Below are 57,671 nucleotides of genomic sequence, written 5' to 3'. Positions count from 1 at the left end.
TTAGGAGAAACAATATGTCAGAAATTACCGTATCTCGTCAAACAGGCCTTGTTGGTGTTTTAATGAAAGTAAACGTTTATATTAACGGTGAATGTGTGGCTAGGTTAAGTAAAGATGAAACTGTGACGCTTCCGCTACCTGAAGGTCTTAATATGGTTAAGGTCTACGTAGATCAAAGAGGAGCCTTTACTCGTTCTAAGGAAGTTATAGTAAAAGCTGGTCAAACCGCTATCATTAAAGGCTCAGCATGGAAGACTTTTCTAGGTATCTTCGGAAAAATCTTAGGTATTCCTTATCTCTCAATCGAAGTAACAGATTAAAAAGCCATCATTCGATGGCTTTTTTGTATGGTTTATTTCCTCTTGATTTGATGACTATGAACATGCCAAGCCGTTAATCCAATCCCAAGGAGCATGAGGACTCCTAGTCCAATCATAAGGTACAAAGGAAGTTTGTTGGTTTCTTTCAGTAGTGTTTCTGTATTGAGCTTGGTATCAATCGTATTAAAGCTATCTCCTGCTTTCTCAATGATATCCTGTTTTAGAGCTTTGAGGGACTTGACTAGGTTTTTATCAGTGCTAAGCTGACTACTAGAAAGCTTGCTTACATAATCAATTAATTGTTTGGTTTGTTTATCCGTTAGAGCGTCCTCTAGTTGGTAGTTTTTTAGAATCTTTGTAACCAACTTTTGAAAATCATTCTTCTCGAGCCTTTTATCTTGGTTGCTTCCTGTTAGCGCTGCGATTTTAAGATCGATGACAGCTACATTGAGCTTATCTTCATGGAAGCCTTTTTTACGGGCACTCTCTTTATAGATCGATGCAAGCAGGGATAATTCTTCCTGAGCAAGTGTTTTGTTTTCATCAGATATGGTGCTACCATTTTGCTCAAGGGAGTATGCGACCGCTGCAAGGGCACTCAGGCCTGATGCTTCTGTTGGAGACGCAATCGTGATATCCGCATGTTCTAGCCCAAGAGTGGTCAGTGCATTGCGATGCATATCCGCTGTTACTTCTGTTATATTTTGAGGAGTGACAATGTGCACGCTAATAGGCGCTTTCTTGGCTTGTTTCTGTAGCTTAACGGAGGAATAATGATCTCCGTTCTCATCAATTGTAAAACTTGTATAAGCAGAAGGATTCATGGTTTTCCATTCCTTCTCCTTTTCCTCGTTATACATCAAGAGACTGAGGGTTTGTTCGACTTGAAATTCATCCAATGATGAGCCAATGACATAGTCAGGTTGGCTATATTTTTGATCAATGACCTTTTGAATGGTTGCGTCGGCAAAAACTGTTGAAGAACTTGCAAGGAGTGCCAAGCAGCCAATGATAAAGATTCCAATAAATTTCCTGAATGGTTTCATACTTTCTCCATAACTACTTCTATCATACTATACCTCTTTCGGACAATAAAAAGGAAGCAGGTTTTTCCCCTTTGCCTCCCAACTAGTTTATCCTTTTTATCTTAAGACTGGCTTACAGCTTCTTTAAAAACAGATGACAGTTTGCTCCATAAAAAAACAAGGGATTCTTCCCTTGTTTAGAGTGACTGCTTGTATTAGAACCAGGAAAATAGTTTCATAATGAACTGATTCATTTCAACGAGACGTGAATAATAATAATTTCCCCCATTAACGTAGAGCTCTGAGCCATGTAAAAATGAAATAGGATGGAGATAAAGATAGGTCTTTCCTGTGACATTTCCAAGACTCGGTGCAACCACTTCTTTTGAGTATTTACGGGCTAATTCAAGGCTATTTTTTCCGCCATTTTTTGCTACATATTCAATGTAATCCTGTCCAAAATTATAAGCCTGAACTGCTGTCCAGGGATCAACTCCCTTCTCCTTTGCTTTTCGCAAATTCTCAGAGAGGGTTTGAATCCCTTGCCGGATACTTTCTTTGTTATTGGTGATAGAATTTGTCTGGCCTGTTGCACTTTCGCTGGCCTGCATGACATCATTTTCCTTACCCTTGGTCTCTGTATAAATCATAGCAAGGATCAGATCTTCATTTGTACCGGTATCTTCTTCAGCCAGTACTTCACGCACTAAAGTACGATAAGTCATGACCTGTTTGACATCCCGGTGTATCTGATAGCCCTTATATATGAAAAAGATGAGCAAGAGGCAAAAGAAAATTTTTATTATTCGTTTCATCATTATTTATTCTGAATGTCCTCTATATTCTTGATGAGGATCGAGTAGGTCCCATTATCATTTTGGATGAACTCTACCGATTCAGCATCTTCGTAAACATGGTTAGGGACCAAAAGCTCAATTCCGTTTGAAAGGGAGAGTTTTTGGTTTTCAAATTTCTTCAATTGGCGGCTGGCATCAATCTCATCGAAGCGAACAGGATCTGGAATAGTCTCTTTCACCTGATCGACAAAACTGAGTCGAGCTGTTAAGTTGTTATCGAACAAATCATTGGCTAACTTCTCTGGAGAAAGTTCATTCTCTTCTTCCAGTTGGTTGAAAATAGCTGATTTGACCTTGGATTGGAACTGAAAATCATCTTGTTGGAAGTTCTCAGCAATCCGTTGGGCCGTTTTTTCGATTTCTTTGATCGATTTTTTAGGTGAAATCTTGGGTTGCTCCTGGAGGAGATTCTCAGAGAAATAGTTCAAGAAAGCTCCGTTGTACTTGATTCGTTTTTCGATCAAATGGTACTTGCGGCTTTGAAGATTAATGACCAAAGCTTCATCTGCACCAGTCCCAAAGCCAGGTAGATTGTTTTGCGTTAGCTTGATTGGGTTATCTACTTCTCCTCCAAGATGGGTCAAGGTTTCCCGTAAGGCGATCCGAAGAAAGGCAAAATGATCCACCCCTTCTTTTGAGAATTGGATAAACACCAAATCATTGGTCTTTTGATTCTCAGAGACGACAAATTCTTCTTTCCAGCGATTGGCTACGGCTACTGAAGTTTCTAGGAGATTATCCGTGATCATCTCAAGGAATGGATTGTCTTCCTCAAAAATGCCGGTCTTGGCCTCATCGGAATAGACCCGCTCAATCTTTTTGCGCAAGTACTCCTCAATTTTTGGTGTGATATTCAGGAATTTGTCCGCTAGATATAGATCGGTATCGTCTGGGCTAAATTGATGAATAATGGCTTTTTTTACGTAAATGTCCATAAGATGGTTTAGTCCTCGTAAAGTGGAAAGGCGTCTGTCAAGGCTTTGACTTGGTTCCGCACTTCTTCTAATACAGCTGGGTTCTCTGCGTTTTTCAAGGTTTTGATCATCAGTTCAGCCACTGTACGGCTTTCCTCTAGTCCAAAACCACGAGCGGTGATTGCTGCTGCACCGATCCGAATCCCACTGGTCTTGAATGGCGACAAGGTTTCATAAGGAATGGAGTTCTTGTTGAGAGTAATGTTGACTTCATCTAGCAAGTTTTGCGCCACTTTCCCATTTTCAACGACTTTAGTGACGTCAACAAGGAAAAGGTGGTTCTCTGTTCCGCCTGAAATGACGCGGAAATCAGGATCTTGCAAGAAGACATCAGCCATGGCCTGACTGTTCTTAATCACATTAGATGCATACTCTTTAAAGGCAGGATCAAGCGCTTCTTTGAAGGCGACAGCTTTGGCTGCAATGACGTGCTCCAAAGGTCCTCCTTGAATACCAGGGAAGATAGCTGAATTGATCTTCTTGGCCAAGTCTTCATCATTGGTCAAGATCAAGCCACCACGAGGGCCACGAAGGGTCTTGTGAGTGGTCGTTGTCGTGATATGAGCATAAGGAACTGGACTTGGATGGAGGCCTGCTGCCACGAGACCAGCAATATGGGCCATGTCAACCATGAGCTTTGCTCCTACTGCATCTGCAATCTCACGGAATTTTGAGAAATCAATAATATGAGAGTAGGCTGAGGCACCAGCAACGATGAGTTTTGGCTTGAGTTCTTGGGCTTGTTTTAAGATGGCGTCAAAATCCAAGAGCTCTGTTTCAGGATCTACACTATAGGACACAAAGTTATAGGTTTGACCAGAGAAGCTCACAGAAGCTCCGTGCGTCAAATGTCCACCGGCAGCAAGATCCATCCCCATAACAGTATCACCAGGCTCAATCAAGGCCATATAAGCTGCACAGTTAGCCTGACTTCCTGAATGCGGTTGAACATTAGCGTACTTAGCTCCAAAGATTTCCTTAGCACGTTCGATTGCTAAGCTTTCAACCACATCGACCACATCTGTTCCACCGTAGTAACGACGACCAGGGTAGCCTTCGGCATATTTATTGGTCAGAATAGACCCTTGAGCTGCCATAACCGCCTTAGAGACGACATTCTCAGAAGCAATCAACTCAATATTATTTTGTTGACGCTCTTCCTCTTTAGCTATCGCATTCCATAGGTCTGCATCATAGGCTTTGTAATCTTCTTTATCAAAAATCATCGGTCTACTCCTTTATAAAAATTATTTATGTACATTATCACTGAGGAAGTTCATCATCCTCAAAGGAAAGCTCTGGCACTTGTGCAATCAAATCAGCTTTCGTAATCGAACCTTGTCGCAAAATCTTCGCTTTGGAACCAGAGATATCCAAAATAGTTGAATCTTGGCCAGTCAAGAAGTCGTCATCCTCGATACCAGGAACCGCTTGATCAAATTCGCTTACAATAGCCTTATACTTTGTTCCACTTGCATGACCTGAAAGATTAGCCGAAGGACCAACCAAAGGACCGTATTTACGAATTAATTCCAATGTCTTTGGGTGAGCCGGTATACGGAAACCAACTGTATCCAATCCTGAATGAATCCAGTTAGGTACCTTTTCATTCGCTTGAAGAATAATAGTGAGAGGCCCAGGTAAAAATGAATGAATCAGTTTTGTTAAATAACTAGGTTGATTTTTCGAATAAAGTCGAATCACTTCTTCATCGGCTACATTTAAATTCAGAGCTTTGTCTCTCGGTCTACGTTTTAACTCGTATATATAATCGACTGTCTCTTGATTCAAAGCTTTGGCAAAAATACCATAGACTGTTTCAGTTGGCAGAATAACCGCACGGCCTGCTTCTAATTCTTTCTCAATGTGATCCATTGTCTACTACTACCATTCTATCTTGTCCAAATTGATCTTTCAGAACACGGACTCGTTTGTTAGGAAATGCCTCTTGAAAAAGCTCTTTTACTTTGGCTCCTTGCTTATAGCCAATTTCTAGATAGATCTTTCCATCTGGTGTTAAAACACTTGGTGCCTGTTGGGCAATCTTTTCGTAGATGGCATATCCATCACGATCCGCAAAAAGAGCTAAGTGGGGTTCAGAGGCAAAAACATTGGCTCCGACTTCTTCTACATCATCCCGAGAGATATAGGGAGGGTTGGACACAATCAGGTCATAGGGACCTGCTAACTGATCCAGAACGTCTGAAGTTTTGAAGTCAACTACTGCTTCTAGCTGCTTGGCATTTTCTTGAGCCAGGGCTAAAGCCTCTTCTGAAACATCGCTAGCTTGAACCTGCCAGTTAGGTCTAGCAAGGGCTAAGCTAATAGCGATAGCACCACTTCCTGTACCAATATCCAGAACTCGTAAAGCTTTCTCATCGTTTTCTTCGAGAATGAGAGCCACCAACTCCTCTGTCTCTGGTCGTGGGATCAGCACGCGCTTATCAACTGTAAAAACATGGCCACAGAATTCTGTGCTGCCAATAATATACTGGGCAGGGATGTGATGTTTCAACTGCTCAAAGATGGATTCAAGCAAGTCCTGGTCCTCTGCTTCCACTTCTTTTTGCAAGGCAAGGACAAAGTCTGTAAAGGTCCAGTTTTTTAAAGCCCGATACGCGAAGGAGAGGCTTTCTGCTTCCTCTCCGACGGCTATTAATGCTTCTTCATACTGGGCTAATAATGGTCCTAACAACATTATTTGTTCAACTCTTCTAGTTTTTGAGTTTGATCATACAAGACCAAAGCATCGACCACTTCGTCCAGTTTACCAGATAAGATGGTGTCCAATTTTTGAAGGGTCAAGCCAATCCGGTGATCGGTCACACGGTTTTGAGGGAAGTTGTAAGTCCGGATCCGCTCTGAACGGTCACCAGTACCGATAGTGGACTTCCGTTCAGCATCTTGCTCGTCTTGGGCAATCTGAGCAAAGTGGTCAGCCACACGCGCACGGATGATCTTCATGGCTTTTTCGCGGTTCTTCTGTTGGGTCCGTTCTTCCTGCATCTCGACCTTGATATTGGTTGGCAAGTGGACGATACGAACGGCTGTTGCGACCTTGTTGACGTTCTGTCCACCCGCACCAGATGCGTGGTAGATGTCAATCCGAAGATCTTTTGGATCGATGTCGTACTCAACTTCTTCGATTTCTGGCATGACCAGAACGGTTGCTGTAGAGGTATGGACACGACCTTGGCTTTCAGTCACAGGAACGCGTTGTACCCGGTGGGCACCAGATTCATACTTGAGTTTCGAGTAGACTGATTGCCCAGAGACCATGGCTACGACTTCTTTGATCCCGCCAACGCCATTGTAGGAAGCTTCCATGACTTCAAAGCGCCAGCCTTGGCTTTCTGCGTATTTTTGGTACATTTGTAAGAGGTCCCCAGCAAACAATTGGGCTTCGTCTCCTCCTGCTGCCCCTCGGATTTCCAAGATAATGTTCTTGTCATCGTTTGGATCTTTTGGAAGAAGTAAGATCTTCAATTTTTCTTCGTACTCTTCTTTTTCAGCCTTAGCATCCTTAAGTTCTTGCTTGGCCATTTCTTCTAAATCAGCGTCTCCACCTGATTCTTTAATCATTTCTTCAGCATCGACGATATTTTGAAGGACTTGCTTGTACTCACGGTAAGCTGTCACCGTATCACGAGTGGAAGCCTCTTCTTTTGAAAGCTCCATAAAGCGTTTGGTGTCAGAAACCACATCTGGGTCACTCAGTAATTCTCCTAACTCTTCGTATCGGTCTTCTACAGCTTGTAGTTGATCATAGATATTCATGTTTACTCCTTAATTCTTGGTTGTTAGATCATAGATTGCTACAATTTCGTTTTCTATGATTTCGCCAGTTTCTTTAAATCCATACTGGAGATAGCAAGATCTCGCTTGATTATTTTCCGGTTCATAAGATAACCAAAGACTTGTTGCTTTTCCAGCTGGTTCTGTTCGAACAAAGTCAATGACTGCATCCATAGTCGGTTTAAAATAGCCTAAACCTTGAAATCGTTTATCGATCATAAAACGAAATAACAAGTAGTTCCCCTTGCTAATCCCAATTTTCTGGTCATAGGCAATCATAACAAAACCAACTAATACTTCCTTATCATAAACTGCTAAGGGAGCTATAAAATCACCATTTTTATCATATACATAGGCTTCAGCTAAACTAATGGAATTGGATGCAATAAAATTCCTTTGGTTTGGATGAACTTCTAGATTTAAAACGTCAAAATAATTCTCTATTGTAATATCTTTTAAACAAATAGACATTATTAGCCTCTCTAAAACGTTCTAGACGCTTTCAGTTGGTATGTCTGGATTAAAATAATGTTTGCGGCAAACCGAGATATAGGTCTCGTGTCCACCGATCTGGATCTGTTCTCCATCGTAGACGGGTTTTCCCGCTTGGGTACGCAAGACCATGGTCGCCTTGCGGGAACAGTATTGGCAGATGGTTTTGATTTCCTCGATCTTGTCTGCTAACAAGAGGAGGTGTTTAGAACCTTCAAAGAGTTCATTACGGAAATCATTTTTGAGGCCGAAAGCCATCACCGGAACATCCAGTTCATCTACAACCCTTGCCAGATCATAGACATGGTGGCGTTTCAAAAACTGAGCTTCATCGGTCAAGACACAATAGGGTTTCTTTTCCAAACTTTGAATATAACCAAAGATATCTGTCTCGTCTTCAATGGCCATAGCTTCTCGTTTCATACCGATCCGGCTAGAAACTACTCCAACTCCATCTCGTGTATCGATTGCCGAGGTCATGATGACGACGCTCTTGCCTTGCTCTTCATAATTATGGGCCACCTTCAAGATTTCAATGGTTTTACCTGAGTTCATGGTCCCATATTTATAATATAATTGTGCCATTTTCCTTCTGTTCTCTCTAAAATGTGTTTCATTATATTATAACACGGGCAGTAAATTAGGGCAACTTATAGAGAGTCTCACCATTGGATGATGGACTATGGACGTAGAGTTCTACGGAGCCTTGTTTTTCCTGTTTGCACTAGCAAAAATTAAACTCTGTTGCCACATCATTTTTGTTATTTGAGAATAAAAAAAGCGTCTATCATTTCCCTGACAAAATGACAAACGCATGGTGAGAGACCACTTCTCACAAATTAATTATACCATAATAAGTGAAGTTATGTAAGTAGGTAGTACTAAATATTGGTAAAAAATTTTTATATGGTTATTAAACTTATACTCGCAACATCTACATAGACTTCTTCTTTTCAAATAAAATGTGATAAAATAAGGTTAAGATTTATGAAGGAGGTGGCGCAATGCCATTTGTACGTATTGATTTATTCGAAGGGCGCACCTTGGAGCAAAAGAAAGCTTTGGCCAAGGAAGTAACCGAGGCTATCGTTCGGAATACAGGTGCTCCCCAATCTGCTGTCCATGTCATTATCAATGATATGCCTGAAGGAACCTACTTCCCTCAAGGTGAGATGCGCACTAAATAAGAGAGTGGGACAGAAATCGGTAATTCGTTAGAATTCAATTTCGTCGTCCCACCTCCGCACAGTTGAGTAGAGCTGTAAAAGTTGATGAAATCAGCGTAGTAGAGCCCACTCAACCACTGCGTTTTGCTCGACAATCCAAAGATAATTGAGAGGCTAGGACTTTTGTCCCAGCCTCTTTTAGGAAATTTGGTATTTCTTTTGAATCTGCCATAGTCGCATCTGGTAACAAATACCACTAACGACAATGCTAGAAATTAAGCCAATCCAGTAAGCATAGGGACCTAGGTTAGTGACATGGTCTAAAAAGATCCCCAAGGGAATAGAGACACACCAGTAACTAAAGACACCAAGTAGGAAGGGAACGGTAGTGTCCTTGTAGCCCCGAAGAATTCCTTGAATCGGTGCTGCGACCGTATCTGCTATTTGGAAAAGTAGACTATAGGTCATAAAGATGGCTGTCTGATGAATAAATTCTGAGTCAGTTCCATAGAGTCCCGCCACTTGATAGCGATACAGATAGAGGAAAGTGAGGGTAAAGAAGGCAAATCCAAAGGCTGTCCAGCGTCCAATCCGACAATATTGACGAACGACATCGGGACGCCCAGCCCCAATCTCAAAGGAAACGATAATAGCCATGGTATTGGAGATACTAGCTGGGAAAGCGTACATAAGGGTTGAGAAGTTCATAGCCGACTGGTGACTGGCAATGGTCATAGATGGGAATTTAGCCATGAGCAAGCCCACTACAGAGAAAATAATCACTTCTGCAAACACAATCCCTCCAATCGGTAATCCGAGTCGGATCGTCTCTTTCATCTCTTTGAGATTGAGAGTTTGGATCTTCCATAGTTTGTAGATGGCTACTTTAGGATGATCAAGAAAGCAATGATGAGGAGAACCCAGTAAGCTAAGGATGTCCCCAGTCCTGCTCCTGCTCCTCCTAGCTCAGGTAGACCAAAAGCTCCATAGATCAATATGTAGTTGAAACTTGCATTTAAAGGCAATAAGAGGAGCATGAGGTACATGGACAAGCGAGCGAGGCCCAAGGTATCCAGCAAGGAACGGACCACACTAAAAAGTAAAAGAGGCAAAATCCCCAGAGACAGAAAGGCTAAATAACGGGTTGCTATCCCAGCTACGACACTTTCTAGACCGATTTTTCTTAAGACGATCGGTGCAATCAGTAAGACGAAAGCAATCAAGAGGACAGCCATCACGAAAGAGAGATAGATAAATTGATAAAAATCAGAAGCGATTCGTTTTTTATTCCCCTGCCCTAAATGATGACCGATAATTGGTGTTAAAGCTGAAACAATCCCCGTTAAAAAGGTAAAAAAGGGGTTCCAGAGACTAGTGGCAGTCGAGACTCCAGCTAAGTCCAAGGTATTGTATTGTCCCGTCATGGCTGTATCCACAAAACTTGCAGAGTAGTTGGCGAGTTGATAGACCAGGAGGGGGATAAATAGACTGATAAACAAGCGCAAGCGCTCTTTAAGATGATGGGTTAGATACATGGGACGACTCTCTTCTTATCAAGTTGAAATTTTCTCTTACCACTCTACTATATGTCTTCTTAAATGTCAAAAAAATTAAAAAACTGAAGATCTAACGGATCCTCAGTTTTTTTAGATTATTTTTTGTTGCGGTTTAAGATGGCGTTCAGAATGATAGCCAAGACACTGGCAACAACAATCCCGTTTGCAAAGAACATTTTAAAGGCACTTGGTAGGGCATTAAAGAGGGTGCTGTTGTTCAATCCTACCCCTGCTGCGATTGATACAGCTGCGATGAGGAAATTGTGCTCATTGTGCTCAAAATCAACACGCGCAAGGATCTGCATCCCTTGAATAGACACAAAACCAAACATGACTAGCATAGCTCCACCAAGTACTGGACTTGGAATGATTTGCGCTAAAGCTCCAAACTTAGGCAGGAGACCAAGAAGAACGAGGAAACCAGCCGCGTAGTAGATTGGAAGACGGGTCTTGATCCCAGACAATTTCACCAAGCCAACGTTTTGTGAGAATCCAGTGTAAGGGAAGGTATTGAAGATACCGCCGAGAAGGACGGCCAATCCTTCAGCCCGGTAGCCATTACGAAGGCGCGTGCTATCAATTGGATCTTTTGTAATATCTGAAAGAGCAAGATAGACACCAGTCGATTCGACCATGGAAACAGTTGCGATGATACACATCATGACGATTGAAGTAATTTCAAACTTAGGGGCTCCAAAGAAGAATGGTGTTGGAACGTGAACGACTGGAGCTTGTGCTACAGGTGCAAAGTCCACCAAGCCCATTGAAGCTGCGATGGCTGTCCCAACGATCAAACCAATCAAAATAGAGATGGATTTGATAAAGCCGGTTGTATAGATGTTGACCACCAGAATGATGAGAATGGTAATCACGGCCAAGATCAGACTTTGAACTGTTGGTTCTTCAGCATTGTTCCCCATGTTTCCAATGGCTACTGGAATCAAGGTCAAACCAATGGTCGTAATGACAGATCCCGTCACAATAGATGGGAAGAGGTTAGCGATTTTAGAGAAGAAACCTGAAACCAGAACCACATAAATCCCGGAAACAATCAAGGCACCAAACATGGCCCCACTACCATGACTAGCTCCAATCATGCTGAGAGGTGCCACAGACTGGAAGGCAACCCCGAGGACGACTGGAAGACCAATTCCGAAGTATTTGTTTAATTGCAATTGCAAGAAAGTGGCTACCCCACACATAAAGATATCTGTAGAGATGAGATAGGTCAATTGCTGGGCATTATAACCCAAAGCTCCCGCAATCATGATCGGTACTAAAATAGAGCCCGAATACATGGCCAATAGGTGCTGCAAGCCTAGAATGGCTGCCTGTGAATGGTTTTCTTGTTTTTGCATTAGATGTCTGCCTCCTTAAATACAACCTGACCATTTTCAAAACGGTCCAAACGAGCAAGTGAAACAACTGGGTAGCCGAGTTCTTCTAGCAGTCCACGGCCATCTTGGAAGGATTTCTCAATAACGATACCAACTGCTTCTACACTCGCACCAGCTTGTTCGATAATCTGGATCAAGCCTTTAGCTGCTTGGCCATTTGCCAGAAAGTCATCGATGATTAAGACGCGATCATCTGGTGTTAAAAACTTGCTAGCAATGGAAACCGTACTGGTCACTTGCTTGGTAAAGGAATAGACTTCTGCTGTCAAAATCCCTTCGTTCATGGTAATATTCTTGGCTTTTTTGGCAAAAATCATGGGAAGTTCTAAAGCTTCTGCCACATAAAGGGCAGGGGCAATTCCTGAAGCTTCAATGGTTACAATCTTGGTCAGACCAGCATCTTTAAAGCGTTCCGCAAAAGCCTTCCCAATTTCTTTCATCAACTGGTAATCCACCTGGTGGGTCAAGAAGGAATCGACCTTGAGGATGTTTTCTCCCAGGACATTTCCGTCTTTCAATATACGTTCTTCTAATAATTTCATGTTTTCTCCTAAACAGTTTGGAACAAAAAATAGAGACTTAACAAGTAAGCCTCTACAGAATCCAAGTATCCCTGGATCAATCTAAGACTTACTTATTGTTAGGTGTTCCGGCACCTTGTAGAGACCTTGCGCCAATCCGCAAGATAAATAAGTAATTGTAGTTTTAATGAGAGTCACCGTTCCAGATAGAATTCTTAACGATGACATAATCGACATGCTTGAGATCAGCAACCTTGCGGCCTCCAGCATAGGAAATAGAGCTTTGCAAGTCTTGCTCCATCTCTGTCAAGGTATCTTGCAGATGACCTTTGGCTGGTAGGAGAATTTTCTTGCCTTCAACATTTTTATAAGCCCCTTTTTGGTACTCGGAAGCAGATCCATAATACTCCTTAAAGGATTCACCATCGACTTCAACGGTTTTCCCTGGGCTTTCGATGTGACCTGCAAAGAGAGAACCAATCATGACCATGCTGGCACCAAAACGAATGGATTTAGCAATATCTCCATGGGTCCGAATTCCACCATCTGCAATAATGGGCTTGCGAGCTGCTTTTGAACACCAACGAAGGGCGGCTAACTGCCAACCGCCAGTACCAAAGCCAGTCTTCACTTTTGTGATGCAGACCTTGCCAGGTCCAATTCCAACCTTGGTAGCATCTGCTCCAGCGTTTTCCAACTCACGAACAGCTTCTGGAGTTCCGACATTTCCTGCGATGACAAAGGTATCTGGTAATTCCTTCTTGATATGCTGGATCATTTGGATGACACTATCTGAGTGACCGTGAGCGATGTCGATGGTGATGTATTCAGGTGCATCGTCCTTGAGTTGAGTCACAAAATCGTACTCATAGTCTTTTACTCCAACTGAGATGGAAGCAATTAAGCCCTGATCGTGCATCCGTTTGATAAAGGGAATGCGACCAGCTTCGTCAAAGCGGTGCATAATGTAAAAATAGCCCCCTTTAGCCAGTTGTTCGGCCACATCTTCATCCAGGATGGTCTGCATGTTGGCAGGTACGACTGGTATCTTGAAGGTGTGCTTACCAAACTGAACTGTCGTGTCTGCTTCTGCACGACTTTTGATAATACACTTGTTAGGGATTAGTTGAATATCTTCGTAATCAAAGATTGGAAATTCGTTTAACATACGGATTGAAATCTCGTTTCTAAATTTTAAATCGTGATGGGTCATCACTTCGTCTTCCGACGTTTCCATTCAAGATTATAACAAAGATACGGAGGCGATTCAAATAGAATGCTGATTATATAAATAATGTTCGGAAATTACTAGACTATTGTATAGAACAACTTCTATATATGAGTTATTTATGAACAAATCTGAATCCAAGTGATGATTTCTTTGCTGACAAGCTCGGGAACTGTTGTATAAAAATCGTGGCCTAGATCCTTTAAGAGGACCTTCTTGATAGAAGGATCTAAATTTTCAAGTGCTCTAGCTCTCCATTCAGGCTCATCCTCGTATCTAGGACCGATAAACAAGGCCTTGGTATCCGTTAGAGGAGCTTGATAAGATCGGAGCTCTCGTCTGACTCTCAGCAAGGAAAGAACCGCTTGTGGATCCAAATCCAGTTCATAATGATGGAGTTCAGGATTCCAACGGTAACTGGATTGGATGGCTTTTATAGCGGCTTCCGAAGGATTGTCAGTATCTCCAAGTTCACTTGCAACAGCTTCCTCTAGAGATGGAAATACCTGTTGCTTCAGATAGGCGAGTGTCTCTTCGATTTCCTGCTCTAGTGGTAGGATCTGGTCCATGTCAAGATAGCCACCATCTAGAAGAACCAGGTGTGTAATTTGTGGCATATTGGATGCTAGGTATCGAGCCAAATCTCCACCAAGCGAATGGGCAATGATACAAGTCTTTTCATTAGAATCGGCATGGGCTTCAAACCAGTCTACTAAATCTTGGGGAGATTCCAGTTTCAGCTTATAGGGATCTAGATAGGTGATGGGGAATGGAAAGCAGTGAGCAAATTCGCTCATATGATTTTCGTTACTTCCGAGTCCTCCCATAAAGTAAAACTTCACTCTTTCACCTCTATTTCTTTAATGATTCTGGCTGGATTACCAGCTAGGACTACATTATCCCCGAAGGATTTGGTCACCACTGCTCCTGCTCCAACGACGACATTATCGCCTAGGGTAACACCTGGAAGGATGATAGCTCCACCACCCGCCCAGAAGTTATCTCCTATCGTTATCGGAGCTCCATATTCCTTTCCAGCATTTCGCTCGTGTGGATCTAACGGATGGAGAGGGGTAAGAAATTGGCAATTGGGACCGATCATGGCGTTATTACCAATCCTGATCGGGCAGACATCCAGCATGGTTAAGTTCCAGTTAGCATAAAAGTTCTCTCCCAAGTGGATATTGACCCCATAGTCACAAGCCAAGAAGGGATGCAAGGATAGATTTTCTCCAGTAGATCCGAACCAACTTTTTATGAGTTGACTCCGCTTCTCACCGTCTGCTTCTTGGTTAAAGGCAAATTGCTTGGCCCGAGCTTCTTGGGCTAATGTCCTCAATTCTGGATCCATAGGACTGTAAAACTCGCCAGCAATCATCTTTTCATATTCCGTATTCATAATTATCTCCGTCATATAGTAAAAAACCACTCATAGTGAGTGGGCTTGTCTATCTCTTAATGGTACATCAGGTAGCCATCAAAGAGCTCAAAAATCTTTCCTATCGCTCGGAAAACGAGAGCCGCAACAAGGGCAACCAGCAAAAAGTAAGCTACAGCAAAAATCACACTAATGATCATCATGACACACTCCTTTTTAATGTACTTTTTCCACCCTCTATTATACTCCTGGCCTATTTTAGATTCAAGGAAAACGCTAACAAATTTTGATTTGTTTTCAACTTGTAATTTACAAAAATTTTCAGACAGGCTAAACAAATAGGCTTTGTTATGGAGTGTTATAAACCGTGATCATTGTTATAGCTTCTTTTTCATATTCTCAAGAGATTCCATACTTTTGTTGTAAAGTTTATTTTCCTCTTGATATGTTTGGCTTAATCTAGTTTCAAACCTAGAAATACTCTTTTCAAAGTTATCTCTATTTTCTTCTAATTGCCGCAATTCATGTATTGGAAGTTCTTGATTATGGTGATGACAAAAGGAGATGATAAGATCGGTCATAGATTCAGATAGTCTTTTTGCTTCTCGCTTCATATCTTGATAATCCAATTCATAATCCGCCACTTTCCTTCTAAAAGCTTGATGATCACTCTCAACTTTACTAATTTTATCATTGATATTCATGAATTCTCCTAAAGGATTGGACTGGAAAGATCGGGTTTAGGTACTTCTGTTAAAATCTTTTTGATGGCATCAGCAGCACCCCCAGTTAATCCTCCTTCTAGGGAAGCAGGCACTTGAGAAGTGGCAAAATTCTGCATTTTAAACGCCTGATTAGCCAGCCAAGTTTGTAAAATAGCCCCTTCGACCATTAAGACACCTTTTGTTGCTGAAACTAGGGCCTGGATTGCCAATCGTTCTTGAACTTTCATGTATTCAGTTTTTATGCGCTCCGCTTCTAATCGATCTTCAGTATTCGGTTCAATCATTCGTTAACTCCTTTTAATTGCTAAAAATCTTGGCACCTATTTGATCACTTTCAATAATTCTATCAGCAACCTTATTCAGATTATCGGAAATTTGAGACATTGTATTCTTATAGTCGCTTGCTGCAGTGATAGTTTTTGTCTCTTTGGCACTGTTCCATGCAGTATCCAAAGTTAATTCAGATAATAAAACCTCTACTTCACTAGATGGTAAGTGACGAGCAATACTATATGCTTCAGATTTAAGGGATGAGATTTTTTGAGAAACCTTTTCCTTTTCAGACTCAATTTTTGATTTAATTTCTTCCTCGTAAACTTCAGCCTGAAGTTTCGCGGTTTCCGCACTTACTCGGACCAACTCTTCTCTCAAACTAATTTTTTTACTACCGGAACTAGTCTTCAAGGAATTCTTTAATTCTTTGATTTGTTTGATATTTAAAGAAATCAAATCTTGTTTAGTTGGCTCCGGAGCGAAAGGACCGTAATTATCTAAATACTCTTTAATATAATGTTCCGGCCTATCAAAATTATCTTCTAACCCATAATTGGAAAGAGCTAAATTTGGTTTAAAATTCTTTGCTTTATATTCTGCTATCTTTCGGACCTGCTTTTCAGTCATGCCGGAGGCGAAAAGATTTTTTTTATAATAATAATCGATATCTAAAGCATTTCCCTTCAAATGTGGAGTCTTAGGTGAATGTCCATCTTCGTCATCAACAACTTCAAACATCAACGTTTTTCCATAGGGAACAGCACCACCATTACCATCGAGCTTAACAACGTCTCTTCGACTATCTCTGTAGATAGTCGAATTTTTTTTTAAATAAGCTAATTCTTCTTCAGTAAACCCTCCTGTTTCAACAGCTTTTTTGGCAGCGAAATCCATAAAATTAACAACTTTAATTTGTTTTCCATCTAGTAATCCGTATTTGGCTGCTGTCTTAGCTGTAGAAGGACCTGATTGGCTGTGCCCTGACATATTAGCAACAAAAGAATTTTCATCTTGGGATTTAATCTTCTCCATGGTTTCTAGATAAAACTTATCAACATCACTAGTTTGAGCTGTAATATGTCCCTCTAATATTCCAAAATAACCGCTTGCATCAAATGCATTAAAAGAAGAGGTAACCCTATCCCATTTTTTCTTCCAAAAATAAGGCGTGAAAAAACCACTAATACTACCAAAAATAGGTTGAGTCCCTGCAACAACAATGGTTGTTTCCTTGTAATTTGGATTGTTTCCAGCCAAATCATCAACTGGTACTACTGCCATGGCTTGAGTGGTATTATCAACGCGGTGAACAATTTTATAGTATTTACCCGTATCATCAATCTTGAATACTTTCCCTTCAGCTAACCTTACATGGCTTTTCGTTAATCCCTGTAAGTCTTGAATTTCTTTATCACTCAAGGCCATCTAACAGACTTCCTTTCTTTAATTCCGTATTGTATAAAATTTCTGCATGTGGGCTTCCAGCACTAGATTGTGTTACATCTTTTATTTTTTCTTCTTCGATCAAAGTTTGAAAATTTTCATCTATTGAATCTATAAATGTACGAAGAGCTTGACGAGGGAGTGGTTTACCAAAAACAACACTTACAAATTCTCCTGAGTCTGTTTTTAATTCAATAGATTCTTTCGAATCATAGTCAAAATCTAAACGTAATGACCCTATAATTCCATAAGCAGGATGTTGAAAATTTTTATATGATCCTCCAAATACCGCTTTATTTCCGTGAGAATCATAAACTATTGGAACAACTTCCGCATTCAACATAGAAGAACCGTCATCTCCAGTTACATAAATGGGTGAAAATTCAATCTTCTCAATCCCAGTATAGTGTTCTTTGATGTAGGTTCCGATTTGTTCTTCTAGTAAACGAAATCCATGCTGATAGAGCTTGGTTGTTTTAGGACTAAAGTTTGGTTTTGTAATTTTGTTATACATAAATGTTCCTCCGAATATAAGAATTATTATTATTATAAATGATATAGAAAATTTATTCTTCATTAGTTGCCTCCGATTTAATTGATTATCCACCATTTTTTGTAATCGATCGTTTTAATAATTATAACATAATTCCTAATTTAAAAGTAATTTACAAAAGTCTATTATTATAATTTAAATCTTTAACAAAAATTATAAAGAATTACGTTTATCTTTTCACTTATAAAGTATTATCTACTGTACATTTAATTATAATATCGTTAGCTAAGCTTAGGTATATTGTTCTCTAAAAATATGGAGTCTTAATTCCATTTCCACCCTTGTGTCAAGTATTGGATACATATTTTTTTCAAATTTCCAATCCATTTTCCACTTCTATTTTAACTGCAACACCGGATTTTTCAAGAGATTATTGATGAGGTCGGTATAAATCATCTGATCGACCACTTCCGTTATGCTTGTGATTCTTTGCCCTGCATCTTTGGAAGACGCTCCACAATGATAGATTCGTTGATGTTCGGTATTCCAGTCGATAATGATGTATCTGTCATGAAACTCTCCACTGGATTTTTGGAATGTTATCTTTCTAAATGGGTATTCTTGGCAGAAATCCTGATATTCAAGGGTATGAAGTCCTTTGCCGATGTTATCGCTGAATATAATGACTTCTACCGATGAAGGAACATCTTTTAGCAAGACCAAAGTTTTCACTCCGATATAGTTATCGACGATATAGATACTCTTTTTCGCTATGCTATAAATGTCTTTATAAGCAAGATTTGCTTCGATCGGCTGTCCGTTCAAGAGTAAAAATCCATATTTGAGCTGTGGATTGCTAAGGTCAAGAATCAGCTCCGACAGCTCCGATTTATGCACCACATTATTTAAGGTATCCACCACTTCTGCTACCTGATCTTCCACATCTCTTAAATCTCGTCTTAAATCCTGCATTTCCACGACATTACTTGTAATCTGCATCGAAAGCTGCAAAAACTCTCTTTTCCCAATCAACCCTTGATTTTCTACGATGTAGTCTTTCATTTGCTTGAAAGTGCGAATCAAGGCTTTACTCTGCTTGACTGCAAGCTCTCCTTTGAGAACTGTCATCAGCATATAGATTCCCTGCTCGGTAAAAGCATGAGGATTGTACTTAATATTACTACCTCTTCCTGCACTCTTGTTCAAGGTCGCATTTTGCGACCTTGAAAGTTCAGATACTTCCTCATCCGTTAATTGAAACATAAAGTCTTCATCAAATTTCTCAATATTTCTTTTAACCTGCTCATTAAATCGCTTTGTTTCATATCCATAGATTTCGGCTAATTCAAAGTCAAGCATAACCTTTTGTCCCCTAATAATATAAATCTTTTTTACAAGGGATTCATGACTTACAAGCATAATTTCGTCTTTTTTATCCATCTTTTCCATTCCCTTTCTCAAATTTCCAAATAATCTCCACCTTGTCTTTACCATAAACATAAATCCTGTCTATGACTTCGTTGATCCAGTCTAAAACAAGCTCTCCTTTTGTAACCGCTTCTCTTAGCTTATCAACATTAAGGTTATGTCCTGAAGATGTATTTTCTTTTATCTTGTCCGTAATGATGGCTATTTCCTGTTCTGTATTTTTAAGTTTTTTGCTTAAATCTTCTTTCTTTGATAAATATGCTTCCTTATCTATTTCGTCCTGTTTATGCCTTTCATAAAGCTGCATTTTGGAAACCTGAATCTTTTGCTTTTCCGCTTCCAGTCTTTTCTTCCTGTAAAGCAGGCTTTCACAAATGCTTTCCATAACTTTATGCTCAATCTTTCTTGTCTGTTCTTTTTCAAGAAAGCTCTCTGTATAAAGTTTAATCTCTTCTGAAACAATATCTTCCAGTGTTTCTGCTTTTATCTTCCCTTTCATGCAGCCACAGTCTTTTGCTTTGTACCGATAGGGACAGCAATATCCATCTGTTTTTCCATAATTAACTGTATAAGTCATTTTATGATAGCACTTACCACAATAGACTTTGTCTTGAAGAATATGAAAATGCTTCCGCTCTCTACTGATTAGTTTTGCATTGCTGTTTAGCATATCCTGAACCTTACCAAAATCTTCTTTAGAGATAATAGCTTCGTGCATATCTTCTCTAATTATCCAGTCTTTGCTATCAACCCATTTTCTATTATCAGAACCAACTTCCTGTACCCTTGTCTTTCCACCAACAACAGCTCCTGTATAAACTCTTTGTGTTAAAACATATCTAATAATCTGTCCTGTCCATACTCCACTTCCTCTTTTAAGCCCTATATGTTTTGCCGGCGTCAGAACACCTCTATGATTAAAATCTTTAGAAATGGAAAGCATACTTTCTCCACTCAGGTATCTTTCAAAGACTTCTTCAATGATGTTTCTCACTCTATCATCGACAAGTAGCTGATGATGGTCTTTTTCATCTTTTACATACCCATACGGTGCTTTTGAACCGAAATAATACCCTCTATCCTGTCTTACTCTTACTGATGAACTGATTTTTTGTGAAATGTCCTTGGAATAGTAGTCGTAGACAAGATTCTTAAAAGGAATTTCTAAACTGCTGATTCCATTCTCATTGTTATTACTGTCATAATTGTCATTCACAGAGATGAAACGAACCTGCATAAAAGGGAATATCTGCTCAATATATGCTCCGGATTCAATATAATCTCTTGCAAATCGTGATAAATCCTTTACAAGAATAGTTCTTATCTCATTTTTCTTCATAAGACCTATCATCTTTTGAAATGCAGGACGATTAAAATTTGTTCCGGTATAGCCATCATCAATATGTTCTCTTATCTTCACTCCAGTAAATTCTTCTCTTGAACTGATATAGTTCTTTAAGATTTCTCTTTGGGAAGTAATGCTGTTACTTTCGTCTTTTAAATCGTCATCTTCTAAGGAAAGTCTTAAATAAAAATCTACTGTATTCATATCAGCTCCTCCTTGTCTTTCTACCGAGTTTTTCAGTAATCACAGGAGTTTCTTCAAAATTAAATTTGATTTCTATTGTGTTATCTTTCCCTATAAAGATCTTATCAATGATGCTATCTACAAAGTCTTTATCCCATTTCTTTGTTTTACCTTTAAAAAGTGCTGTAAGGTACTTATGCCTTTCTTCAAGTTCAAATACTTCTTTTTCAAAGATAGCAACTTGTCTTTCTTTTAGGATTTCGAGTTCTGCTTTCTTTTTACCCAGAAGTCCTTTTTCCCTTTCAAAATCTTCTTTACTCCACTTGCCCAAAACATATTTTTCATAATACTCACTTTGAAGTCTGCTAAAGCCTAAAATTTTTCTTTCAATTTCAGTTATTTCTTTTTCCTTTTTCTTATCCATCTCTATTTTAAGATTGTCATAAGCATTCAGATAAGCCTTATAACTTTTACTGTTACTTAAAAGAATAGCTTCAAAGGCTGCTTTAACAGTTTTTTCAAGAGTAGCCTCTGTAATAGATGTTCCGCATTTTTCTGTTGTAAATTCTCTGAACCGATTACAGCTAAAATAAAATACAGTTTTATTACCGCTTTTTTGCATGTGTACGCTCATTTTTCTCTTACAAATTCCACAATATAGTTTTCCTCTAAATACTGTATCATCCTTAGCATTCTTATTTTCTTTTCTGCTATTTTTAATGGAATTAGATTTTGAGGAAATTTTCTCCTGTACCTTTTCAAATGTATCAAGCGAGATAATTGCTTCATGGGCATCTTCTGTTATTGTCCAATGTTCTTCGTCAAGCCTTTCTCTCTTTTTCCCTTCAAATAAATGCTTTTGATTTCTGCCTTGAATGAGTGTTCCTGTATATACACGATTTTTAAGCACTTGTAATATTGTTGTCGGAATCCAAGCTCTTATAAGCTCATTTTCATCAGCTTTAGCTTTTCCAAACTTCCTATAATCAGTTGCTATATATACTTTCTTTTCAAACAGTAACTTTGAAATATCAAGTGTACTAAATCCCTTCAAATACGCATCAAAAATTTCTTTTACGATGGAAGCTGTATTTTCATCAACATATAACCGTCTTACTCCATCTTCATCTTTTCTTGCTGTATAGCCATAAGGAGCCGCACCACAGATGAATCCGCCTTGTTTGATCCTCATCTGATGAGAGCTTGATACTTTCTTTGAAATGTCTTTTGCATAAGTTTCATTTACAATATTCTTCAAGATTACCTCAAGAGATTTATTGGGATCTTCCATGTGAAAGGTATCCAGATTGTCATTAACCGCAATAAATCTTACTCCAAGAAACGGAAATATCTTTTCAATGAAGTTTCCAAGCTCCGTATAATTCCTTCCAAAGCGGGATAGGTCTTTTACAATAATGCAGTTGACTTTTCCCGTCCTTACTTCTCCCACAAGTTTTTCAAAGTCAGGTCTTTCAAATTCTGTCCCTGTCTTTGCGATGTCTTTATATATTCCAACCAAATTATGACCATCATTTTTCTTTATATAACTTTCACAAAGAGCAATTTGATTTTCAATGGAATCACTCGGCTTTTCTTTTTTATCTCTTGATATTCTTGTGTAAATCGCTGTTTGAAAACTGTTTCCGCTTTCTTTGCTTAACAGAGCTTCTTCCGCTTTTGCCCGCCTGTTCGCTGTCCTTGCCATCTACACCACCTCCTTCATCAGCTCGGAGGATTGCTTTGTGTAGTCGCTTAACTTATCCAGTATATCTGTAGTTTCATCATAGTTAAAATGGATTTCTATCCTTTTTTCTTCCAAAACATAGATTTTATCGACAAGTCTTACAAGAAGCCCTCTTTCTAAGGTGCTTATATTCCTGTACTTTTTAATATCTGACAGGAAGTTTTTGTTTCCCAAACTCTTTTGATAGAGTCTTGAAATTTCTTTATTCTGCTTTTCTAAAATCAGTTCGCTTTCTACGATACGGTTTGTATAAAACTCTCTCATACCGTAAAATTCTTCTTCAGAAATGATTCCTTCTTTTAAGTCCTGATACAGAGCCGATTTTAAAAGTTCAAACTTTGCCTTGCTTTTCTTGGTATACTCCTGTCTTTTATCTATTTTCTGAAAAAGCTCATAAGATACTTCCATTTCTCTTATCTCTTCTGAAATGCTTTCATACTTCCCAAGAGAGTTGATATAATGGCAAATCATCTCAAGTACGCTTAGCTTTAATTCTTCCTGTTTGATTGAATGCCTGCTGCACTCTTTTCCTTTGTTGTACTGGGAGCAGATATAGTAAATAGTGGGAGTTTTCCCTCTCTTATCGACTTTCTTTGTCATCTGAGCATTACAGTCCTTGCAAAATAAAAGACCTGAAAACAAATCCGCCTTCTCTCCGACATTTTTTGCCTTTATATCACATTTCAAAAGTTTTTGGGCAATTTCAAAGTCATAAATATCAATAATAGCTTCATGATTGTCCTCGATTTCAATCCAATCGCTTCTATCCTTGGAAACCACCTTATCCAGCTTATAGTTTATCTTTTCCCGTTTTCCCTGTTGCAGTGTTCCGATATAGATTTCATTGGTTAAAATACGATTAACTGCCGGCGTATCCCATTTGGCAACCGCCTTTGTGCTGAAGCCTGTCTTATACCTTATTCCCTTTGCCTTTTTATGCTCCATCGGTGATGGGATTCCATTATCGTTTAAGTGTTTGGCAATAGAGTAGGAGCTGTACCCCTCAAGCTTCATTGAAAAGATTTTACGCACCACATATTCCGCTTCTTTATCAATTACTATTTTGTGCTTATCTTCCTTATCTTTTTCATAGCCGTAAGGAGCATAGTTTGATATAAACTGTCCCTGTTTTCTCTTTACCTTGCAGACACTTCTGACCTTTGCGGAAGTATCCCTACAATAATTGTCATTGATGAAGCTTTTAAACGGAATGACCAAGTTCTTTTCCGTTTCACTGGCTGTATAGCTGTCATAATTATCATTTAGGGCAATAAATCTTATATCAAGAGAGGGAAATACTCTTTGCAGGTATCTTCCGCTATCAATATAATCTCTGCCAAATCTGGATAAGTCTTTTACAACAATGCAGTTAATTCTCCCTGTGATGACATCTTCCATCATTTTCTTAAATGCCGGTCTTTCAAAGTTTATACCTGAATATCCGTCATCGACATATTCTTCTATCAGCTCCATATCCTCATTTTTATCAATGAAGTCATTAATCTGAAGTCTTTGGTTGGAAATGCTGTTGCTTTCCACCTTAAAGCCTTTATCATATTTTTCATCATCTTGTGATAATCTGAGATACATGGCAACTTTGAGAACATCTGTATCTAAATTATTTTTAGACATAACAAAACCTCCAAACTTTCATATTCTTTTTTAAGGAGAAATATGATAACTTGGAGTCTTTCAGCTCTTATGAAGTTGTATCCCTATTTGGTTAGTATTATACCATAGATTTGTAAAAAAGTCTGCCCCTTTTATCATATTTTTAATCAAGCAGCATTGCTTTCTTTTTTAGATATGACAGAAAACAATCCTCCAAACTTCTTCCATTCTCTGCATAGCTACATTTAACAATGACATTTCCGACTTTCATAAAGTACATGGAAAGCGGCTCTGCATTTTTCTTATCTTTTATATCTTCGATATCAGGGACAATTTTCCTGTCTATCTCTTCCGCTGACATGTTTTTATATCTTGCTAATTCTTCTACATTCATTAGAAAACTCCTTTCCCTGTTGTTTTCTTTTTTAAGTTTTATGACATTGGTAGGTGTCTTGGCTGACAACATAGGAATCTCACCTCCGCCCCTTATTCAAGACGAGCCGGCATAAACTGTTGAAGTATCATTATCACCGCCTGTATCAACGAACAGACTGCCACATCTGTTTTTTATGTAATCTTATTTGTCGCTCACTTTCTTATTTCCTTGGTTTAACCAGTATTCATAAAACTGAAATCTCTCAGCAGAAAGGTCTTGGCGTAAGTCATAATTCTCCACAAGCAGATAAAGTCCTACCTTGGTCTATTCAGTTGTCAAAGAACAATATTTGAAAGGGATTGTTTTCTCTACATTTTCCTATTTGCCATAAGCAGGCGTATCTCTTACCGAAGAAAGTAAAGGAGGTCAAACTCCCCTTCACTTTACATAAGGAAAATTTGACCCCTTTGGTTACCGAAGTTTTAAAGTTCTTCGATGAATTTTTTCAGCTTTTCAAGAATTTTGTTTCTTCTTTTGATTAAGGCTGGATGTGTAATACTTTTAAGCTTTGCCACTGAACGAACCGTTTCATCATTGAAATACAAGCGTTCAATAATATCTCTTTCTTCTGCATTGAGTCTTGATATAGCATTTCTGACTGCTTCAATCATCATCTGTGTTTCAACAATCTTTTCTACATCAACACTTTCATCGACAATATTATCTACATAATGTCCATCATGATCCAACGATGAAAAAAAGAGCAAGTGGTTTTTCTTGTCCACCTGCTCTAAATACTTTTCGTGTTCTTTTTCTCGCCAGTAGACTTTATATATCTGCTCGCTGACTTTAACCCTTTGTCCGTTGACATAAAGGTAATATTCTTTTGGCATTTAATTTCCTCCATTTCTTTTTTTGTCTGCGTTTTTAGACAAAAAAAGGAGGACTTCTGCACATAGGCATAAAAAGTCCTCTAAAATGAAAAAAATCTATTATAAAATTTATTTTATGGAATATTATAAAAAATACTATTCATAACTTCTCGTTTTTCTTGCGTTTTTATCATATGTCCCTCTTGTAATTTACTAATATATGCATTTTCATAAATACGTGAAATCAATCACTTTATCACAAACTGACTCTAAAAACTCAACATCATGGGATATTATTAAAATCAACTTATCTTCTTCCTTTACTTTCTTTATGTTTTTAGCTACTATTTTCATATTTCTATAGTCCAATCCACTGGTTGGTTCATCGAAAAATAGAATTTTCTTGTCGGATAGTAAAGCGGATAAGATAATTACTCTCTGTTTTTGTCCTCCTGACAAGGTGTGAGGATTCCTATCACTGATATTTTTCAACTCCATATCTTTTAGCCAAGTATCTAAAACATAATCATCTTTAATATTTGATGTTAATACTATTTCATCTTTAACGCTGTCTGTGAATAACTGATAGTTCACTTCCTGCATAATAAGCAGGCTCTCATTTAGCCTACTTTTTCGTAAAAAAATACCCCCTACATTTTCGTAGGAAGTATTTTTAATCAACCATACCAGTTGACAGATATCCCACTTAGGACATTTTCCTACAAGGGGTCCCGAGCGCTTAGTGGGAATTTGTACCCCTTATCGATACAAATTCCCCGTAGGCGCTAGGGACCTCTTTAGCTTCTTGGAAGCTGTCAGTAGTATATCTAATAATTTATCTCCATTCCCTTTAGTAACGTGTAACTTTCCAAATTTAAAAAAGCGACTCATAGAATTATTTCCTCCCGTTAAATAATAGATAACTATTAAAAATAGACAATACTTGCTCATAAGTAATGGTACTTAAATTGTTTACTTTGGCGTGTTTCATTGCTTGATGAAACTGATTTTTAGTAAACAGTTGACGATATTCTCGATTGACCCATTTTGAAACAAAGTACGTATATAGCTTCCAATATTTATCTGGAACATCTGTGGTATGGCGGGTAAGTTTTATTAAGACACTGTTTACTTTTGGTTTAGAATGAAAGCATTCCGCTGGCAGCTTAAGCAATTGCTGAATCGAGACTTGAGTGTGCAAGAGCAACCCTAGTGTTCGGTGAATATCCAAGGTACGCTTGTAGAATCCTTCTTCAACAATCAGATAGATGTCAGACGCACGGCTTTCAAAAACCACTTTTTTAATAATTTGTGTGCTTAAATGGTAAGGAATATTCCCAACAATTTTATACCTCTGTTTGTTAGGGAATTGAAACTGTAGAATATCTTGGTGAATTAAAGTGACACGAGTATTCAGTTTTAATTTTTCTGACGATAAGTTGAATAGATGACTGTCTAATTCAATAGACGTTACCTGTTTACTTATTTTAGCCAGTTTCGTCGTTAAATGCCCTTTACCTGTTCCAATTTCGTAAACGGTATCGGTTTCTTTTAAATTCAATTGTTTTATTATTTGGTTGAGTACTTTTTCACTCGTTAAAAAGTTTTGAGAATATTTTATATTTTTGTTCATGTAATCTCTCCTGAAGTGATTACATCTATAAACAAATACAGAAGTTAAACGATTTGTTTGTAATTTTAGTTATCTGTTTAAAAAGTCATAAGATTAGTCACTGGTAGGAATTAATCTAACGTATTTATTTATCTGTGTAATCACTGTTTTTAGTCTGTTTCAAAACAGTAGATGTTTTATCTACATTACGCATTTGGAATACCAACATGACGAATCCCTCCTTCTTAATTACAAATTTTTAGCATCTAATTTAACTTCAATTCCTATTATACAAAATTTTAAGATAATGCACTATCAACACACTCTTAAGTTTGCTTCTAAGTCTTATTTCCATAACTTCTTTTACGTTTCCGCCATTCTTTGCTGTTTCGATTTTTATGATATGGTGCAAGTCAGCACGAACACGAACCGTCTTATCTCCCATTATATCTTTTTTTGGATATCTGTCAACTGGTATGGTTGACAGATATCCTTTTTTTGTTGTTATCACGTCCTGTTCTTTTACTGACTGTTGCTTCAAAATCTGCTTGTGTCGGTCTGTCAGTTTCGCATGGTCGAGAATGTCTTTTACAACCTGCGTCTGGTTGATTTCATCAAGTTTAATCGCAACCTTTAAGGTCGGGGCAACTTGATGAGATAGCCAGTTCAGCGTCCTTTGGAAGGAGTAAGGCTCTGGTTTTGTGGTTAGTTTTAATCGTTCACGATTGTTCCCAATAAACCAAGCCCATTCTTCATTCAGTTTCCAATCAGAACGAGGTTTGGAATCGTCTTTATCTACAAAACGGATATACCGATTGATAATTTTAAAGGCGGTATGCTCTGGATTGTCATAGACGAGTAAATCACGGACTGCATAATAGGCACGCTCATTTTTCAATCGAATCTCAAAACGGTTTTTTACTTCTGCGTCTTCAATGGGAATATCATTTTTCTTGTACTGCTCGTAGTCCTTTTCATAGATACAGAAATAAACTTCACTTTGTAATGAACCGATATAGAGGGTGTTTCCCATACATTCCTTTTCCTCTTTGCGTACCAGTTCGCCACTGCGATAGCTTTTAAAACTGCGGAAGACGGAGATACATTCTTCCTGTTGGCACTTTTCAGTGAGTACAGGGATATTTAAAATCCCTGTCTTATCGTTAATGGCAAGGTCAAGGCGTTTCATCACACCGCCAGCCACCAAAACGTCCATAAAGAACTCATACCAGCTTCTTTGTTGTGCCAGAAGATAGCTTTCAAATTGTCTGCACCCACGACCTTTCAATTCCACCAGAACTCCTTTGTCCAGTTCATGGGAGCAAAGGACGAATATGTCGCCTAAAGCATAATGCTCTGAATAAGAATAGAAACCATAGTCCTCATGAAGAAAATAGGACAGTTTCAGTTGTAAGATGTTTTCGACCACCTGCTGTACGTCTGTTGTCGGAAAGCGAATTCTTACATAATCAAACAGCATTTCAAGGGGAGCGTCGGGATTGAAGCGTTCCAGAGCTTCCCAAAGGGACTGCTGTAAATCCTCTGATGGCTTGACTTTTCCTGTTTCAATATCGCTTAGATACTGCCTTGTAATACCAGTCGCAACAGCTAAACGGTTTTGAGATAGTCCATAAGCCAAGCGTTTTTCTTTTAAATGCTGTAACCAAGTTTGTTCATTCAGTAAAAATCCCTCCAATCAAAAAGGCGTATGTCAACTTTTAAAGCCCATTTGACATACGCTGAAATTTTGTAAATCCCTTGTAACCAAAGGATTTTCTAATGTTTTTTTGACTGTTTCCTGTCGATTTGTACCCCCCTGTTAGATACGGGGGGTTAAGTGCTGGCGTGGCTATTGCCACACCAGCCAGCAAGATCAGTCCACACCTGCGACTTCCGCTTCGCACGTCGCCTGCGTGGACTGTCTGCTGTTGGATAACTTTTTAATTTCCTCCAAGAAATCATATCCTTTTGGTACAAGGGGAGTATAAAACTCTGATATGACACTTGTTCCTACATCAACATAGCCACGACCTTTGATTCGCTTTAAGAAGAAATCCTTTTGTACGTCACTGCCAAACATCATGCCATAGCCCATTTCAGACATACGACCTAAAGCCACTCTGAAATTAAACTGATCACGGATTCCGTCGCCTAAATATTTTGCGTCTGGACGTTGACAAGCCAGTATTAGAAAGAAGCCAGCTTGACGACCTAACATGACAATCTGTTTCAGCTTATTCATAACTGCGGTGTTTTCTTTTGTTCCCAGCATTTCCATGAAAGCGACGTATTCATCAAAGATTAAGAAGTGTGCCGGGAGACCTAAGTAAGCATAATTTTTGCCAGTCTTATAGTTCTTCATCTGCTTCATTTCCTCACTACGTTTCATCATTTCTTCATAGAATGTTTCAATGCAAGAAAGCAAGTCTTCTTTTCTATAGTAGACATTTGCCATCACAGAACCTAAGTCCGCAAGGTCAGCATTTTTCGGGTCAAGAATATACAGTTTTGAATCTGTATGAAGCAAGGCTTCAATCAGTGTCAGTATAAAGTAAGTTTTACCGCCACCTGTACCACCAGCAATCAACATATGAGGGAGCTTATCATATTCCCACCATACGTTTTTCATTAAGCGAAGTTTACCATCTTTAGCTTCTACTTCATCAATAGAAATACGACTGGCTATGGTGTCATAGAGCAAAGTATATTCCACATAGGAATCCTTTAACTCTTTATCCGTCAGCTCACAGTACAAGCCACTCTCTAATTTCTTTTCCAAGTGTAAGAGTTGGTCTTGATATTTTCCCAGCGTGATTTCCACCCGTATCTGTATCAAGCCATTTTTAAGTCGATAATACATTTTAGGGAAGTAGGTTATCTTTTCCTTTGTACGACCAGCACTATCTTTAAAGAAACCCTCTGTTTTGACCTGTTCAGATTCATACCACTTGTTTTCAAGTATCATCTTTGCCAGTTTTTGACGGTGGTAAAGTTGTTTAACCGTATCATAGCGAACCCGTTTGAATACAAACGCTACCAGCAAGCAGATAAGAATTGCGACACTGAAACTGATAATTAAATAGGGAATGTCAATCTTATCTGCTTGTGATAGGTTAAAATCCTGCCAGTTGATCTGCTGGATTGTCTTCACATGAAACAGTCCGACAACCAGCAGGAAAACAGGCAGGAGTGACGCTATCGTAAAATGAAAGACTAAATCTTTACCAGATGGGCGAATCCTTTTACCACGCTGTTTCATGCGAAAAAGTCTCCTTTCTACCTAGCGACTATTTGTCTTGTGTCGGTTCTTTCTTTGCTTGTGGTTGAGCTTTGAATGAACTAGAATCCTTTGTCAGCACAATATCGTCTGCCTTGATATACCAGTCAACATCTGCTCCTTGATAGGTGGCAGTAGCAACGGTGTCCGCAATGGGATTGATAAGTTCCACCCGTGCGTTATAATCAAACTCTTTCAAAGGCACGCTGGCAGGAATACTTACTTGAATCATGCGTCCTTGTCCTTTGGATTTTAAGTCATAGGTACGTTCCTTGATTTCATCTGAAACCGACCCGTCTTCATTTTGGATTCTCACTTCACGACGTAGAGCAGAGAATTTCAATTCTCCAAAAGTCGTGTCTTTATCTAATACAATGCCATTTGCTAATCTCATCATTTTTCCTCTCTTTCTTTATTCTTTTATCATGTCGTCAGCATGTAAAAGGTAATTTGTAAAACCACGAGTGCCGATTTTGTAGCCCTCTGCGGTAATACGTGGATTGACTAACTTCACACGTTCCTCAAAGCCGAAATGTTTTTCGCCAGCTTCAGCAGGAAGCACCACCACAATATCATCTGCTCTTTGAACATCAGAATAGAGATTATAGCTTCTTGATAAGACAGTTAGCCGTCCGTTGATTCTTCGCTGAACGACTTTATCCTCGCCAGCAAATTCTAAATTGCCGAATGTTTTTTCCATGTTGGGAATCACAAATTTAAGTTCCATATTTTTACCTATCCTTTCTTTTTTATTGGCTGAATGAATGTTTGATGGTCTTAAAGAGTGGGGAACGACCTTTTGATTCTTGATTTTTTGTTTTCATAAGTTCACTTCCTTTCAAAATCGGGTAAAAAAATAGACACCTCATTTTTTGAAGTGTCTACCTATTAAATATTCAAATTTTATTGGAAGTATCTTTATATCTTCACTTTTCAAGGATAAATCGTCGTATCAAAGCTCATTCATAAGTAGTAAATTAGTAGTAAATTGAGTGGTTTTGACCTTGATAAAGTGTGATAAGTCCAGTTTTTATGCGGATAATTAGATTTTTATACTGTTTTTAGTTGTAAATTCTCATCATCTTTTAAAATTTTACCTTTATTTTCTTTGTATAAGCCACATATGATTTTTGCTAATGTAGACTTCCCAATTCCATTTTCTCCAACAATCCCAATAATATTCCCATAGCAAAATTTAAGATCCTCAATGGACAAAATTATTTTGGTATTTCTTTTGAATATCAGATTTTTTAACTCTAATAAAGTCCCTTTATTTGAAGTTTCAAAATCATCAAATCTTTCAATAGCTTTATAATCAGAATGTCTAAGTCCTGTTCTCGTTCGTTCATCTTCACTTAGATTTTCAATTTCGTCCATACTATATTCTCTGATGATTTTTCCATCCTCTAAGTATATTGCTCTATCAGCAATGTCTTTTAAATACCACAACCTGTGTTCTGCAATAATAATAGTTTTTCCTAAAGATTTAAGCTTTTTTATTGTAAGCGATAGTTCTTTCATTGACTTTATGTCTAAGCTTGAAGATGGTTCATCAAGAATAAATATCTCAGGGTTTAATGCGTAAATGCTTGCTATAGCAATCTTCTGCTTTTCTCCTCCAGAAAGATTGAATATATTTTTATTCATCAAGTTTTCAAGATGAAGCTCTTTTTCAACTTCTTCAATCCTTTTGTTAATTACTTCTCTTTCTATGCCGTAATTTTCTAAACCAAAAGCAATTTCATCTGTTGTATTTGTTGTATAAAATTGTGTTTTGGGATTTTGAAAAACCGAGCCTACATTCTTAGATAATTTATAAATTGGGGTGGTAAATGTATTCATACCATTGACCATAACACTGCCAGAAATGTCTCCATCATAAAACTCAGGTATTATACCATTCATAAGCTTTAATAGAGTAGACTTTCCACAACCACTCCTACCACATAGAAGAATGCATTCTCCTTTTTTTACAATCAAATTAATGTCTTTTAATGAGTAATTAGCTCCTCCCTTGTATTTAAAGCTTAATTCTCTAATTTCAATCATAAGTCCCACCCCGAGATTTTCATAAATACAACGATTAATATAATTAAAATCATAGAAAGTAAAACACAAATATCCTTTCTCCTAAATTTAATAAGATATCTACTTGTTTTGTTAACAGGAGCATCAAGTCCCCTTATAATGGCTGATTGAGAGAGCTCATCCCCAATTTCTATCACACTTACGAATAAGGGCACAAAAAAATATTCCATTATTAATGTTGGTTTCCTTATTAAATTTATTAAGTTAAAATTAATTCCTCGAGTTTTCATCGCCATATTTATATGACTCCATTCGTCTTTAATAGTAGGCAAACATCTAAATATTACAGAAATCATTATGAGCGAGTCTTTTGAAAGTTTTAATTTTTGTAAAGTTGCCACTGCACTGGAAACAGATGTGGAATTTAAAATCCATTTGCCCACGATAATAGATGGCAGAAATTTTCTTCCAATTGCTAAGATAAATAAAATTAAATTCGAAAGAAAATTCATATTAAAATAGGCTAAAGATTTTTCCAATACTACACTTATTACAAAAAATAAAATATACTTTATAGCGGATTTTTTATAACCATCGCTAATAATGATGACAAGAAAAAATAATGTAATAAGACTTTGATAGATCCAATCAAACCCTAAAAAAATTAAAATATTCGCACCTATAAGCAAGATAAGTTTTGTTCTGAGGTCATATTTTGACCCCAGAACAAACTTTGAATTTTCCATTATAAAACTCCTGCTGATTCCAGCTTTTTATTTAGTATTTTCTTTGTAAAATAAGAACCAATCAAAGAGAATATAAATGTTCCAATAATCATAACTGGTAGCATCCATATTGGTGTCCATGCTCTTACTGTATTACAAAAGTTTTGATCTAAGCCACCTTTTATAACACTTTCAAAAAATGCTTCTCTCATAAGCCAAATTGGTAAGAATCCTCCAAATAAGTTTAGAGAAAAAAACATATGACTAATTGTATTTTTCTTAAAGTCTGTATAATTTCCACCTCTTGCTATTAACATAGCAATTATTCCGGCAGGCACTGCCACTAATGGTGCAATTGGAATATGACCAGTTACAACTAATAAAATACTTGGTAAGATAGCTGCGATTACAATAGCGGTGGCTGACTTTGTTTTTGCAAGAAGCATATGATAGGTTGGTGCAGCAAGTAGTGCTACAAGCATAGGCATTAGTAAAAATAAAACAGGGACAGGCATAGATATTGCCCCAATTACTAAATATGTTACAAAGTAAAGTGCAATTAAAACACCAGCTGTAACTGCATTTTTTGATGATTTCTTTTGTGTTTTCATAAATTTCCTCCTTTAAAATTGATTGTTACTGTACAATCTTCCATTCTTTAGACTTTTCTTGATAATTCCATAAGTCTTTATATAGTCCTTCATTTTTAATAAGTTCTTCATGCTTCCCAACTTCTTCTACCTTCCCTTTGTTTAAAACAACAATTTTATCAGCTCCCATTACGTTTCTTAATTTATGGGCTACAACCACAACTGTTTTATTTTTTATTAAATTTGATATTGCTTCTTGTATAATAAGTTCATTTTCAGGATCAAGTGAAGATGTTGCTTCATCAAGTAGTATTATTGGTGCATTTTTTAATATTGCTCTCGCTATTGATATTCTTTGTTTCTCACCTCCAGACAGAGTCGCTCCTCCTTGTCCAATCATAGTGTCAAATCCATCATCTTTTTTGACTATAAAGTCATAAGCTCCTGCCATTTTTGCAGCATTCATGATTTCATCTTTACTTGCATCTTCATTTCCAAATTTTATGTTGTTATAAATTGTGTCTTTAAAAAGATACACATCTTGAAAAACGACAGAAAATTTATCCATTAATTTATCAGGGTCGGCTGTTAGCAAATCTACTCCACCAATTTTAATTGTCCCTTCATTAGGATCATAAAATCTGGAAATTAATTTAATTAGTGTAGATTTTCCAGAGCCAGAGTAACCAACAAAAGCAGTTAATTCGTTCTCATTAATGTCTAATGAAACATTATTGATAACCTTAGACTCCTTGTAAGAAAATGAAACATCAGATATTTCAATTTTGTTGCTTTCGTTTACAGCACAATTTCCTGACATAGGTTTAGCCTTAAGTAAGTTAATGATTCTCTCTCCTGAAACGGATGCCATTTGTAAACCTGTATAATTTACAAGTGCAAGCTCCAAGGGATCAAAAATCCTTGTGCCTACAAATAAGAACATTAAAAATGTATCAATTTCCAAAGATCCATTTATAAATAAATAGGAACCAGCTAAACTCATCAAAGGAAGTCCTATTCTTAAAATCATACTTGCTATAGTAGTTAATGAACCAACTCCTTTCTCACTCTTAATATTTGCATTTCTTGAGTTGTCTATATCTTCTTCAAGTTTTGTTAATGTGTCATCTAAGCTGTTATAAGCTTTTAGAGTCTTAATGGCATCCAAATATTCATTTATATCTTCTTCCTCTTTTATCCTCATTTTCTTTGTTTTTAAATAAATTTTTTTCTGAAAGTTTTGCATGAGTGTAAGAAGTAGAACAGAAATAGGTAGTCCAATAAGTGTTGCTATTCCCATTTTTACATTGATTATCAAAAATAATATCGAGCAAAGAACCGCTACACATATACCACTAAAAAATTGAGGTAATTGATGCGTTACTGCCGTTTCAACTTTGAAAAAATCATTCATTAATGTATCTAAGATCTCTGCTGAACTTTTCCCTGAAATATAACCTATCGGCAGTTTTCTTATGTGGTCTGCAAGCTCTATTCTTCCATCTGCACTTGTCTTGTATCCAAGTTCATAGGTATATTTTGTGGCTAAATTTTCCAATAAGAATGTTATTAAGAAAAATATTGCCATTATCCCAAAATACTTCCATAAAAGGCTCGTATCTATACTATCTGCACCTCTATTTAAAAATAGTGTTTCTACAATTTTCGCCAAAGCAATAAATGGTATAAGGTTGGAAATAGATGCCAAAACGTTTAAAATAATTGATTTTCTTATATTATTCATCTTTCCTAAAGTAATATTTCTTATCATTCATTCTCACTCCCTTCTATATCCATTTGCCAAATATTTGTCTTCTTATAAATATCAAAGAGTCTCTTATATATTCCATTTGCAAGGATTAAATCTTCATGCTTACCTCTTTCTGCAATTTTTCCATCAGATATTACTAAGATTTGATTTGCATATTCTATGGTATTTAACCTATGAGCAATCATAATAACAGTCTTATCCTTGACCAATTCAGATAAAGCTTCCTGCATAAGATATTCATTTTCAGAGTCTGCAAAACTTGTTGCCTCGTCTAACACTAATATTGGTGCATCCTTCAAAATTGCTCTTGCTACTGCAATACGTTGTTTCTCTCCCCCAGATAAGTAAGTTCCTTTACCCAAAACAGTATTGTATCCATTAGGAAGTTTTTCAATAAAATCATGACACCTTGCTTTTTTACATGCTTTTATGACATCTTCTTTTGTAGAACCTGTCTTTGCCATAGCAACATTATTGAAGACTGTATCTGTGATAAGATCACTGTCTTGAAAAACAAATGCTATCTTGTCCATTAAGGTGTTTATCGGAATACTTTTTATATTAACTCCACCAATTTTAATAGAACCTTCTGAAGGATCGTAAAATCTTGGTATTAGCGTTCCAATGGTAGATTTACCTGCTCCCGAATAACCAACTAATGCTGTAACTTCTCCTTGTTTAGCACAGAAGCTTATATTCTTTAAAACCTCTTCATTTCCATAAGAAAAGCTCACATTATTAAATTCAAGATCATGACCTTTTATCCCTTCCTCAGTATTTTCAATTGCCAATTCTTTTTGATCTATAATTTCATAGACTCTCAAAACAACTTCATTTAGTAAATTCATTCCTTCTGCAAAATCTCTAAGCTTTAATGCAGGTACGCTAATTGCAGGTGCAAGAATCAAATAGAAAATAAAAACTGTAGCAAAATCCAAGTTATTATTTCGTGACATTAAAAGTATTCCTACAGGAACTATGAATGTAGCAACAGATAAAATAAACATTCTAAATGAGACAAATCCTGGTCTTATCATTGATGTCATCGAACTTGTAAAATCTCTATATTCTCCTACTGACTTTGAAAAAGTTTTAAATGATTTTGCTCCTGTTCCAAATATTTTCACTTCCGGCATACCTTTAACGTATTCAGTAGTTGCTGAATTAATTTGATCCAAAATCGCAAAGTTCTTCTCAAGTCCACCCGACTTTATAATCTTTGCCATGATTGCAATCTGAATTCCTAAACCAACAAATATAATTAACAAAGTCGTAAGACCTAATATTAAATTTATCTTCAACATAACAATTATCATTGCTAAAATTAGTGCTAAAGTTGAAATTAAATTTGGTAATTGATGAGAAAAATATCCCTCAATTTGATTCATGTCCGATCCTAATACTTGCCTTATTTTTGACTTGTTGTCTCCGGTAAAAAAACCTAAAGGAAGATTCCCAATATGAAATAATATCTTCTTTTTTAAGTTAGCTATTAAAACATATGAAAACTTATGGCATAAAATACCGCCAATGTAAGTTAAGCAATATGACAATACCACTGCTGCAAGTCCATAGATGCAGAACTGTATTGTACTTTGTTCTAATTTTCCATATAAAAATAGAGATTTTATGACTTTGTATATCACCAAAATTGGACAAATACTTAATAGCATACCAAGACTAACAAATAATATCCCTCCTACAAGTTGTCCTTTTTTTATTTCACTGTAGGAAATAATATCTTTGATTGATTTCTTCTTTTTCATCTAAAACATACCTCCTTCCGAACGAGTTCGTTCATTTGTCTTAAAACTAATACAAGGAAAACACCATTGATGTTTCCCTTGTAAAATACTTATATTTTATTTTTCTCTAATGAGGTCTTTGAAATAGCTCACTTATTATTCCAAAGGCTTCACTTGAATTTGTTTTGTTTTCTCCCTTAATAATATAGTCGTTATATATTGTGCCAACAGCTCCGTATAAAATAAAAGCTGCGAAACTTCTCACATTTTCTCTGTTTATTCCCATATTATTTTCTATTTTTTTATTTTCAATTCCTTCAATTATAAATTCTGAATAGACATCTATAAATTTTCCAATGTAATGAATCAATTCCCATAACCTGTAAGAGTTATCTGTAATTGAATTCTCTTTTGAAAAATTATATCTTGTCGTAAACTGACCGATATCTTTTACTATAAGTTCTCTTAAAATCTTTATTCTTTCTTCGTAATCTATTTCCTTGTTTTGAAGGATACCTAACTTATTTTTTAATTTTTCATCAAAGTATGTTTCCATACACGCCAAGAAAATATCTTCTTTTGATTTGAAATAATAATAAAACATTCCCGGCGCTCCATTAACTTCTGCAAGAATATCTCGCACAGAAACTTTCTCATACCCATACTTTTCAAAAAGTCTGGATGCTATATTTATAAGCTCCTGTTTTCTTTCTTCTGGATCTTTTACATTTCTCTTTGTCAAAACATCACCACCTATTGACCGACACTCGTTCTGTATGCTTATATATTAGTCCCTTCTAACCATTTTGTCAAGAGTATAGTAGAAAATTATACTTAAGTATGATACAATTATTAATAATTTTAATATATGCTTAATGCTTGTATTCTTTTGTAGCAAGCACAGTAAGTGTACGGACACTTACGGAAAAATTGATGAAGCAGCCCTTCGGGATCTGCTTCTTTTTTTATCAATTTTTAGCTTGTTAGGGAGACCCTAAAACCCCGAAATACATCTAAAGGAGGAACTATCTATGGCAAATAGGATACGAAATGAACGACTTGAAATTAAGTTGACTAAGGAAGAAAAAACTCTTTTTGAGGAGAAAAGAAAACTTGCGAAGTGTAGAAATATGAGCCATTTTATCCGCAAATGCGTTTTAGAAAAGGAAATTTATCAAGTCGATTTAGAGCCTTTTAGGGATTTACAAGGCTTACTTTCCAACGCAACAAACAACATCAATCAGATTGCAAATCGTGTAAATTCGACCGGTGTTATCTACAAAGAGGACATAGGCGATATGAAACAAGAGATTGAACATTTTTCAAAAGAACTGTGGCAAATTCATTCCTTGCTTCTAAACAGGACTTCCGGAGGTGATTAAAATTTATGGCGATTACAAAAATACATCCTATAAAATCAACCCTTCATCTTGCTATTGACTATATTGTTAATGGAGATAAAACAGATGAACAGCTTTTAGTCAGTACGCATAAATGCCATCAGTCAACTGCTCATACTCAGTTTTTAAGGACAAGAGGGGAGGCAGGAACTAAGGGAACTGTCCTTGCAAGACATCTGATTCAATCATTTTTACCGGGAGAAACAAGCCCTGAAATGGCACATCAAATCGGTCTTGAGTTATGTAAAAAGATCCTCAAAGATGAATATGAGTTTGTGTTATCGACGCACATAGATAAAGGGCATATCCATAATCATATCATCTTCAATAATGTGAATATGGTTAGTGGCAAGTGCTATCAGTCAAACAAAAAATGCTACCATAAAATTCGTTATCAGAGTGATAAGCTATGCAAACAAAACAACCTTTCCGTCATTGATGAACACTACGAAAGCTACAAGAAAAAATACAAGACGAGCGGAAAGTCTTGGTATGAAAATGAGCAGGCAAAGAAAGGTACTTCTTGGAAAAGTAGACTTCAATTTGATATTGACAGAATGATAAAACAGTCTAAGGATTGGGATGAATTTCTAAGGAAAATGGCTGAGCTTGGATATGAAATTAAGTATGGCAAACATATTGCTTTTAAGCCAAAAGATAAGCCGAGATTTACCAGAGCCAAAACAATCGGAGAAGATTACACTGAAGAAAGATTAAAAGAACGACTTGCAGAAAGATCATCTATTAAAACCCCTGCTGTCAAAAAACGCATCGGCATTGTTATTGATATGAACACCAATATGAAAGTAAAAGAAAGCAAAGGCTATGAATTTTGGGCAACCAAACATAACCTTAATACAATGGCTGAGTCTGTTATCTTCCTTAGAGAACACGGCATAAAATCTGTTCAGCAGCTTGACGAATTTATCAAGAAAAGTGCTGATGAAAGACAAAATTTACAGGATAAAATCAAGGCGATTGATAAGAAAATGGAACAGTTATCCACTACGATGGAGCAAGTTCATATTGTCAAAAAATATCGTGCCTATTACAAGGAATATAAGGCGAATACGTCTGATAGGGCATTTTTCGAGGAATACAAAGCTCAGATTACCCTCTATGAAAACGCTCTTTCCGAGCTTAAAAAGTCTTATTCCAAGCTGCCAAATTCAAGGGATATTTTATCTGAGCTTGATAAATTGCAAGAAAAAAAGAATACCCTTATGCAGGAGTATTCTTCCTCAAAATTGACTATGGACGAGCTTTATCAGATACGAAAGAACTATGGAATTTATATGGGTAAGGAGATGGAGAGATAATCTTTATCTCCTTTTTTTGAGCAACAAAAAAGAGCCGGTGCAGCCCTAAAGACCACACCGACCATCATCTTATCTTTCCGTTTCTTTTGACGATTCCTGCTTTACTTTTGGCTTTTCCTTATCTTCTGCCTGATATTCTTTGATAGCACCAAGTATGGATTTTTTATCGTTTTCTTTCCCTTTTTCAGAGCCGGTTAAGGTATTTAACTTGGCTTTCATTTTTTCAATATCTGCTCTAATCTGTCCTGATTGCTCCCAAGAATCTGCATAAAATAAGTCTTTTTCTCTTTCTTCTATCTTACTTTTCAGTTTAGCAATCTCTTGACTCTTATCCTGTCCTTTCATCTGTTCTTTCGCCTTTAAGAGCTTTGAGGATAATATCCTTACATTGCTATGCTCCTTGCCGTTATCATCAATAGAGGTTCTAAGCTGTCCGAATAGCTTTACGAAATCTCCCTGTTTAAAGTCCTTTGGAAGTTCACTCTTTTCTCCATAAGCGGAGCAATTATGATATACCTTATTACCCTCATCATCTTTGGAAACTACGGAGAAATTTGCCACCTTAAAGCCTTCTCCGTTCTTATTTTCTATTTCGATTACATCTACATTGCCTACAACATTTCCGACGATATTTACAAGGTCATCTTTCTCCTGCTGAACATAGGGCAGGTCTTTTATCTGCCCCTGTTCTCTTAAATCTTCAATCATATAGTCGAAATCTTCATGAAGCAGATTGATGGTATCATTTGCCATATAAGCATCATATAGCTTATCCAAGGCACTCTCATCATTGATGCCTTTTTCCATGCTGATAACCGCTTTTACGAAGTCCTTATGGTTATCATTTACCATATCCTCAATTTTATCTCGTATTGTTTTGTAATCCATGTTTTTATCTCCTTTCATGGTAAAAGGGAGCTTATAAGCCCCCTTATCTTGCATATTCCTGTTCTTTTGTAGTTTGTTTATCTTCCGTTTTGCTTTCACTTTGATAAGCTCTGATCTGTCCTAAAATAGACGGTTTATCTTCCGTTCTTTGAGAAGTTTCCTCTTTTGTATAAAGATTATCTTCCACATCATAGGTTGATTCAAAGTAATCACTGTCCCTGAAATCATTGTCATATCTGTCGATGATACCGTCATTATCGAGGTCTTTTGCAAGCGGATCATAGAAGTTTCCTTCATCATCAATATCAAGTCCCGTTGCTGCTCTTAAATCTTCGGAATCCACATAGATCAAATCTTCAAAAGAGGATAGCTCAATCTCATTTTTCATATTCCTTAGAGCTTCGTTCTCTCCCTTGTTTTCATAGTCGAAGCTCTCTGTTTTTACCACCGTATCATCAATATACTGTGTCCATGTTTTAGCTTCTAAATTCAGTTCGTACTGAATCCCATGTCTTTCATCGGGCGTATTGGTATAGGCAATCCCGATATGCTTTAAATCAGGATATAGCGTGTCAAATTCATCATAGCTGTGGTTTTCTTCATACTCTCTGTTACAGAAGTCAATAATCGCTCGTTTTACATCTTCCACAAGGGGATTGTCATTTCTCTTTTCTTCTACCTCTCCCATATCGAGCAGCTTATTCAGTTCGGCAAGCCTTAATACTTTAGTTTTCAGTTCATCTGCCTTTTCAAACGGCTTTTTAAGTTCTTCTTTGGCATTTTCAAGCTGTTCTTTGGTACTAACGAGCTTTTCTTCAAGCCTCTTTAATTTCTCAGGCATTTTCTCAAGAGCATTATCCAGTCTTGTCATATTTCCGTCTGCACTTGTGCCAAGCTCTCCTGAATGCTTTGCAGCACCGTTTAAGCTGAAATTATGCTCATTGGTAAAGAAGTTATAGCTGACCTCTAAATCCATATTTCTATACTTTCCTATCATCTTACTTTCATTGATTTTTACTTTTGAAATGGCTTCAAGAAGTTTTTCTCCTGCTAATTTCTTATCGGTAATCTTCTCGCCTAAAATAGTAATGGAAGTAAACTTTTCCTCACTGTCTGACTTAGGTTCAACTTCTGATATATCTTTCTTAACAGCTTCAATTAACTTTTCCGTCCTTGCAATTTCTTCCGGATAATTTTTAGCAACCTTGTCCTCTAATCTATAACGATTGGACTTATAGTTTGCTTCAAGCATTTTAAGTTTTGTAACCTCATTGTCCAAATCCATTTTTTCTTTGATTTTCGGATCTCCTGTGGCAAGAGCTTTAATTTCTGCATAGTTAAGGGAGCTTTCGTCCACATCTTCCGCAACACGAACGGGAGTCTTACTTGTCATAATTTGAGAAATGAACTTCTGCTTATTTTCTATGGTCTGCCACAAATATGCATCAAAGGTATTCTCCGTAACATAGCGATAGATATTTACCTCTTTATTTTCATTTCCCTGTCTTACAATTCTACCTGCTCTCTGTTCAAGATCCGCAGGACGCCAAGGTACATCCAAATCATGCAGTGCAATCAGCTTATTTTGCACATTTGTCCCGGCTCCCATCTTCTGAGTAGAGCCGAGCAATATCCTCACATCTCCCTTACGCACCTTTGCAAATAGTTCGTCCTTTTGCTTATCTGAATTAGCTTCATGAATAAAGGCTATTTCTTGTTTCGGGATTCCCATTGCAACGAGCTTTTCTCTGATGTCATCATAGATGTTAAACTCTCCATCGCCTTTCGGTGTGGACATATCGGAAAATAGTAGCTGTGTGGATTTATTCTCCTTGGTCTTATCCCAAATACTAAAGACATTTTTCACGCAAACATTGACTTTGCTGTCGGGATTATCAGGAAGTAGGGGATTGATCAGCCTTTGGTCAAGAGCAAGTTTCTTACCGTCATTGGTGATTTTCAGCATATTATCTTCATCAGGCTCTACCGCTTTGTTTCTCACATCATCTGCCCGTTTTGATAAGCTCTTTAAGATTTCTTTTTGCTCCTCGCTTGGCAAAGTCTTAATGACTTCATAGTGTGCTTCAGGTGTTGGAAGATTAAGCATATCCGCTGTCTGAATGTCCGCAACTTCCTTAAACATAGACATTAGTTCAGGCAAGTTATAGAACTTGGAAAATCTTGTCTTTACTCTGTATCCTGTTCCCTCCGGAGATAATTCAAAAGCTGACTGCGTTTCCCCAAAGGTAGAAGCCCAAGAGTCAAAATGCTCCAAATTATTCTTTTTAAGGCTTTCATACTGAAGATAACGCTGCATGGTATAAAGCTCGGTCATGGAGTTTGATACAGGCGTTCCTGTGGCAAAGACAATTCCTTTTCCATTTGTCATTTCATCCATGTATCTACACTTCATGAACATATCGGATGACTTAAAGGCTTCGGACTGCCCGATACCTGCTACATTCCTCATTTTTGTGTAAAGATAGAGATTTTTGTAGCCATGTGCCTCGTCAATAAAGAGCTTATCTACGCCAAGTTCTTCAAATGTAATGACATCATCTTTCTTAAAATCATCGTTTAATTTCTCAAGCCTTGTTTCAAGTTTTTTCTTTGTTTTTTCAAGCTGCTTTACCGTAAAGTTCTGATTTCTGTCATGCTTGTATTCCTCTACATAGTTTATGATTTCATCAATCTGATCCTGAATATGCTTCTCTTGGTATTCTTTTGACATCGGGATTTTTTCAAATTGCGTATGCCCGATTACAACCGCATCATATTCGCCTGTTGCAATTTTGCCGATAAATCTTTTTCTGTTTTTCGGCTCAAAGTCTTTCTTATCTGCGACCATAATATTTGCCGACGGATAAAGCTGCATAAACTCTCTGCCAATCTGTCCTGTTAGATGATTCGGTACAACAAAGAGAGATTTACTGCACATTCCAAGCCTTTTACTTTCCATTGCGGAAGCGACCATCTCAAAAGTCTTTCCGCTTCCTACCACATGGGCAAGCAGGGTATTTCCTCCATAAAGGCTTCTTGCAATGGCATTTCTTTGGTGTGGTCTGAGTTTGATTTCCGTATTCATTCCTTCAAAAGAGAGATTACTTCCGTCATATTCACGATTTCGGATAGAGTTAAAACGCTCATTGTAGAGCTTCACAAGTCTGCTTCTTCTTTCCTGATCACTAAATATCCAGTTCTTAAATTCTTCTTTTAGAAGTTCCTGTTTCTGTCCTGCAAGGAGAGTTTCCTTTTTATTTAAGACAGAACTTTTTGAGCCATCCGGATTTTCAATCTGGTCAAAGACCTTTGTTTCTTTAAGGTTTAAGGCATCTTCAATCAGCTTATATCCGTTTATCCTTGATGTTCCGTAGGTCATTTCAGCAAGGTCATTTCCTCTGTCTTTGCTCTTTCCTTCAATATTCCATTCACTTGTAAGATTTGAGAATTTGACCTTAATATCCCATCTTGCCCAGCCCGGTGTTTTCAACGTTTCAAAGATGAATTTCTCTATATCCTTAATCGGTATCCAAGTTGCTCCAAGACGAACGCTGATTTCACTTGCTTCCAGTTCTTTCGGTAATACTTTGGTAAGTTCCGATTTTTGATATTCCAAACGGTTCATCTCATAGCTTATCAGCTCTTTTTCTTTGCCATCTTCCGCATAGCCAAGATGAGGTAGTTCCCGTTCCGTTTGTCTTAACTTTGCAAGGTAACTGTCTACGATGGTAATCTTTTCTCTGATATTCCCTGATAGGTATTCGTCCTTTGTAACATAGCCATACTTATATGAATTGCTGCCATTTGCACAGGCGAAAGGCAAATCTCCATCTTCGGGGTTAAAGGATAGCGGTCTGTAAAAGTTCTGTTCTTCCCTGATACTTAGATAAATCTCTCCCCTTAATTCTTCTATTAGAGTAGGTCTATCTTTTCCCGTCAGGTTTTCCATATAGTCAAAGTCCACATAGCCTTTTTCCGACATAGATAACACAAGAGATTCCAAAGAAGTATCCACATGGTCAATGGTCTTTGCCTTTGTGATTGTCCTCTTGGAGAATATATCCCCCTTTGCCTTAAAGTTTTCTTCTTCATCAAGGATTTCAATGGAGGAAACAAGCGGGAAGTTACTGTCCTCTTTAAAGGCTCTGGTATTGGAAAGGTTATTGACATATCCATGCTTTTTAGAAAAGCGGTCATAGACTTCATTGAGCTTTTCTTGAGCTTTCTTTACCTCATCATCGGAATAGTCCTCTTTCTGCTTGTAGATAACATCTTTAAGGGCAGTATTCAGTTCAAGATAGTCCTTAATCTTCTCCTTATTCTTATCCGTTATCTCTTTCTTTACAAAAAGGGAATTTTCTCTGTAATACACTTCGTCATCAATGATAGTATATGAAAAATTTTTGACATCATCTGTGGCAGGGATAGATGTGATTTCATCATCAAGTAGCTCTATTTCTTCATAGGCTGTTCCTTTGGATATTTCTTCACTTGCCCTTGCAAGCAGCTCCTTTAAATCGGCATTTTCTCTTGGCAGACAAGCAAGGGCGTTTCCAAATCTTCCTGACACTTCTTCCATAGAGCCAAGCACCATCTGAGGATTCTCTACAAAGTATTTGTTATATGTCAGCCCATTTTCATCTTCTGCAAGATGTATCCAGTCCTCGTCCCTTTCTCTTATACTGTCCCTTTTCTTTAGGAAGATAATATCCGAGGTTACTTCCGTTCCGGCAACACCCTTAAAGGTATCGTTTGGAAGTCTGATTGCTCCTAAAAACTCCGCTCTTGCTGCAAGGTATCGTCTGACACTTTCATCCTTTTTATCCATCGTGCCTGAAGATGTAATAAAAGCGATAACACCACCATTTCTAACTTTGTCAATGGATTTTGCAAAAAAGTAGTCATGAATTAAAAAGTTATTTTTGTTATACTCCCTGTCATTGACCTTGTACTCTCCAAAGGGTACATTCCCGATAACCGCATCAAAGAAATTATTGGAAAAGGAAGTTTCTTCCAGTCCTTTAATCTGTATATCACTTTCCGGATATAGAAGTTTTCCAATGCGACCGCTTAAGGAGTCAAGCTCTACACCATAAAATTTACTGCTACTCATTTCATCCGGGAAACTTCCGATAAAGTTTCCGATGCCCATTGACGGTTCTAAGATATTGCCATTCTTAAACCCCATTCCTGAGAGTGTAGAGTAGATACTGTCAATGACTGTCTTAGGCGTATAAAAAGCTGTTAAAGTTGATTCCTTAGCAGCTTCGTATTCTGATGACGATAGATTTTCTTTTAAGAATGCTCTTGCTTCTTTCCACTGACCTTCTCTGCTTTCGTCAAAGACTTCGGAAAGTCCGCCCCATCCTACATATTTTGCCAAGACTTCCTGAACTGTATTGTCAAGCTCTCTTTGTCCACTCTCCACTCGTTTAAGCATGGAGATTGCTTCAAGGTTTTGGTTTAACCTTTCACTTGGCGTTAATTTTTCAGGGAGGATTTCTTCGGTAATCTTAAAATTATGAGCTTCTATTTTTAGTTTTTCTGCCTTTTCATCAATGTCTTGAATCGTATCTTTAGCTTTCTTGTATGCCAGATTTTCAAATATTCTCTCAAGGTCGCTCTCTAAACGATAGGGAATCACATCGGAGCCTGTTATCATACCACTGAGATATTCGGTATTATCCTTAACCGTTACGGTCTTTAGGTTATTTCCCATATTATCAAAGCGGGTAATGGTACAATCCTTATCCTTATATTTCACTTCATCGCCAATCAAAAATCTCGGTCTTTCAATGCTTATCTTTCTTAATAGCTCCTCATTATCCATAAACGGTACGATTGCAATTTGCCTATTTCCATCTCTTGCCGGATACAGCCATACCTCCGGCTTTCCGTTTACTTTATTTTTTTCAATATCCTTTGCAATATATGTTTCATGGTCAAAATAGACGGTATCACCTTGTTTCACTGCAAATTGTTCTGCAAGGCTTTCCTCTTTTTCATTCAGCTCTACTTCTTCTTTTTGCTGAATGTAGTCAAACAGGGTAGATTGAACAGGACTTTTTTCATCAAGTAAATTATCTTTGTTATCTGTATCCTCTGTACTAATCCCTGATAACCTGCTCCTGTCGTTGATAATACCCTCGGCTTCTTCTAATGAAATTCCCATTTCATCGCTAAGATAAAAGATGTCCTGTTCCTTTTGATTATCTTTTGCGGAAAGCTGTCCGTTAAATACTCGGTCTATTTCTTCCTCACTCATCTGTTTTACAAGCTCGGTATCTTTGATTTCTTGAAAAGTCTTTGGAAAATCTTCCAACACAAGTCTTTGAGCATTAAGTTCTTTCAATTCATTCAGATTGAAATATCCCCATTCAGGTTCAATTCCGACTACAAGCCCAAAGGCTTCTCCGCTTTCCCTGTCATACTCTGTCATATACCAAGTCCAATTACTTTTAAAAGGAATGATATATGCTGCATGAACTTCCTTATCCGCTAAATCAATTTCTTCCTGTGCGTAAAGCTCCGGCACCCGTTTCAGCATTTCATCAGTCATCAAGTTTTCAGGATTATCTTTCGAGTAATAGTGTGGCTCTTTTACTTCTTCCTTCTCCGCTATATTTTCTATGTGCTGTTCCTCAAGGTAAAGGTTTTTAGAAAGCAGCTCGTCAATATGCTTTGCCACACTTGTCCAAGTGAGAAACACATCTTTACAATTATCCTTTTCAAGTTTTATTCCTTTGGCATCGTGCCATTCTCCACTACCTGTCAAGCCTGATACCGCATGGCTTCTTCCTCCTGTTCCATATTCATCTTTTAAGAAGTCGGCTTTTTCCTGTAAAGTGTGATTTTCTTTGAAAAACTTTGTAATTCGCTCTTTTCCTCTATCGATTCCGCTTCCCCTTGAAATAGTAGCAAGGACTTCATCTTCTGTAATAAAGGCTTTTACTTTTGGAAGTTCAGTAAGATTGGTACTGTATTCTTTTCTTGGCAGTGCAAGCTCCTGTAATTTCTGATAAAGGCTGTCCACCTTATGATAGTGAAACCTTAGTACATCTCTATCTTCTCTATATGCTTCTAAAAATCGTCCATACTCTTTGATGACATCCCCAAGGTGTTCAGGATTTTTCAGTGCCTCGGATAATCTTTTTGTTTCATCCGGAAAGCCACCTCCTTTTTCGAGAAATTCAAAAAAGCCTTGTTCTTTTCCTTCCTCACTCAAATCGTGAATAAGATACCATAGGGACTCTGAAATCCGATCTCTTTCATAATCCAAAGCTTCTGAAATCTCCACATTGGTAGCAAACTCTCCGTTTTCCAAAAGTTCAGCAATTCTATTTGCCGCATCACTCCAACTTAAAACCTGCGTATGATCTTCTCTTGCCGATGTTCCGGAAGCAAAATGAATCCCCTTATCCGAATACCAGGAAGATACCTCTCTTTCATCAATATACAGTCCGTTTCCACCGTTAAAGGTATCTTTTAGGTATTCTCCCAATTCTTCATTGCTTTTTCCTTTGGAAAACTCGGCAATGACAGGAAGTCTGCCCCCATCGTGATTTCCCCCGTTAATCAGGAACACATCTTTTTCCTTTTGGCTAAGAGGAACGGTCAGGATCAGTTGTCCGTAAGCATTTTCAGGCAAAGAAAAAGAAGCCTTGTCCGCTTCTCTTATCTCTGATTCGGTATTTTCTTTTAGATTTCCACGACTTCCTTGATGGTCATTTCTTTGAGAGCTGAAATCATCGCTCCATACTGCGGATCGCTCTTGCTCTCTATCTTCCAAGCTTCCATCAGTTTCGGCTTCTCTGTTCTCATAAACGCTATCGCCTGTTTCTGAATGTCCATCAAATGATTGGTCAGTTTCTTCTCCTTGTATAAATCCACTAACATCTCGAATCGGCTCTGCTCCTCGCTCTGTGAAAGATAATCCAGCCTCATCACTGCGTAGGTCGGATTGGGATATTCCTTGATGAATTCCGTCTGTTCCTCCAAGCTGCTTAGTGTATTCTCCCTGATTTTCTCTATTATCTCGTCCGTACTCCCCATTTCGGAGAACTCGCTCGTTTTCATTTCTTTTCTGATCATCTCGTCGAAGTACATTTTCTTCTACCTCCTCAATTTCTTCTCTAATCTTATTATATCCTGCTTCTTTACCTCTTAAAACTTCTTTGTCAAGCTCTTTACTTTTCTGAATGGTCGCATCAATGATATTTCCGCTAATATCCGATACGGTTTCACCAAGACTCATAAGAGATATACTATCAAGTCTTTCAAAATTTTCTCTTAAAAGTTCACTATCCATAGGATAATCAAGCTGAAACCTTGAAGATACCGCATAGCTCACTGAATCTCTCACAAACTTTGTAAAAGATATTCTATTCTCATCGGCTATTCTAAGCTCGTTCATTAGACTGTCTATCTTTTCATCTCCGTAAAGCCTGCTTAAAGAAAAGATATTTTCTAAGATACTTTCACTCTCTTCATATCCCTCACTTTTTATCATTTCCTTTAACACATCTTGATGCGCTTCTTTATCGAATCTCCATAGATTTACTTCATTGACATCTCTGTTTCTTGAAACTGTCTGAGCTATATCAAAGATGTAGTCAACCTTTTTATATGTGCCGTAGTCCTCTAAAATCGGAATTCCTTTTTGTCCTCGCATAACAGTTCGGTGAAAGCGTTCACGCCAATAATCGAACTTGGCGCAGGCTGTCGCTTCCGGATTTTTATCATAGATACTTAACTGACTTCTAAAATCATATCGTTGATTGTTTCCGACAACCTTTAGGAGCTTTAAATATTCCGCTTCACTATGCAGAATGTCCTGTTTTACAAGCTCCAAAATATTATGAAAATCATTGATTCGCATTTTTACCTCCTTTTTCTAATATTCATTTTTCCTATTCATTCTTCTGGTGTTCCTCTACCGTATGTTTTATCTGTTCCTCAATCTTTTCTAAAAATTCTTTTTTGGAAGATTTGCCCTGTGCTATTTCAGACAATTCCATTTCCCACTGTGCCGTCATTTCTGCTGATTTGAAGTTATCTACGACAATCTCAATCAGGCTTTTTCCTTTCGGTGTTGCAATCAGATTCTTCTTATCTCGTTCAATAAATTCTTTGTAAATCAGATTTTCAATAATGCCTGCTCTTGTTGCCGGTGTTCCAAGTCCTTCTCTTTCCACTTCAACACCTTTTTCCAATGCATCATTACCTGCAAGCTCCATAGCTTTTAAGAGTGTGTCCTCCGTAAAGTGTTTCGGAGGTTTAGTGTACTTTTCTTTAATCTCTTTATTTTCAATGATAATAACATCTCCAATGCTTACATCAGGAAGCTCCAAATCCTCATTCTTATTGAACTTGTATTCTTTAAGATATTTTGTAAAGCCCTCGTCCTTAATAACCTTACCAGTACTCGTAAATTGAAAGCCGTCAAATTCAGCTACAATCTTCGTTGTATTTTCCACTAAAGGATAGCCCACACTTGCATGGAGCTTATTAGAAATCAGTCGATATACCTTTGCTTCACTCTCAGGAATACCCGATAAATCTTCACTCAGTGAGCTTACTGTAGGAATAATCGCATGATGATCCGTAACCTTTTTTGAGTTAAACACCGTCTTGATACGACCTGTATCAAAGTCATTTTTGCCCAAAATATTATTGACGGTACTTGTAATCATATCTTCAGTAAGGCATCTGCTGTCTGTTCTTGGATAGGTAATCAGCTTCTTTTCATACAAACTTTGAGCATAGTCGAGAGTTTGCTTTGCAGAATATCCAAAATACTTATTGCACTCTCTTTGAAGTGTCGTAAGGTCAAATGGTAAATCAGGCTTTGTAATTTTCTCTTTTTGGATAACATCAGTGATTTCAATCTTATCGCCAACTAAATTGATTAGCTGTTCAGCAGCAACCTCATCATCAATTCGCTCAGTCGAAAGTATAAAGCCGTTCATAGATAGCTCCACTGTGTAGTATTTATCTTTCTTAAAATTAGTTATCTCGTCATCTCTTTTTACAATCATGGCAAGAGTCGGTGTCTGTACTCTCCCAACACTGTAATTTTGCTTATATAAGCAAGAGTATAGCCTGCTGATGTTCATTCCAACAAGCCAGTCGGCAACCGCTCTTGCTTGAGCCGATTCAAAGAGATTATCATAGTCTTTTCCGTCTTTTAGCTTATCAAAGCCGTCTTTAATTGCACTATCTTCCATGGAGGAAATCCAAAGCCTTTTCATCTTCTTTTTACAGCTTGCCTGAAGATATACAAGTCTAAAGATTGCTTCTCCCTCTCGTCCGGCATCGCAGGCATTGATAACAGTATCAATCGCCTTATCATTCATCAGTTTTTTTAGGACTGCAAACTGCTTCTTTGTTGCCTTTGCCACTTCATACTGATATTCACTTGGAATAATCGGCAAGTCATCAATCTTCCATTTGGCATACTTTTCATCGTAAGAATCGGGATTTGCCATTTGAATTAAATGCCCGACACACCAGCTTACTCTGTACCCGTTTCCCTCATAGTATCCGTCTTTTTTATTCTTTGCTCCTATTATCTTTGAGATTGATAATGCAACACTTGGCTTTTCAGCAATTACAAGTTTCATATATATTTTTCCTCCCGTTTTCAATATAAGAGGGCGAAAGATTTTCTCTCCTTCGCCCTGTGTTTTACAGCAAATAGTATCTTTTTTACTCCTAATCTTCTTCGCTGTCCTCTGTTTCATCTTCCAGTTCCTGATTTTCAACTTCTTCATTTTCCGTTTCTTCACTGCCTTCCGCTTCCGAGAAGAAATCATCATCTTCCTCGAAGGCTTCCAGTTCCTTATCTTCTTTCTTTTTTGCCACCTTAAAATAATAGCCTGCTCCCAATGCCCCCAAAGTTACAAGAGCAAGCAGGATATATGTTCCGGTGCTGCTTTTTTCTTCCTTTTTTTCAGGCTTTGCTTCTTCTTTCGGTTCGTCCTTTATGGGTTCTTCCTTAACTACTTCTTTCGGTTTTTCCTTGATTTCTACCATATTGAGCAGATCATCTTCCGAAACTTCGGTAAGAAGCATGACATTTTCTCCCTGTTCATCATGATTGATAATGAGATGAAAGGTCTTTCCGTTCTTGGTCTGAAAAGTAATAAACTGTCTGGCATCCGCAGAATATTTATCCGTTTCTTTGTTATCGCTACTATCTCCATGATGAATGGGATACTCCTGATTGGCATTATTTACATTCTCCGTAACACTTGCCCTTGATTTGGTAGGCTCGGTCGGAATCCCTTTATTGGTATTGGTTGTTTCTCCGTTTGAAACCATTTTTTGCTTTAAATTCTCCGGCTCTTTTGCAGTCAATTTATTGGGATAACGCACTTCTTTTTCTTCTTCCTTTTTAATAACTGTAATTTCAGGTTTTTTCGGTTCTTCCTTTACTGTTTCCTTTGCTGCTTCTTTTTCATCAACTTGTGCATAGGCTACCGATGGGTAAGCTGCCAAAATGACCGTAACAGCAAGAAGTAATGCTGTCATTAACCTTGTAAATACCTTATTTTTCATAACTGTTCTCATTTGTTTTCTCCTTTTTCATTTCCGTTTGTTCCTTTTTAACCTTTGCCATTAAATCTGTAATTGTGATATTGTTTTTTCTGCAAATGGCAATAATCTCCTCATTTTCAAGTTCTTCTTCACGAATCAATAAAGGCTCCAATTCTTCATCAATCAGAGCCTTTTTATCCTTTAACTTTTGAATTTTGTTTTTCACTGCTGTAAGTTCTTTTTTCACATTTTACCGTCCTTTCTTTACTTGACTCTGCCGAAGCCGTAGAAATGCTCCCTCCAGTAAGGTGTATTGATACTGACAAAGCGAATCGGATCGCCTGCATGAATCATCATACCGTTTCCTGCATAAATGCCGACATGAGAAATAGGGGAGCCGCTGTCATAGGTGTTCTTAAAGAAGATAATATCTCCCGCCTTTGCTTCACTTGGAGATACGGGATTGCAGTAAGTTTTGTATATTCCCCAAGCGGTTGTTCGTGGCATATTCTTGACACCCGAATGGGTAAAACTCCAGCACACAAAGGACGAACAGTCGAAGTTATTCGGCCCGTTCGCCCCAAATACATATCTCTTTCCGATATGCTTTTCCGCTTCGTTAAACAGTGCCTTCACCGTTACATCGTCAAAGGCAATTCCCGGATTTGAAAAGTCGGGATTGTCTACAATCTCCGATAAATTTCCGTTTCCGCTTCCAAAGACAGTTTCCATGTTTCCCTTAGAGGCAAGCAAGGCTTCATAGTGAAGAACATTATCGGGATACTCTGCGAAGATTTCTCTTACGATACTGTCCATTTCCCTTTTCTTCAGTGTTACTATGAGCTTCTTATACTCATAAGCTTCTTCATGACTTTCGGTATGCTCATTGCCATCTTCATCGGTATATGTTTCCGTAACCGTCCTGTATCTGATTTCAATTTCTTCTCGATAAGATAAATCATACATCTTTGTAAAAATGTCATGGATGATACTTTGAACTTCCTTTGAATCCTTAATTTCTCCACATCTTGAAGTGATGTAGGATAAAAGCTCATGGGTGTTGTGTCCGATTTCTCCCTCTTTTTCTATGAGATATTCATCATAGCCGGGATAATTTTCTTCTACGGAACTGATTTCATCTTGCAGACCTTCTTCCAATCCCGAAAACTGTTGATTGATTTCACTTAGTACATTTTGGTCGGAAAGATAGGTTGTAGTTAATACGCCGCTTGTAGAGTTTATCATTCCGGTCATGGAGGTGCCTGCAAATTGAATGATAAAAGTCCCCAAAATAATAAGACCTATGACAATCATCATAAGTCCCTTTGCTTTTCGTATCAGCATTTCTTTGGAGCTTTTCAGTGTTCCGATCAGACTTTCTTTGATACGATCTCTAAGCCTTGATTTATTTCGTTTCCCAATAGCGGATTTCATCTGCTTTTTCTTTTGAAACTTCTTAAAAGCATTTGCTTGCTTATATTCCTTTGTTTTCTTTAATTCCTCTTTGGCTTCCCGAAACTCCAATTTTGATTTACGCTTTCGTATCTTGTAATCTTTTTTGCTTAGGTTATAGCTTTTTTTAGCCTTTTTCTTATCGGCATAGTTTTTTATCCCATGAAGTAATTTTGAATTGCCGTCTGCAATCTTTTCTCCGGTTTCCACACCCTGATTTTCATCACTGCCATGGGATAGGTAATCCCTTACCGCTTCACTTCCTTTTGCTAAACCTGACAGAACAGATCCCTTTGCAGACTTTTTCTTTTCTCTGCCCTGAATCATCTCTTTGGAAGACTTTTTCCCTTCCGTCTTATCGTCTGCGTGATTGTCTTCCTTTTTCCTTGTATAGACCTTATCCGAATAGTTTTTTCGTTTATACAGCTTCTTTTGAGCATTGTGCTTTTTGTTAGAGTGTTCCGTTATACCTTCTTTGGTATGAAGATTATCTTCCACATCATAAGTCGATTCAAAATAGTCGCTGTCTCTAAAGTCATTGTCATACCTGTCGATGATACCATCATTATCAAGGTCTTTTCCCAAAGGATCGTAGATTTCTTCATTTTGACTGTACTTTCCTTCCGTTCTTAACTCTTTTCTGACTTTTTCAGCCATTTTTCTTTTCTTTAAAAGCTCGGCTTTTTGTTCTTCAAAGGAGATTTCCTTTTCTGTTTTTATGCTTTTCGGTGCAGAAACTATCTCATCGGCTATTGTTTCATCATTTGCAAGGGAAGTAAAAACACTGTTTTCATCGCCGGAGACAAGAGGGGATTTATTATCTTCTTTTGAGGTATCTGTTTCCTTGTCTTTTACAACATTTTTAAGCTGTTTCACCTTTCTTTTGGAACTTCCTTGCAAAAGCTCATTCTTGGAATTTCTTTTGCTTTCCTTTTCGTGGATCTTATCCTGAAATCGGTCTTTCTCGTGAATAATTTTCCCTCGGTAATCATCGCCATGCTTTAATTTACCGGCTTCATCCGCATCCATATATTCTTTCCCTAACAGTTTTGCTTCCTCTTTGATTTTCTGCCTTTCCTTAAAATCTCGCCTTAATTTCTTTTCCACAAGCTATCACCTCACTTCTTCCGGTTTCGTTGTCATCTTCTGGTAAAGAATGGTATCTTTCGGGAACTTATCAATAAAGGGAACGATGGTGTTTCCGAAGAATAACAGTCCTTCTCCCGCATTGGAATTGGTAACATATTTAAGCTGCGGTTTGGAAATTTTCAGTTTTCTTGCCAAGATTTCCCGATCTCCTGACGCTTGATTGAGCATTAAGACAAAGTCCGTATTATCAAAGATATTTTCTATCTCCTTACTCATCAGTAGGTCTTTGACATTCTGCGTGATGCCGGTCGGAATTCCTCCCCATTTTCTGAAACGCTTCCATATTTCTACGGAGTAGGAAGCGGTCTGTTCTTCTTTTAGAAGCAAGTGAAACTCATCGATGTAATACCTTGTTGCCTTATTTCCTCTATTTTGAGATACCTTATTCCAAACCTGATCCTGAATCACAAGCATTCCGATTTTTTTAAGCTGACTGCCCAGTTCCTTGATGTCAAAACAAAGGAGCTGCTTATTTAAGTCCACATTGGACTGATGGTTAAATACATTAAGAGAGCCTGTTACATAGATCTCCATCTCCGTTGCCAGTTTTTTTCCGACCTTTTCTTCTTGATTTTTTAACATATCGTATAGATCTTGTAAGATAGGCATGTTTTTCGGTTCAGGTTCGTTAAAATACTTCTCATAAATCTTAGGTAAGCACCTGTCTATAACCGACTTTTCCTCTGCTGTCAGTCCGCTTCCTCCAACGACAAGTTCAAGCATAGACATGATGAAGTTTGCCTTGTCTTTTAACGGTGTATCTCCATCGCCGTAGTTCATATTGATGTCAAGGGGATTGAGGTAATCCTTTGATTTACTGCTAACCTTAATGACTTCTCCGTTAAACTGACGCACAAGATTGCCATATTCGCCCTCCGGATCGCAGATGATGACATCATCATCCGTTACCAAAATCGCATTTGCCATTTCACGCTTTGCACTAAAGGACTTACCGCTTCCGGGTGTTCCTAAGATTAACCCATTGGGATTCTTTAATTTCTTTCGATCCGCCATAATCAGGTTATGGCTTAGTGCATTCAGTCCGTAGTATAAGCTGTTGCTTGAATTTATGAAAAGCTCCTCTGTGGTAAACGGTATAAAGACGGCTGTTGATGAGGAAGTTAAGCCTCTGTTAATCTCCAGCTTATTCACGCCAAGAGGAAGTACGCTTACAAGTCCCTGTTCCTGTGCATGATCAAGTCTTTTTAATTTGCAGTTGTGCTTATTGGCAATAGAGCTGATTTGTGCAATGGCGTTTTCCAGTTTCTGTACTGTCCTTGCAAAGTTCATAAAGATAATGGTTACGACAAACATACGCTCATCTCTTGTCTGCAAGTCTTTGAGTAGGCTTTTCACATCTTCACCATAGGTAATTAGGTCTGAGGGTAAAATGTCCATATCATAACCCGCTCTTACCGCCTTTTTGTTTTCCTCAATTCGCATTTTGTCGATGTCGGTATTTTTTCGTTTTACCATCTTAATGGCTTCCGACTGCTCGATCGCCTTGATATGAAAGGAAATATTGATGTTATCATCAATATCCAAAAACTCGGCAAGCATACGGTCTGAAAGTTCACTGGCAAGGATTTGAAAATGGCTTATCGCTCCGATAAACTTCCCGAACTTAAAGTATCTACTCGGTGTAAAGTTAAATTCATCAGGCGTAATGTAGCTTTTGGTGCTTTCTTTTTTCTTTAGGTCTTTGTAGGAAAACTCAAAGGTCTTGCCCGGATTTAATACATCGTGAAGGATTTTCAGCCTTTCTTCTCCATTTAGGCTTTCTGCACGCACGCCCATACTTTTTAGGGAAGATAAGATGTCAATCTCCAGTCTTTCCAGTTTTGAGATTGCCTGCTCCATATTGTCCGCTTCGACGGTAAAAGTAATATACTTTGATTTTCTAAGCCCGTTATTTCCCTTTACAATCTGATTTTTTAGCATCTCTCGAAACTCAAGGCGTATCTCGTCAAAGCCGTCTTTTTTATCCGGTATCTGAATTGCCGACTGCATTTCTTCGTTTCTGCCAAGCTGATTGATATACGAAAGCTCAATCTTGACACTCGGATCAAAGGAATTTAAGAAGTTGGCAAACTGATTAAAAATAAGGTCTCGATCTTCCTCTAAGGCAAGCTGATAGTTAATATCTTCAAAGGCTATGCTTTTACTGAAGTGTTTTTCATCACTCTGGCATATCCCGCTTTTCAACATTCTAAGATAGGGAAGGGTATCTTCTACAGTATGGCGTTTCGGCTCTTTCTTAAAGATAAGGCTCAAAAATCCGTCTTTCTTTTTTTTCATCTTTGTTTTATCTTGCTTTAATTCCTGTTTCTCCTTTCTTAACGCCTTTTCGTTTTGCATGAGCTTTAGCTGCTGAATTTTTCTTTTGCTGTTCAAGGTAAACCTCCTTTCTCACACGCTTTTGCGGTTGGTAAAACTTGTGTAAATAGATATACTTAAAATATTTTTCAAAGGTCAGTCCGTCTTTTTCAAACAGTGTAATGAAAAAAATGGGAAGTGTAGACACGATGAGAAATAGAATCGCTATATCATTTGCTACAAACTTTCTCATAAATAAATAGACCGGTATTCCTACCAGCCCTGCGAGAGTAAATCCGATCAGCTGTCTTTTGGTTAAGTTAAAAGCGACCTTCGTTTTTACTTTCTTTAAGTCTTTCGGGATTGGTACATACGCCATGATTTACCTCCCATCTTCTTTTTCCTTTGACAGCTCCTCCATGTGTTCATATACGGAGCCGATTTCTTCCTGAATAATTGCAAGCTGTTCCTCTGTGCTTTGATTGATTCTTCCCTGCATCAGACAAAAATCATTATGACAATGTCCAACCTTGGTGATTCTTTTGTTTAGCTCTTTCATTTTTTTATGAACTCTGATTCTATCCATCACAAAGGCAATGCCTGTTACAAGAAGTGCTGCTTTCCATATTGTTTTTCTTTTCTTCATACTATCTTTCCTT

Annotated in this window: 49 protein-coding genes, 4 pseudogenes and 1 riboswitch; of the genes and pseudogenes, 4 read left to right on the top strand and 49 right to left on the bottom strand. The window is 37.7% G+C overall.

Going from position 1 to position 57,671, the window contains the following annotated elements; translation table 11 throughout:
* Positions 1–14 precede the first annotated feature (14 nt).
* Positions 15–320, top strand: coding sequence for a hypothetical protein (locus tag LXO72_RS03200; protein ID WP_154858127.1), 306 nt, complete (start codon positions 15–17; stop codon positions 318–320).
* Between the two features lie 32 nt (positions 321–352).
* On the opposite strand, the gene LXO72_RS03195 is transcribed toward LXO72_RS03200, so the two are convergent.
* The 9 genes from LXO72_RS03195 to LXO72_RS03155 form a co-directional block, all read right to left on the bottom strand.
* Positions 353–1,366, bottom strand: coding sequence for a DUF1002 domain-containing protein (locus tag LXO72_RS03195; protein WP_154858125.1), 1,014 nt, complete (start codon positions 1,364–1,366; stop codon positions 353–355).
* A gap of 194 nt (positions 1,367–1,560) precedes the next feature.
* Positions 1,561–2,163 carry a lysozyme family protein gene (locus LXO72_RS03190; RefSeq protein WP_154858123.1) on the bottom strand — a complete coding sequence of 201 codons (603 nt, stop codon included), beginning with the start codon at positions 2,161–2,163 and terminating at the stop codon, positions 1,561–1,563.
* Positions 2,163–3,137 carry a nucleoid-associated protein gene (locus LXO72_RS03185; protein ID WP_233331507.1) on the bottom strand — a complete coding sequence of 325 codons (975 nt, stop codon included), beginning with the start codon at positions 3,135–3,137 and terminating at the stop codon, positions 2,163–2,165. The genes LXO72_RS03190 and LXO72_RS03185 overlap by 1 nt, the downstream gene beginning before the upstream one ends.
* 8 nt (positions 3,138–3,145) lie before the next feature.
* Positions 3,146–4,402 carry a serine hydroxymethyltransferase gene (gene glyA / locus LXO72_RS03180; RefSeq protein ID WP_154858119.1) on the bottom strand — a complete coding sequence of 419 codons (1,257 nt, stop codon included), beginning with the start codon at positions 4,400–4,402 and terminating at the stop codon, positions 3,146–3,148.
* Between the two features lie 37 nt (positions 4,403–4,439).
* Positions 4,440–5,051 carry an L-threonylcarbamoyladenylate synthase gene (locus tag LXO72_RS03175; protein ID WP_233331506.1) on the bottom strand — a complete coding sequence of 204 codons (612 nt, stop codon included), beginning with the start codon at positions 5,049–5,051 and terminating at the stop codon, positions 4,440–4,442.
* A complete protein-coding gene (prmC, locus tag LXO72_RS03170; protein WP_233331505.1) occupies positions 5,038–5,874 on the bottom strand; it encodes a peptide chain release factor N(5)-glutamine methyltransferase in 837 nt (278 codons plus the stop codon). The genes LXO72_RS03175 and prmC overlap by 14 nt, the downstream gene beginning before the upstream one ends.
* Complete coding sequence (prfA, locus tag LXO72_RS03165; RefSeq protein WP_023026823.1) at positions 5,874–6,953, bottom strand: peptide chain release factor 1; 1,080 nt, start codon at positions 6,951–6,953, stop codon at positions 5,874–5,876. The genes prmC and prfA overlap by 1 nt, the downstream gene beginning before the upstream one ends.
* 9 nt (positions 6,954–6,962) lie before the next feature.
* A complete protein-coding gene (locus tag LXO72_RS03160; RefSeq protein ID WP_233331504.1) occupies positions 6,963–7,442 on the bottom strand; it encodes a GNAT family N-acetyltransferase in 480 nt (159 codons plus the stop codon).
* A 21-nt stretch (positions 7,443–7,463) separates the two neighbouring features.
* Entirely contained in the window at positions 7,464–8,048 is a 585-nt protein-coding gene (locus LXO72_RS03155; RefSeq protein WP_233331503.1) for a thymidine kinase, read from the bottom strand.
* Between the two features lie 419 nt (positions 8,049–8,467).
* Here LXO72_RS03155 and LXO72_RS03150 point away from each other — a divergent pair, with 419 nt between their 5' ends.
* Positions 8,468–8,650 carry a 4-oxalocrotonate tautomerase gene (locus LXO72_RS03150; protein WP_001117397.1) on the top strand — a complete coding sequence of 61 codons (183 nt, stop codon included), beginning with the start codon at positions 8,468–8,470 and terminating at the stop codon, positions 8,648–8,650.
* Between the two features lie 177 nt (positions 8,651–8,827).
* Here LXO72_RS03150 and LXO72_RS03145 read toward each other — a convergent pair.
* The 31 genes and pseudogenes from LXO72_RS03145 to LXO72_RS02995 form a co-directional block, all read right to left on the bottom strand.
* Positions 8,828–10,164 (bottom strand): annotated as a pseudogene (locus LXO72_RS03145) (MATE family efflux transporter).
* A gap of 116 nt (positions 10,165–10,280) precedes the next feature.
* Positions 10,281–11,543, bottom strand: a complete 1,263-nt coding sequence (locus LXO72_RS03140; protein ID WP_233331502.1) for a nucleobase:cation symporter-2 family protein — start codon at positions 11,541–11,543, stop codon at positions 10,281–10,283.
* Positions 11,543–12,124 carry a xanthine phosphoribosyltransferase gene (locus LXO72_RS03135; RefSeq protein WP_129822047.1) on the bottom strand — a complete coding sequence of 194 codons (582 nt, stop codon included), beginning with the start codon at positions 12,122–12,124 and terminating at the stop codon, positions 11,543–11,545. The genes LXO72_RS03140 and LXO72_RS03135 overlap by 1 nt, the downstream gene beginning before the upstream one ends.
* Before the next feature lie 75 nt (positions 12,125–12,199).
* Positions 12,200–12,295, bottom strand: a riboswitch (purine riboswitch).
* A complete protein-coding gene (gene guaC / locus LXO72_RS03130) occupies positions 12,288–13,271 on the bottom strand; it encodes a GMP reductase (protein WP_233331501.1) in 984 nt (327 codons plus the stop codon). (Overlaps the previous riboswitch by 8 nt.)
* A 179-nt stretch (positions 13,272–13,450) precedes the next feature.
* Positions 13,451–14,173: an alpha/beta fold hydrolase gene (locus tag LXO72_RS03125; RefSeq protein WP_233331500.1), complete on the bottom strand. Its 723-nt coding sequence runs from the start codon at positions 14,171–14,173 to the stop codon at positions 13,451–13,453.
* Positions 14,170–14,730, bottom strand: coding sequence for a sugar O-acetyltransferase (locus tag LXO72_RS03120; protein WP_233331499.1), 561 nt, complete (start codon positions 14,728–14,730; stop codon positions 14,170–14,172). The genes LXO72_RS03125 and LXO72_RS03120 overlap by 4 nt, the downstream gene beginning before the upstream one ends.
* Positions 14,731–14,786: 56 nt before the next feature.
* Entirely contained in the window at positions 14,787–14,912 is a 126-nt protein-coding gene (locus LXO72_RS10140) for a hypothetical protein (RefSeq protein WP_023023285.1), read from the bottom strand.
* Between the two features lie 174 nt (positions 14,913–15,086).
* Positions 15,087–15,413: a hypothetical protein gene (locus LXO72_RS03115; protein ID WP_233331498.1), complete on the bottom strand. Its 327-nt coding sequence runs from the start codon at positions 15,411–15,413 to the stop codon at positions 15,087–15,089.
* Between the two features lie 8 nt (positions 15,414–15,421).
* Positions 15,422–15,718 (bottom strand): hypothetical protein, encoded by a 297-nt coding sequence (locus LXO72_RS03110; RefSeq protein ID WP_223363996.1) that lies wholly within the window; start codon positions 15,716–15,718, stop codon positions 15,422–15,424.
* 13 nt (positions 15,719–15,731) lie between these two features.
* Entirely contained in the window at positions 15,732–17,132 is a 1,401-nt protein-coding gene (locus tag LXO72_RS03105) for a hypothetical protein (RefSeq protein ID WP_233331497.1), read from the bottom strand.
* Complete coding sequence (locus tag LXO72_RS03100; RefSeq protein WP_233331496.1) at positions 17,119–17,727, bottom strand: hypothetical protein; 609 nt, start codon at positions 17,725–17,727, stop codon at positions 17,119–17,121. The genes LXO72_RS03105 and LXO72_RS03100 overlap by 14 nt, the downstream gene beginning before the upstream one ends.
* 312 nt (positions 17,728–18,039) lie before the next feature.
* Positions 18,040–19,083 carry an ORF6N domain-containing protein gene (locus LXO72_RS03095; RefSeq protein WP_014262664.1) on the bottom strand — a complete coding sequence of 348 codons (1,044 nt, stop codon included), beginning with the start codon at positions 19,081–19,083 and terminating at the stop codon, positions 18,040–18,042.
* Positions 19,076–20,620, bottom strand: coding sequence for a recombinase family protein (locus LXO72_RS03090; RefSeq protein WP_001098743.1), 1,545 nt, complete (start codon positions 20,618–20,620; stop codon positions 19,076–19,078). Before LXO72_RS03090 ends, LXO72_RS03095 begins: the two co-directional genes overlap by 8 nt.
* Before the next feature lies 1 nt (position 20,621).
* Positions 20,622–22,304: a recombinase family protein gene (locus LXO72_RS03085; RefSeq protein ID WP_000124510.1), complete on the bottom strand. Its 1,683-nt coding sequence runs from the start codon at positions 22,302–22,304 to the stop codon at positions 20,622–20,624.
* A complete protein-coding gene (locus LXO72_RS03080) occupies positions 22,305–23,975 on the bottom strand; it encodes a recombinase family protein (protein ID WP_000042123.1) in 1,671 nt (556 codons plus the stop codon).
* A gap of 142 nt (positions 23,976–24,117) precedes the next feature.
* Entirely contained in the window at positions 24,118–24,348 is a 231-nt protein-coding gene (locus tag LXO72_RS03075) for a DUF6870 family protein (RefSeq protein ID WP_001860240.1), read from the bottom strand.
* Between the two features lie 464 nt (positions 24,349–24,812).
* Positions 24,813–25,223 carry a sigma-70 family RNA polymerase sigma factor gene (locus LXO72_RS03070; RefSeq protein ID WP_001123821.1) on the bottom strand — a complete coding sequence of 137 codons (411 nt, stop codon included), beginning with the start codon at positions 25,221–25,223 and terminating at the stop codon, positions 24,813–24,815.
* Positions 25,224–25,430: 207 nt separating this feature from the next.
* Positions 25,431–25,805: an ATP-binding cassette domain-containing protein gene (locus LXO72_RS03065; RefSeq protein WP_001860239.1), complete on the bottom strand. Its 375-nt coding sequence runs from the start codon at positions 25,803–25,805 to the stop codon at positions 25,431–25,433.
* A 292-nt stretch (positions 25,806–26,097) separates the two neighbouring features.
* Positions 26,098–26,835, bottom strand: coding sequence for a 23S rRNA (adenine(2058)-N(6))-methyltransferase Erm(B) (gene erm(B), locus LXO72_RS03060; RefSeq protein ID WP_233331495.1), 738 nt, complete (start codon positions 26,833–26,835; stop codon positions 26,098–26,100).
* 124 nt (positions 26,836–26,959) lie between these two features.
* Positions 26,960–27,043, bottom strand: a complete 84-nt coding sequence (locus LXO72_RS03055; protein ID WP_001865637.1) for a 23S rRNA methyltransferase attenuation leader peptide — start codon at positions 27,041–27,043, stop codon at positions 26,960–26,962.
* 48 nt (positions 27,044–27,091) lie between these two features.
* The gene (locus LXO72_RS03050; RefSeq protein WP_148842514.1) at positions 27,092–27,325 is read right to left on the bottom strand and encodes a peptide-binding protein; all 234 of its coding nucleotides are present in this window, start codon (positions 27,323–27,325) and stop codon (positions 27,092–27,094) included.
* Positions 27,308–28,510: pseudogene (gene mobT / locus LXO72_RS03045) on the bottom strand (MobT family relaxase); the annotation flags it as partial. The gene LXO72_RS03050 and the pseudogene mobT, both read right to left, overlap by 18 nt.
* 177 nt (positions 28,511–28,687) lie before the next feature.
* Entirely contained in the window at positions 28,688–30,073 is a 1,386-nt protein-coding gene (locus LXO72_RS03035; RefSeq protein WP_000813488.1) for an FtsK/SpoIIIE domain-containing protein, read from the bottom strand.
* A gap of 28 nt (positions 30,074–30,101) precedes the next feature.
* Positions 30,102–30,488 carry a YdcP family protein gene (locus tag LXO72_RS03030; RefSeq protein ID WP_000985015.1) on the bottom strand — a complete coding sequence of 129 codons (387 nt, stop codon included), beginning with the start codon at positions 30,486–30,488 and terminating at the stop codon, positions 30,102–30,104.
* Between the two features lie 15 nt (positions 30,489–30,503).
* Complete coding sequence (locus tag LXO72_RS03025) at positions 30,504–30,818, bottom strand: YdcP family protein (RefSeq protein ID WP_000420682.1); 315 nt, start codon at positions 30,816–30,818, stop codon at positions 30,504–30,506.
* Between the two features lie 323 nt (positions 30,819–31,141).
* Positions 31,142–32,140, bottom strand: coding sequence for an ABC transporter ATP-binding protein (locus LXO72_RS03020; RefSeq protein WP_001860234.1), 999 nt, complete (start codon positions 32,138–32,140; stop codon positions 31,142–31,144).
* A complete protein-coding gene (locus tag LXO72_RS03015; RefSeq protein WP_233331494.1) occupies positions 32,137–32,865 on the bottom strand; it encodes an energy-coupling factor transporter transmembrane component T in 729 nt (242 codons plus the stop codon). Before LXO72_RS03015 ends, LXO72_RS03020 begins: the two co-directional genes overlap by 4 nt.
* Complete coding sequence (locus LXO72_RS03010) at positions 32,865–33,455, bottom strand: MptD family putative ECF transporter S component (protein WP_014262669.1); 591 nt, start codon at positions 33,453–33,455, stop codon at positions 32,865–32,867. Before LXO72_RS03010 ends, LXO72_RS03015 begins: the two co-directional genes overlap by 1 nt.
* Positions 33,456–33,480: 25 nt before the next feature.
* Positions 33,481–35,205 (bottom strand): ABC transporter ATP-binding protein, encoded by a 1,725-nt coding sequence (locus tag LXO72_RS03005; protein ID WP_000620708.1) that lies wholly within the window; start codon positions 35,203–35,205, stop codon positions 33,481–33,483.
* The gene (locus LXO72_RS03000) at positions 35,202–36,971 is read right to left on the bottom strand and encodes an ABC transporter ATP-binding protein (protein WP_000727577.1); all 1,770 of its coding nucleotides are present in this window, start codon (positions 36,969–36,971) and stop codon (positions 35,202–35,204) included. Before LXO72_RS03000 ends, LXO72_RS03005 begins: the two co-directional genes overlap by 4 nt.
* Before the next feature lie 106 nt (positions 36,972–37,077).
* Entirely contained in the window at positions 37,078–37,692 is a 615-nt protein-coding gene (locus tag LXO72_RS02995) for a TetR/AcrR family transcriptional regulator (RefSeq protein ID WP_000166902.1), read from the bottom strand.
* 289 nt (positions 37,693–37,981) lie between these two features.
* On the opposite strand from LXO72_RS02995, the gene LXO72_RS02990 reads away from it, so the two are divergent.
* Together LXO72_RS02990 and LXO72_RS02985 are read left to right on the top strand one after the other, a co-directional pair.
* Complete coding sequence (locus LXO72_RS02990; protein WP_000013390.1) at positions 37,982–38,332, top strand: plasmid mobilization protein; 351 nt, start codon at positions 37,982–37,984, stop codon at positions 38,330–38,332.
* Between the two features lie 5 nt (positions 38,333–38,337).
* Positions 38,338–39,669: a relaxase/mobilization nuclease domain-containing protein gene (locus LXO72_RS02985; protein ID WP_001018653.1), complete on the top strand. Its 1,332-nt coding sequence runs from the start codon at positions 38,338–38,340 to the stop codon at positions 39,667–39,669.
* A 333-nt stretch (positions 39,670–40,002) separates the two neighbouring features.
* Here the strand turns inward: LXO72_RS02985 and LXO72_RS02980 are convergent.
* The 9 genes and pseudogenes from LXO72_RS02980 to LXO72_RS02940 all read right to left on the bottom strand — a co-directional run.
* Positions 40,003–40,557 (bottom strand): annotated as a pseudogene (locus tag LXO72_RS02980) (single-stranded DNA-binding protein); the annotation flags it as partial.
* Between the two features lie 43 nt (positions 40,558–40,600).
* On the bottom strand, positions 40,601–49,435 hold the full coding sequence (locus LXO72_RS02975) for a helicase-related protein (protein ID WP_233331493.1): 8,835 nt from the start codon (positions 49,433–49,435) through the stop codon (positions 40,601–40,603).
* Positions 49,436–49,466: 31 nt separating this feature from the next.
* Positions 49,467–51,179, bottom strand: coding sequence for a DNA topoisomerase 3 (locus LXO72_RS02970; protein WP_014262670.1), 1,713 nt, complete (start codon positions 51,177–51,179; stop codon positions 49,467–49,469).
* 91 nt (positions 51,180–51,270) lie between these two features.
* Positions 51,271–51,951: pseudogene (locus LXO72_RS02965) on the bottom strand (CD1107 family mobile element protein); the annotation flags it as partial.
* Between the two features lie 154 nt (positions 51,952–52,105).
* Positions 52,106–52,342, bottom strand: coding sequence for a hypothetical protein (locus tag LXO72_RS02960; RefSeq protein ID WP_000711919.1), 237 nt, complete (start codon positions 52,340–52,342; stop codon positions 52,106–52,108).
* A gap of 17 nt (positions 52,343–52,359) precedes the next feature.
* On the bottom strand, positions 52,360–54,654 hold the full coding sequence (locus LXO72_RS02955; protein ID WP_000412442.1) for a C40 family peptidase: 2,295 nt from the start codon (positions 54,652–54,654) through the stop codon (positions 52,360–52,362).
* 6 nt (positions 54,655–54,660) lie between these two features.
* Complete coding sequence (locus tag LXO72_RS02950; protein ID WP_041250824.1) at positions 54,661–57,090, bottom strand: VirB4-like conjugal transfer ATPase, CD1110 family; 2,430 nt, start codon at positions 57,088–57,090, stop codon at positions 54,661–54,663.
* On the bottom strand, positions 57,002–57,391 hold the full coding sequence (locus LXO72_RS02945) for a PrgI family protein (protein WP_000332202.1): 390 nt from the start codon (positions 57,389–57,391) through the stop codon (positions 57,002–57,004). The genes LXO72_RS02950 and LXO72_RS02945 overlap by 89 nt, the downstream gene beginning before the upstream one ends.
* 3 nt (positions 57,392–57,394) lie before the next feature.
* Positions 57,395–57,658 (bottom strand): hypothetical protein, encoded by a 264-nt coding sequence (locus LXO72_RS02940; protein WP_000746438.1) that lies wholly within the window; start codon positions 57,656–57,658, stop codon positions 57,395–57,397.
* Between the last annotated feature and the right edge of the window lie 13 nt (positions 57,659–57,671).

The organism is Streptococcus sp. XMC (genome assembly GCF_021341835.1).
Classification (GTDB): Bacteria; Bacillota; Bacilli; order Lactobacillales; family Streptococcaceae; genus Streptococcus.
This window is presented reverse-complemented; position numbering and strand designations above follow the sequence as displayed.

Coding starts and splice junctions, on each gene's coding strand:
- LXO72_RS03085 (WP_000124510.1), bottom strand. CDS start 22,304: ATGGCAAGGACAGCGAACAGGCGGGCAAAAGCGGAAGAAGCTCTGTTA.
- LXO72_RS03110 (WP_223363996.1), bottom strand. CDS start 15,718: ATGATTGAACCGAATACTGAAGATCGATTAGAAGCGGAGCGCATAAAA.
- LXO72_RS03175 (WP_233331506.1), bottom strand. CDS start 5,051: ATGGATCACATTGAGAAAGAATTAGAAGCAGGCCGTGCGGTTATTCTG.
- prmC (WP_233331505.1), bottom strand. CDS start 5,874: ATGTTGTTAGGACCATTATTAGCCCAGTATGAAGAAGCATTAATAGCC.
- LXO72_RS03100 (WP_233331496.1), bottom strand. CDS start 17,727: ATGAAGAATAAATTTTCTATATCATTTATAATAATAATAATTCTTATA.
- LXO72_RS03035 (WP_000813488.1), bottom strand. CDS start 30,073: ATGAAACAGCGTGGTAAAAGGATTCGCCCATCTGGTAAAGATTTAGTC.
- LXO72_RS03075 (WP_001860240.1), bottom strand. CDS start 24,348: ATGAATGTAGAAGAATTAGCAAGATATAAAAACATGTCAGCGGAAGAG.
- LXO72_RS03140 (WP_233331502.1), bottom strand. CDS start 11,543: ATGCAAAAACAAGAAAACCATTCACAGGCAGCCATTCTAGGCTTGCAG.
- LXO72_RS03095 (WP_014262664.1), bottom strand. CDS start 19,083: ATGGATAAAAAAGACGAAATTATGCTTGTAAGTCATGAATCCCTTGTA.
- LXO72_RS03150 (WP_001117397.1), top strand. CDS start 8,468: ATGCCATTTGTACGTATTGATTTATTCGAAGGGCGCACCTTGGAGCAA.
- LXO72_RS03190 (WP_154858123.1), bottom strand. CDS start 2,163: ATGATGAAACGAATAATAAAAATTTTCTTTTGCCTCTTGCTCATCTTT.
- LXO72_RS02945 (WP_000332202.1), bottom strand. CDS start 57,391: ATGGCGTATGTACCAATCCCGAAAGACTTAAAGAAAGTAAAAACGAAG.
- LXO72_RS03010 (WP_014262669.1), bottom strand. CDS start 33,455: ATGAAAACACAAAAGAAATCATCAAAAAATGCAGTTACAGCTGGTGTT.
- LXO72_RS03120 (WP_233331499.1), bottom strand. CDS start 14,730: ATGAATACGGAATATGAAAAGATGATTGCTGGCGAGTTTTACAGTCCT.
- LXO72_RS02975 (WP_233331493.1), bottom strand. CDS start 49,435: ATGCGAATCAATGATTTTCATAATATTTTGGAGCTTGTAAAACAGGAC.
- LXO72_RS02940 (WP_000746438.1), bottom strand. CDS start 57,658: ATGAAGAAAAGAAAAACAATATGGAAAGCAGCACTTCTTGTAACAGGC.
- LXO72_RS03030 (WP_000985015.1), bottom strand. CDS start 30,488: ATGATGAGATTAGCAAATGGCATTGTATTAGATAAAGACACGACTTTT.
- LXO72_RS03155 (WP_233331503.1), bottom strand. CDS start 8,048: ATGGCACAATTATATTATAAATATGGGACCATGAACTCAGGTAAAACC.
- LXO72_RS03115 (WP_233331498.1), bottom strand. CDS start 15,413: ATGAATATCAATGATAAAATTAGTAAAGTTGAGAGTGATCATCAAGCT.
- guaC (WP_233331501.1), bottom strand. CDS start 13,271: ATGTTAAACGAATTTCCAATCTTTGATTACGAAGATATTCAACTAATC.
- LXO72_RS03105 (WP_233331497.1), bottom strand. CDS start 17,132: ATGGCCTTGAGTGATAAAGAAATTCAAGACTTACAGGGATTAACGAAA.
- LXO72_RS03080 (WP_000042123.1), bottom strand. CDS start 23,975: ATGTCTAAAAATAATTTAGATACAGATGTTCTCAAAGTTGCCATGTAT.
- LXO72_RS02970 (WP_014262670.1), bottom strand. CDS start 51,179: ATGAAACTTGTAATTGCTGAAAAGCCAAGTGTTGCATTATCAATCTCA.
- LXO72_RS10140 (WP_023023285.1), bottom strand. CDS start 14,912: ATGATGATCATTAGTGTGATTTTTGCTGTAGCTTACTTTTTGCTGGTT.
- LXO72_RS03160 (WP_233331504.1), bottom strand. CDS start 7,442: ATGTCTATTTGTTTAAAAGATATTACAATAGAGAATTATTTTGACGTT.
- LXO72_RS02985 (WP_001018653.1), top strand. CDS start 38,338: ATGGCGATTACAAAAATACATCCTATAAAATCAACCCTTCATCTTGCT.
- LXO72_RS03020 (WP_001860234.1), bottom strand. CDS start 32,140: ATGATTGAAATTAGAGAATTAAGCTTTAAATACAAGGGAGGAGCTAAT.
- LXO72_RS03200 (WP_154858127.1), top strand. CDS start 15: ATGTCAGAAATTACCGTATCTCGTCAAACAGGCCTTGTTGGTGTTTTA.
- LXO72_RS03090 (WP_001098743.1), bottom strand. CDS start 20,620: ATGAATACAGTAGATTTTTATTTAAGACTTTCCTTAGAAGATGACGAT.
- LXO72_RS03185 (WP_233331507.1), bottom strand. CDS start 3,137: ATGGACATTTACGTAAAAAAAGCCATTATTCATCAATTTAGCCCAGAC.
- LXO72_RS02990 (WP_000013390.1), top strand. CDS start 37,982: ATGGCAAATAGGATACGAAATGAACGACTTGAAATTAAGTTGACTAAG.
- glyA (WP_154858119.1), bottom strand. CDS start 4,402: ATGATTTTTGATAAAGAAGATTACAAAGCCTATGATGCAGACCTATGG.
- LXO72_RS03070 (WP_001123821.1), bottom strand. CDS start 25,223: ATGCCAAAAGAATATTACCTTTATGTCAACGGACAAAGGGTTAAAGTC.
- LXO72_RS03005 (WP_000620708.1), bottom strand. CDS start 35,205: ATGATAAGAAATATTACTTTAGGAAAGATGAATAATATAAGAAAATCA.
- LXO72_RS03135 (WP_129822047.1), bottom strand. CDS start 12,124: ATGAAATTATTAGAAGAACGTATATTGAAAGACGGAAATGTCCTGGGA.
- prfA (WP_023026823.1), bottom strand. CDS start 6,953: ATGAATATCTATGATCAACTACAAGCTGTAGAAGACCGATACGAAGAG.
- LXO72_RS03055 (WP_001865637.1), bottom strand. CDS start 27,043: ATGTTGGTATTCCAAATGCGTAATGTAGATAAAACATCTACTGTTTTG.
- LXO72_RS03000 (WP_000727577.1), bottom strand. CDS start 36,971: ATGAAAAAGAAGAAATCAATCAAAGATATTATTTCCTACAGTGAAATA.
- LXO72_RS03065 (WP_001860239.1), bottom strand. CDS start 25,805: ATGCAGGAAGTGAACTATCAGTTATTCACAGACAGCGTTAAAGATGAA.
- LXO72_RS03015 (WP_233331494.1), bottom strand. CDS start 32,865: ATGGAAAATTCAAAGTTTGTTCTGGGGTCAAAATATGACCTCAGAACA.
- LXO72_RS03195 (WP_154858125.1), bottom strand. CDS start 1,366: ATGAAACCATTCAGGAAATTTATTGGAATCTTTATCATTGGCTGCTTG.
- LXO72_RS03025 (WP_000420682.1), bottom strand. CDS start 30,818: ATGGAACTTAAATTTGTGATTCCCAACATGGAAAAAACATTCGGCAAT.